The organism is Mesorhizobium sp. Mes31, assembly GCF_024519675.1.
Taxonomy (GTDB): domain Bacteria; phylum Pseudomonadota; class Alphaproteobacteria; order Rhizobiales; family Rhizobiaceae; genus Mesorhizobium.
In genome coordinates this window covers 284,413-342,083 of the sequence record NZ_JALJRL010000003.1, presented here as the reverse complement: position 1 = coordinate 342,083, position 57,671 = coordinate 284,413, and the positions used below count along the sequence as shown (strand labels likewise).

50 protein-coding genes (1 of these 50 running past the window's edge) are annotated in these 57,671 nt (G+C 61.9%); 13 read left to right on the top strand and 37 right to left on the bottom strand.

The annotated features are described in order from the left end of the window. The 7 genes from NR193_RS06920 to tagH (NR193_RS06890) all read right to left on the bottom strand — a co-directional run. A protein-coding gene (locus tag NR193_RS06920; RefSeq protein ID WP_256750124.1) for a M23 family metallopeptidase crosses the window boundary here: on the bottom strand, nt 1-1,677 show its 5' portion. Its footprint begins 681 nt before the window's first position; only the first 1,677 of its 2,358 coding nucleotides appear in the window; it begins with the start codon at nt 1,675-1,677; the stop codon falls past the left edge of the window. Continuing rightward, nucleotides 1,674-2,084 carry a DUF1036 domain-containing protein gene (locus NR193_RS06915; protein ID WP_256750123.1) on the bottom strand — a complete coding sequence of 137 codons (411 nt, stop codon included), beginning with the start codon at nt 2,082-2,084 and terminating at the stop codon, nt 1,674-1,676. The genes NR193_RS06920 and NR193_RS06915 overlap by 4 nt, the downstream gene beginning before the upstream one ends. A 108-nt stretch (nt 2,085-2,192) precedes the next feature. After that, on the bottom strand, nt 2,193-4,763 hold the full coding sequence (locus NR193_RS06910; RefSeq protein WP_256750122.1) for a serine/threonine-protein kinase: 2,571 nt from the start codon (nt 4,761-4,763) through the stop codon (nt 2,193-2,195). Beyond that, nucleotides 4,760-5,542, bottom strand: coding sequence for a PP2C family serine/threonine-protein phosphatase (locus tag NR193_RS06905; protein ID WP_256750121.1), 783 nt, complete (start codon nt 5,540-5,542; stop codon nt 4,760-4,762). The genes NR193_RS06910 and NR193_RS06905 overlap by 4 nt, the downstream gene beginning before the upstream one ends. 159 nt (nt 5,543-5,701) lie before the next feature. Beyond that, nucleotides 5,702-9,259 carry a type VI secretion system membrane subunit TssM gene (tssM, locus tag NR193_RS06900; RefSeq protein ID WP_256750120.1) on the bottom strand — a complete coding sequence of 1,186 codons (3,558 nt, stop codon included), beginning with the start codon at nt 9,257-9,259 and terminating at the stop codon, nt 5,702-5,704. A 22-nt stretch (nt 9,260-9,281) separates the two neighbouring features. Further along, on the bottom strand, nt 9,282-10,796 hold the full coding sequence (tssL, locus tag NR193_RS06895; RefSeq protein WP_256750119.1) for a type VI secretion system protein TssL, long form: 1,515 nt from the start codon (nt 10,794-10,796) through the stop codon (nt 9,282-9,284). Nucleotides 10,797-11,093: 297 nt separating this feature from the next. Beyond that, the gene (tagH, locus tag NR193_RS06890) at nt 11,094-12,149 is read right to left on the bottom strand and encodes a type VI secretion system-associated FHA domain protein TagH (protein WP_256750118.1); all 1,056 of its coding nucleotides are present in this window, start codon (nt 12,147-12,149) and stop codon (nt 11,094-11,096) included. A gap of 262 nt (nt 12,150-12,411) precedes the next feature. Between tagH (NR193_RS06890) and tssI the strand changes: the two genes are divergently transcribed. The 3 genes from tssI to NR193_RS06875 are packed head-to-tail and all read left to right on the top strand — an operon-like array spanning nt 12,412 to nt 15,525. Next, entirely contained in the window at nt 12,412-14,739 is a 2,328-nt protein-coding gene (gene tssI, locus NR193_RS06885; RefSeq protein WP_256750117.1) for a type VI secretion system tip protein TssI/VgrG, read from the top strand. A 7-nt stretch (nt 14,740-14,746) separates the two neighbouring features. Then, nucleotides 14,747-15,172, top strand: coding sequence for a DUF6484 domain-containing protein (locus NR193_RS06880; RefSeq protein ID WP_256750116.1), 426 nt, complete (start codon nt 14,747-14,749; stop codon nt 15,170-15,172). Then, on the top strand, nt 15,172-15,525 hold the full coding sequence (locus NR193_RS06875) for a hypothetical protein (protein WP_256750115.1): 354 nt from the start codon (nt 15,172-15,174) through the stop codon (nt 15,523-15,525). The genes NR193_RS06880 and NR193_RS06875 overlap by 1 nt, the downstream gene beginning before the upstream one ends. Before the next feature lie 41 nt (nt 15,526-15,566). On the opposite strand, the gene NR193_RS06870 is transcribed toward NR193_RS06875, so the two are convergent. From NR193_RS06870 to tssA, 17 genes are read right to left on the bottom strand one after another with little or no spacing between them, the layout of a single operon-like run. Beyond that, nucleotides 15,567-16,256, bottom strand: coding sequence for a hypothetical protein (locus NR193_RS06870; RefSeq protein ID WP_256750114.1), 690 nt, complete (start codon nt 16,254-16,256; stop codon nt 15,567-15,569). 1 nt (nt 16,257) lies between these two features. Then, nucleotides 16,258-17,295, bottom strand: a complete 1,038-nt coding sequence (locus NR193_RS06865) for a DUF4150 domain-containing protein (RefSeq protein WP_256750293.1) — start codon at nt 17,293-17,295, stop codon at nt 16,258-16,260. Beyond that, complete coding sequence (locus NR193_RS06860) at nt 17,295-18,311, bottom strand: 3-oxoacyl-ACP synthase (protein ID WP_256750113.1); 1,017 nt, start codon at nt 18,309-18,311, stop codon at nt 17,295-17,297. The genes NR193_RS06865 and NR193_RS06860 overlap by 1 nt, the downstream gene beginning before the upstream one ends. Then, complete coding sequence (locus tag NR193_RS06855) at nt 18,308-19,420, bottom strand: DUF2169 domain-containing protein (protein WP_256750112.1); 1,113 nt, start codon at nt 19,418-19,420, stop codon at nt 18,308-18,310. Before NR193_RS06855 ends, NR193_RS06860 begins: the two co-directional genes overlap by 4 nt. Then, nucleotides 19,420-19,947, bottom strand: coding sequence for a type VI secretion system-associated protein TagF (gene tagF, locus NR193_RS06850; RefSeq protein WP_256750111.1), 528 nt, complete (start codon nt 19,945-19,947; stop codon nt 19,420-19,422). Before tagF ends, NR193_RS06855 begins: the two co-directional genes overlap by 1 nt. Then, the gene (gene tssM / locus NR193_RS06845) at nt 19,944-23,480 is read right to left on the bottom strand and encodes a type VI secretion system membrane subunit TssM (protein WP_256750110.1); all 3,537 of its coding nucleotides are present in this window, start codon (nt 23,478-23,480) and stop codon (nt 19,944-19,946) included. The genes tagF and tssM (NR193_RS06845) overlap by 4 nt, the downstream gene beginning before the upstream one ends. Nucleotide 23,481: 1 nt before the next feature. Further along, the gene (gene icmH / locus NR193_RS06840; protein ID WP_256750109.1) at nt 23,482-24,804 is read right to left on the bottom strand and encodes a type IVB secretion system protein IcmH/DotU; all 1,323 of its coding nucleotides are present in this window, start codon (nt 24,802-24,804) and stop codon (nt 23,482-23,484) included. Between the two features lie 4 nt (nt 24,805-24,808). After that, nucleotides 24,809-26,143: a type VI secretion system baseplate subunit TssK gene (tssK, locus tag NR193_RS06835; protein WP_091583643.1), complete on the bottom strand. Its 1,335-nt coding sequence runs from the start codon at nt 26,141-26,143 to the stop codon at nt 24,809-24,811. 39 nt (nt 26,144-26,182) lie between these two features. Further along, nucleotides 26,183-26,635: a type VI secretion system lipoprotein TssJ gene (gene tssJ, locus NR193_RS06830; RefSeq protein ID WP_256750108.1), complete on the bottom strand. Its 453-nt coding sequence runs from the start codon at nt 26,633-26,635 to the stop codon at nt 26,183-26,185. Nucleotides 26,636-26,638: 3 nt separating this feature from the next. Further along, complete coding sequence (tagH, locus tag NR193_RS06825; protein ID WP_256750107.1) at nt 26,639-28,108, bottom strand: type VI secretion system-associated FHA domain protein TagH; 1,470 nt, start codon at nt 28,106-28,108, stop codon at nt 26,639-26,641. Continuing rightward, nucleotides 28,105-29,172, bottom strand: a complete 1,068-nt coding sequence (gene tssG, locus NR193_RS06820; RefSeq protein ID WP_256750106.1) for a type VI secretion system baseplate subunit TssG — start codon at nt 29,170-29,172, stop codon at nt 28,105-28,107. The genes tagH (NR193_RS06825) and tssG overlap by 4 nt, the downstream gene beginning before the upstream one ends. Then, a complete protein-coding gene (gene tssF / locus NR193_RS06815; RefSeq protein WP_256750105.1) occupies nt 29,136-31,010 on the bottom strand; it encodes a type VI secretion system baseplate subunit TssF in 1,875 nt (624 codons plus the stop codon). The genes tssG and tssF overlap by 37 nt, the downstream gene beginning before the upstream one ends. 1 nt (nt 31,011) lies before the next feature. After that, nucleotides 31,012-31,767, bottom strand: coding sequence for a type VI secretion system baseplate subunit TssE (tssE, locus tag NR193_RS06810; protein WP_256750292.1), 756 nt, complete (start codon nt 31,765-31,767; stop codon nt 31,012-31,014). Continuing rightward, nucleotides 31,754-32,215, bottom strand: coding sequence for a type VI secretion system tube protein TssD (locus tag NR193_RS06805; protein WP_256750104.1), 462 nt, complete (start codon nt 32,213-32,215; stop codon nt 31,754-31,756). The genes tssE and NR193_RS06805 overlap by 14 nt, the downstream gene beginning before the upstream one ends. 46 nt (nt 32,216-32,261) lie before the next feature. Further along, nucleotides 32,262-33,767, bottom strand: coding sequence for a type VI secretion system contractile sheath large subunit (gene tssC / locus NR193_RS06800; protein WP_256750103.1), 1,506 nt, complete (start codon nt 33,765-33,767; stop codon nt 32,262-32,264). A 3-nt stretch (nt 33,768-33,770) separates the two neighbouring features. Then, complete coding sequence (gene tssB / locus NR193_RS06795) at nt 33,771-34,304, bottom strand: type VI secretion system contractile sheath small subunit (RefSeq protein WP_256750102.1); 534 nt, start codon at nt 34,302-34,304, stop codon at nt 33,771-33,773. Between the two features lie 6 nt (nt 34,305-34,310). After that, complete coding sequence (gene tssA, locus NR193_RS06790) at nt 34,311-35,483, bottom strand: type VI secretion system protein TssA (RefSeq protein WP_256750101.1); 1,173 nt, start codon at nt 35,481-35,483, stop codon at nt 34,311-34,313. A gap of 340 nt (nt 35,484-35,823) precedes the next feature. On the opposite strand from tssA, the gene tssH reads away from it, so the two are divergent. Further along, complete coding sequence (gene tssH, locus NR193_RS06785; RefSeq protein ID WP_256750100.1) at nt 35,824-38,619, top strand: type VI secretion system ATPase TssH; 2,796 nt, start codon at nt 35,824-35,826, stop codon at nt 38,617-38,619. A 96-nt stretch (nt 38,620-38,715) separates the two neighbouring features. On the opposite strand, the gene NR193_RS06780 is transcribed toward tssH, so the two are convergent. From NR193_RS06780 to NR193_RS06765, 4 genes are all read right to left on the bottom strand, one after another. Continuing rightward, complete coding sequence (locus NR193_RS06780) at nt 38,716-39,927, bottom strand: ABC transporter permease (protein WP_256750099.1); 1,212 nt, start codon at nt 39,925-39,927, stop codon at nt 38,716-38,718. Continuing rightward, entirely contained in the window at nt 39,927-40,637 is a 711-nt protein-coding gene (locus NR193_RS06775; protein WP_306279969.1) for an ABC transporter ATP-binding protein, read from the bottom strand. The genes NR193_RS06780 and NR193_RS06775 overlap by 1 nt, the downstream gene beginning before the upstream one ends. A 3-nt stretch (nt 40,638-40,640) precedes the next feature. Then, complete coding sequence (locus tag NR193_RS06770; protein WP_256750098.1) at nt 40,641-41,924, bottom strand: efflux RND transporter periplasmic adaptor subunit; 1,284 nt, start codon at nt 41,922-41,924, stop codon at nt 40,641-40,643. Nucleotides 41,925-42,188: 264 nt separating this feature from the next. Next, nucleotides 42,189-43,709, bottom strand: coding sequence for an aldehyde dehydrogenase family protein (locus NR193_RS06765; protein ID WP_256750097.1), 1,521 nt, complete (start codon nt 43,707-43,709; stop codon nt 42,189-42,191). 207 nt (nt 43,710-43,916) lie between these two features. On the opposite strand from NR193_RS06765, the gene adhP reads away from it, so the two are divergent. Beyond that, complete coding sequence (gene adhP, locus NR193_RS06760) at nt 43,917-44,978, top strand: alcohol dehydrogenase AdhP (RefSeq protein ID WP_256750290.1); 1,062 nt, start codon at nt 43,917-43,919, stop codon at nt 44,976-44,978. A 279-nt stretch (nt 44,979-45,257) separates the two neighbouring features. Here the strand turns inward: adhP and NR193_RS06755 are convergent, their stop codons facing one another. Both NR193_RS06755 and NR193_RS06750 read right to left on the bottom strand, forming a co-directional pair. Next, on the bottom strand, nt 45,258-46,049 hold the full coding sequence (locus NR193_RS06755; protein ID WP_256750096.1) for an ABC transporter permease: 792 nt from the start codon (nt 46,047-46,049) through the stop codon (nt 45,258-45,260). Then, nucleotides 46,042-46,854, bottom strand: coding sequence for an ABC transporter ATP-binding protein (locus NR193_RS06750; protein WP_256750095.1), 813 nt, complete (start codon nt 46,852-46,854; stop codon nt 46,042-46,044). The genes NR193_RS06755 and NR193_RS06750 overlap by 8 nt, the downstream gene beginning before the upstream one ends. Before the next feature lie 225 nt (nt 46,855-47,079). Here NR193_RS06750 and NR193_RS06745 point away from each other — a divergent pair, with 225 nt between their 5' ends. From NR193_RS06745 to NR193_RS06725, 5 genes are all read left to right on the top strand, one after another. After that, a complete protein-coding gene (locus NR193_RS06745; RefSeq protein WP_256750094.1) occupies nt 47,080-47,631 on the top strand; it encodes a nitroreductase family protein in 552 nt (183 codons plus the stop codon). Between the two features lie 77 nt (nt 47,632-47,708). Further along, on the top strand, nt 47,709-48,113 hold the full coding sequence (locus tag NR193_RS06740; RefSeq protein WP_256750093.1) for a host attachment protein: 405 nt from the start codon (nt 47,709-47,711) through the stop codon (nt 48,111-48,113). Nucleotides 48,114-48,286: 173 nt separating this feature from the next. Next, entirely contained in the window at nt 48,287-48,796 is a 510-nt protein-coding gene (locus NR193_RS06735) for a hydrolase (RefSeq protein ID WP_256750092.1), read from the top strand. A 200-nt stretch (nt 48,797-48,996) separates the two neighbouring features. Further along, complete coding sequence (locus NR193_RS06730) at nt 48,997-50,274, top strand: NRAMP family divalent metal transporter (RefSeq protein ID WP_256750091.1); 1,278 nt, start codon at nt 48,997-48,999, stop codon at nt 50,272-50,274. A 179-nt stretch (nt 50,275-50,453) separates the two neighbouring features. Next, the gene (locus NR193_RS06725) at nt 50,454-50,969 is read left to right on the top strand and encodes a CDP-archaeol synthase (protein ID WP_256750090.1); all 516 of its coding nucleotides are present in this window, start codon (nt 50,454-50,456) and stop codon (nt 50,967-50,969) included. Here the strand turns inward: NR193_RS06725 and NR193_RS06720 are convergent. Both NR193_RS06720 and NR193_RS06715 read right to left on the bottom strand, forming a co-directional pair. Then, nucleotides 50,963-51,904, bottom strand: a complete 942-nt coding sequence (locus tag NR193_RS06720; RefSeq protein ID WP_256750089.1) for a metallophosphoesterase — start codon at nt 51,902-51,904, stop codon at nt 50,963-50,965. The two genes, NR193_RS06725 and NR193_RS06720, sit on opposite strands and share 7 nt — an antisense overlap. A gap of 92 nt (nt 51,905-51,996) precedes the next feature. Further along, the gene (locus tag NR193_RS06715) at nt 51,997-52,395 is read right to left on the bottom strand and encodes a cytochrome c (RefSeq protein ID WP_256750088.1); all 399 of its coding nucleotides are present in this window, start codon (nt 52,393-52,395) and stop codon (nt 51,997-51,999) included. Between the two features lie 165 nt (nt 52,396-52,560). Here NR193_RS06715 and NR193_RS06710 point away from each other — a divergent pair, with 165 nt between their 5' ends. Then, on the top strand, nt 52,561-53,397 hold the full coding sequence (locus NR193_RS06710; RefSeq protein WP_256750087.1) for a universal stress protein: 837 nt from the start codon (nt 52,561-52,563) through the stop codon (nt 53,395-53,397). A 34-nt stretch (nt 53,398-53,431) separates the two neighbouring features. Here the strand turns inward: NR193_RS06710 and NR193_RS06705 are convergent, their stop codons facing one another. From NR193_RS06705 to NR193_RS06690, 4 genes are all read right to left on the bottom strand, one after another. Beyond that, nucleotides 53,432-54,127: a phosphoribosyltransferase gene (locus NR193_RS06705; RefSeq protein WP_256750086.1), complete on the bottom strand. Its 696-nt coding sequence runs from the start codon at nt 54,125-54,127 to the stop codon at nt 53,432-53,434. 3 nt (nt 54,128-54,130) lie between these two features. Continuing rightward, nucleotides 54,131-54,556 carry a DUF2267 domain-containing protein gene (locus NR193_RS06700; RefSeq protein ID WP_256750085.1) on the bottom strand — a complete coding sequence of 142 codons (426 nt, stop codon included), beginning with the start codon at nt 54,554-54,556 and terminating at the stop codon, nt 54,131-54,133. A 180-nt stretch (nt 54,557-54,736) separates the two neighbouring features. Continuing rightward, the gene (locus tag NR193_RS06695) at nt 54,737-55,423 is read right to left on the bottom strand and encodes a hypothetical protein (protein WP_256750084.1); all 687 of its coding nucleotides are present in this window, start codon (nt 55,421-55,423) and stop codon (nt 54,737-54,739) included. Nucleotides 55,424-55,476: 53 nt separating this feature from the next. Beyond that, a complete protein-coding gene (locus NR193_RS06690) occupies nt 55,477-56,034 on the bottom strand; it encodes a Spy/CpxP family protein refolding chaperone (protein ID WP_256750083.1) in 558 nt (185 codons plus the stop codon). 338 nt (nt 56,035-56,372) lie between these two features. Here NR193_RS06690 and NR193_RS06685 point away from each other — a divergent pair, with 338 nt between their 5' ends. Beyond that, nucleotides 56,373-56,543 (top strand): hypothetical protein, encoded by a 171-nt coding sequence (locus NR193_RS06685; protein ID WP_256750082.1) that lies wholly within the window; start codon nt 56,373-56,375, stop codon nt 56,541-56,543. Between the two features lie 21 nt (nt 56,544-56,564). On the opposite strand, the gene NR193_RS06680 is transcribed toward NR193_RS06685, so the two are convergent. Next, nucleotides 56,565-56,930 carry a hypothetical protein gene (locus NR193_RS06680; protein WP_256750081.1) on the bottom strand — a complete coding sequence of 122 codons (366 nt, stop codon included), beginning with the start codon at nt 56,928-56,930 and terminating at the stop codon, nt 56,565-56,567. Between the two features lie 504 nt (nt 56,931-57,434). Between NR193_RS06680 and NR193_RS06675 the strand changes: the two genes are divergently transcribed. Further along, complete coding sequence (locus tag NR193_RS06675) at nt 57,435-57,632, top strand: hypothetical protein (protein WP_256750080.1); 198 nt, start codon at nt 57,435-57,437, stop codon at nt 57,630-57,632. The last annotated feature ends 39 nt before the right edge of the window (nt 57,633-57,671 follow it).

Genomic DNA, 57,671 nt, shown 5'->3' with positions numbered 1-57,671 from the left:
GAAATGCAGGTGCGGGCCGGTCGAAAGGCCGGTGGTGCCGATATAGCCGATGACGTCACCGGCCTTCACCTTGGTGCCGACGCCGCTCGCAATGGCGAATTTCTGCATATGCGCATAGCGCGTCTCGCGCCCGTTTCCGTGCGAAATCTTCACCAGATTGCCATAGCTGCCGCCATCGCCCTGGAAGCTGATCTCGCCGTCGAAGGCCGCCATGATCGGCGTACCGACAGGGGCTGCCCAATCGACACCCTTGTGGATACGAACGACGCCGAGGATCGGGTGCTTGCGCGGGCCGAAGGTCGAGGTCATGACCCCGCTCACAGGCGTGACCATGCCGTTGGCGACAGTCAGCGAGCGCACCACGTCATTGCCTGTGACGCAGGCGAACTGGCCATCGCTCTGCTGGAAGACGAAACACTCGAGGCTTTTTTCGGTGCCCTGGACGCCCACATACAGCACCCGCCCGGCACCCTCGTCCTTGCCTCGCGGCGTCTGCGAATAGATCAGCACAAGACGCTGGTCCTCGCTTGCAAAGGCGTCCAGATCCTGTCCTCTCGAGAGATACATGATCGCTTCGCCGATCACACCGGTCGGAACATTGTTGCGGGCCGCCGTCGAATAGATCGCGTCGAGCAGACGATATTGCCTTTTGTGCGTGCCTTCCTCCTGCGCGCCCGAATAGTTGAACAGATCTTCGCGGACCCAGGGGTCAACACCCGACACGAACGCGCCCGCCGCGTTGCGCGTCAGTGTGCCGACAAACACGTTCTTGGCGTAGATCGAAACCTGCATGAGGGACATCGTGGTCGTCTCGCGGTTCGGCCGGTATCCGCGCATCGCAACGACATAACCCGCCTCCAGACCGTCCCGGTTGAAGAGCGCCTTCAGGGCTTCACCGGCCAGCTTGGCATCGTCGGCGGAGAAATGCGCATCGAGCGCAACGCTGTCCAGACTGCGGTCGTTGAGGATCTTCACGAACGTGTCCTGGGTCGCCTCGAACCGCTGATACTCATTCGTGACGACCGCGACACTCGTGTTGTTTTCGATCTGGGTCTTCTGGAATGCGGGAAGGGCTGCATCACCTGCATCGATTGTCTCGCCCCAGCCGGCTTCGGGATCGTCGGCGTCCGCCTGCGGGCCCGGAGCGACCGCGGGTTCCCCCGCGGCCGGCGGCGGCTGAAGATCGTTCTGCAGATCGCTGGACGGCACGGCAGCGGTCCTTCGTTGCGCCTGGAAGAATGCGAAATCCTCCTGCGTCGACGGTATCGTCGTCATGAATTTCTCGCTGGCGCTAAGCATGACGTCGGACAGGATTTCGATCTGGGGCGAAACCCCGGCCTGGTCGAGTTCCGCCGGGCGCGGGATCTCGCGGCCTTTGGTTGCGGCGCCGGCATCAGGTGCAAGCGTGATCCACATCGGGTCTCCGGCCAGGTCGATGATGGCGGGCACATAGACGGATGCATCAGCCGGCACATCGTCCACTCCTTCGACCGCGTGCAACTCCTCGTCTTCATCGCCGAACGACCAATAGTCCGCGGTGAGGTAGAAACCGGCAGCGATGGAAAGCAGGACAATCACGGCGAGACCGGCAAGGAGCCTGCGCCAAAGCGTGCGCCTGCGCAGCGCGGCGCGCGCCTGCTTTTTCTGCTTGAAGCTCGTGTCGATACTGTGCGTCACGGATTGCTTCCGGTCAGGAAGAAGGTCCACCGCACCTGTTCAAGCGTATCCACTTCGAGAAATTGCGCCGCGATGTGGCCGCGCTGCCAGCATTCGTCGATGCCGCGGATCGAGAAACGTCGCCGCTCGATGCACATCTCGGTGGATCCGGTGAGGATCGCGTGGCCGAAAACGTCCGTTGCATAGATGTAGATGTAGCGGTTCGTCAGTTCCTCGCGTATGACGTTCACGCATTGATTTGCGCCGATGGTCCACCAGCCGTCGGTCTGGTCCGCATTGTCGACCCGCTGGCCGACGGCCAGATTGACGACGTCGAGTGTCTGGTTGCAGACCGTGAATTCGGCGCGCGCTTCGCCGGATGCCAGCACGGCCAGCAGGGCGGCGCCCGCCATGACCGCGAGCTTCATGCGGCCCGTCAGGGCAGGCAGGGCTCGAACCGGATCACGCTGCCTTGTGGGCAGGTCGGCGGACGAGTGAGGCAAACACGCGCGGCGGAGTTCCATCGGGCGCCCATGCTACCCGCCGAGCCGGAAATACTTGGCCGTGGCTGAGAACTGGGATCCGTCGGTCTCGATTTCCTCGAGTATCCTGGGCAGCAGAACCGAGGCTGGCGTGGGCGTGGAGAACGCGGCCGCCTGAATATCCTGGGGGCCCGTGATCACCATTATGATCTGCGGCACTGCCTTTCCGGTGGCCTTGTCGGCGGCGCCAAGAGTAATCGGGATGTTGAAGGTGGCCTTGTCCGATTGTGCGACGATGCGGTCGTCGAGATTGAACACCATGCCTTTGTGATCGATCAGCAGCACGCTGGAAATGAGCCCGCCGCGCGTCACCAGCGTGCCCCTGATCGGCGTACCGTTCGGCACCGATGTCCGATCGAGGACAAGCTGCGGCTTGTCGGCCGCGGTCTGCCCCAGAAAGCGCAGGAAGTTGGTGACCTCGCATTGGCTTGGTTCAATGAGACGGACGCTGATGTCGGGTTCGACATGGAATTTTGCCTGGAAATCGCTGAGCATCCGTTCGAATGGCTGGACCGCCGTGCCAAATCCTTCAATCGCGGCGGCGTTGTCGGTTGCCGACGTCATGGTCGCATAGAAACAGTCGCCGCCGCCGAAGTCGCGAACCCAGGAGACACGTTGCGCGCTGTCGTCGACGACCGGGGGGATCGCCGGTTTGGGCACGTTCAACGCGACGACAGGTTGGTCCGGCTGTTTGGTTGTCGGTGACGCAGCCTTTTGGCTCTCGGTGTTCGCGACATCCGTCTGGCTTGCGGTGGGTTTGGTCGCCGGCGCGGCCGGCTGGCTGATCAGTGGCTCGGGCTTCTGGCTCTCCACAACCTCTGGCTGGGCCGGCGGCGGCGTTGTGATCTTCTCGGCGGCTGGCGGGGCTGCAGCGGTCGTATCAGGCGCCGGAGCTGGTTTTTGACTGTCGCTGGCCACCGTGTCCGGCTGGATGGCCGGCGATGCCTTTTCGGGCGGCGGCTGCGCGTCGGTTGCGGAGGGCTTCGGGGGTTCCTTGGTTTGCGGAGGGACAGTGGGATTCGCCGGCTCTGGCGTTTGCACGGCCTTGGCTTCTGCCTGGCTTCCAGGCGCGCTCGCCTCTGTTTGCGGTTGCGCTTCCGTTGCCGGCGGCTTCGGGCGTTCCTCGGTCTGCGTGGGCACCTGGGCCGGCTTGGCCGGCTGTTGCTTTTGAGCCGCCGTGGCATCCGGCTGATTGTCAACTGGCGGCGCGACGGCTTCCGTTTTCGGCTGCGCGGGTGGAACTGCCTTTGCCGGCTCAGGGGCGTTCGCGACATCGCCCGTGGGAGCCGGCTTTGACGCTTCCGGTGCAGACTTTGACGGCTCCGGCGCGGAAAGCGATATTTTGCCGGCAGTCGGCGTCGCAGGCGTCATGAAGCCGCTGAGATAAAGGCCGGCACCTGAGGCGACAGCCAGCGTCGCCAAGGCAGCGATCGCGATGGTTCGGGTCTTTGTGGGTTTTCCAGGCGCCTCCGCCGTGGCCGCGCGTGGAGGGCTGGCGACCGGCGAAGGCCGCGGTTCGGACAAATGCGCGGGCCGCACATGCTGGACGAAGCGTTGCCCACCCGGACCCGTTGCTGTTGCGGCATCGTGCCCTTCGACACCGGATGGCTGCGTCTGGACCCTGGAATCAGGAGCAAGGGTTTCCCCGGTTCGCGGCAAAGCCGGCCGTTCACGGGGTGTCCTGGATGTCGGCGGCGTTGTTGCTTCGTCTTCGTCACGCGTCATCCTGGCGATTTCCGCCATGCTGACCGGCCGGTCTTGCGGATCCGGTTGCAGCATGGCTTCAACAATGCCACGAAAATCATCGTCGATGCCGGACAGATCAGGCACGGTCCGGCGCTTTTCGATGATCTCGTACTGTGATCCGCTCATGTCGATCGGTTTCCCGCGCAGAGCGGCAGCCAGCACCAGCCCGAGGCTGTAGATGTCGGACTGTTCGCTGACGTCGCCGCTGTACAGCCCGAGCTGCTCGGGTGAAACGTAGTTGTACTTTCCCGCGAACTTTCCGCCGATCAGCGTCTCCCCGCCCACCGTCGCCGATCGCGCGATACCGAAATCGATGATCTTTGCGCGGTCGACCCGGCCCCCTGGCAGGATGATGTTGTCCGGCGAGAGGTCGCGATGGATTGCTCCCGCCTGATGCACGGCGCTCAGGCCGGACGCCAGGCGATGGCAGAGCTTGCGCACCTCTTCCGTCGGCATCGGGCCACGTCGCATGATGTCGAACAGCGACTCGCCGTCGACGAACTCCATGGCAAGGTAGGGACGGCCGATCCCGGGATCGATCGTGAAGACGTGGTATCGCACGACCGCGTCGTGCGACAGGTGGTTGAGGATCGAGGCCTCCTTGCGGAACAAGGACAAGATCGTCTGGTCACGGGCAAACTCGGGCAGGACGATCTTGATCGCAACGTGGTCGCCGGTCTGGATGTTGTGGCCGCGGTAGACCTCGCCCATGCCGCCGAAGGCGATCCGCTCGTCAAGTTCGTAGATGCCGCTGAGCTGCGTGCCGACGGCGGTGTTGGCCACCTGCGGCGATATTCGCGTCTTGTCGTCGGCGCTCATCGGCCTCGGCCCTCCGCTCTGGACAGATCAGGGTGGAGCGATCGTCCATTGCGCCCGTTTCCGATCTTCACGAGCACGATGGTGACATTGTCCGTTCCGCCCCGCGCCAGCACCGTTTCCAAGAGATTTTCACACGCTGCCTGAGGCGTTGCCGACACCACCGCCGCCTCGATCTCCGCATCGGTGACATGCGCCGTCAGCCCATCGGTACTCAACACAAAAATGTCTCCCGGCATGAGTTCGCCTTGCTGGAAGTCGATGACGAATTCGTCGCTGACGCCGACCGCATGCGTGATGACGTTCCGGCGTGGCCAGGTGAGCGCTTCGGCCGCGCTGATCATGCCTCGATCGAGGAGTTCCTGCACTTCGGTGTGGTCTTTCGAGATCTGCGAGATCAAGGCGTTACGGATCAGATAAATCCGGCTGTCGCCCGCCCACAGGCAGGCAAACCGTCCGTCCATTGCCAGCAGGGCGGCGACGGTGGAGCCGATGGTTATGCCGCGGGCCTCGGATATCCTGCGGATATCGGCATTGGCCCGGCTCAGCCTGTCCTCGAAACGCGCCCGCAGGTCCGGAGCGGAGCTTGCGATGCCGATCGTCGCCAGATGGTCGACAATGCTGGCCGAGGCGACTTCACCGGCCTCATGCCCGCCCATTCCGTCGGCCACCACCCAAAGTCCGGTTCGTGGCTCGACCAGATAGCTGTCTTCATTGTGCTCGCGGACACAGCCTTTGTGGCTCACGCCGAAGCTCTCAAAGGGAAGGGCGACGTCGTTCAATTTGCCACCAAGCGCTTTTCAAGCGCCCTCTGCGGCGCACCGCCGCGTGCCTGCTCGAGCCACTTTGCCACAGGCTCGAACATTAGAGTATCGAAATCAGGGTCTGGGCGCCTGGGGCCTGCGGATAGCCACACCAAACGGAAAAGCTGGAAAGTCATCTCAAAATGCCTTGGGACAGCTGAAGCCGGAAAGCGCCGGGAGGAAGAACGGGCTGGGACCGGAACCGGTCTGGATCGTATAGGTAACGTCGCGTCCGCCGATCAGGAAGCGCGCGGTGACATCGCTGTCGCTGTCGCTGCCGGTAATGGTCGCCTTGTCGAGCAGCCGCTTCAGCGCCCACGGCCCTTCGAACTTGATGGTGGATTCGCGGCCTGGCATCTCCGGCGTCAAGCTCAGACTGGCGGACCCCGAGGCCGTGCCGCTCGGCCACGTCACGGTGCTTGGCGCGTTGCCCGCCTGGTTGCTCTGGACGGTCTGACCATCGACATCGAGCACCGCCGCGTCGGCATCGCCATGCAGTGAGAACGGTGTGAATGTGAGGTTGACCGAGGGCACCGAACCGCCCGATGGAAAGAAGGCGTTGCGGATTTCCGCGGCCAGCTGGAAGTCTTTCAAGGTCGATTTCGACAAGTCGCGCCCGAAGCGCGCATCCTGTTTCCAGCTCCAGTCCTGGCCGGTCATGTCGATCAGCGATGCGAGATTTTGTGCGAAAAACCGGTCCATCAGCCCGCCTGGAGCGAACAATTTCGCGAAATCCGCCATCGCAATGTCCTCCGTGCCATTGCCGGTGAAAGGATAACGTCCGTTGACCGCCGCCTCGCAGGGAGCCGTGACCGTCTGGTCGAGCATCTGGTTCAAATTCGCCACCGAAGTCTCGGCGACGTTGCCTTCAAACTCGTCCGCCGTCGCATTGACCATTCTGGCCAGTTGCTTGGGCAGGCGCGAGACGTTGGCGCGAAGGGTGGCTATCTGGAGCTGCAGATTTGCGTTGACGCGTTCCGTCTGCGAAGGCACGTCGGTCGCCAGCTGCAGGCTCTGGTAGATGTCGCGGAAATTCTGGGTCAAGGCATCGATCGGACGGTGCCCGGCAGGACCGTTCACCAGAGCCTGGAACGACCTGAACTGCGCTTCGATGTTGGCCCCGGGATTCTGGTTCTGTGAGTTTGCGGACCCTGTTCCGGCTCGGCTTTGCGATTTTCCAGTGGCAATTTGAATGCCGATACGAGCCAGACCTCTGGCCATGTCCGCGGCGTCCTGTGATTGGCTTTGACCCGCGCCGGCTTCCGCCCCGGTGCCGGAAGCAGGGTCTCGCGTCAAAGCCGTCTCGTTGGCGATCGCCGTGAACAGCTGTTCGATCGGCGAGGTTGGCGAGGCGGCGGCGGAAAGCGCGATGTAGTGCGGCTTGTCCGTCAGCATCGCCTTGAATTTCAGCTGGTCGAGAACGCCGTTCCATGCCGTTGCGAACTCCTTCCCATAGCGATCGAGAAGTTCGGGGCCGAGCTTGAGCAGCTCCTGATCGATGCCGCCTTGCTCGCCGCCGCCGCCAAGCACCCACTGGTCGTCGACGAGCGTCTGCGCAATGCGCGAGAGTTGCCCGAGATAGAAGTGGTTGAAGCCGGTATAGGTGTAGATGCCGGGAACACGAAGGCCTGACAGATCGCCGCCATCGACACGCTCGAACAGCAGCTGCGCCTCCGGGCCGCCTTTCATCGAAACAGAAAAATCGTCCAGCGCTGCCGCGTATACCGCGGACTTGATCAATGCGGAGGCGCGGTCCGCGAGGCTCATGCGCCCGAGCGAGCGTTGAGCGGCTTCGACGAGCGGCTGGTTGAGTTCGAAAACCGGATCATAGGCGTCGTCCAAGGCAAGCATGGCGCGCAGGTGCTTTTCGAGTTGCTCGCGTCCCTCACGGTTGTTCTCGCCTGGATACCGGTTCTGCTCCCAATCCTGCTTCATCCAGGAAACGATCAACGCGTCGTCGACTTTCGGCGCCTTGCCGCCAAGCATCAGATAGATTTTCAATGGTTCGTAGAGCGCGACGGGATCAGCCATCCTGGCCTGGATCGTCCGCTCGGCCTGGATCAGCAGGCGCGATCGGAACATTCGTTCCAGCGCTTGCCGATAGGCCGTCTTGGATGCCGAAAGAAGTCTCTCCCGCTGACTGAGGCCGAACGTCTCCTCGATCGGCGTCGGCATGTCGCTGGTCTCGAACCCGGTCGGCAGATCGCGCAACTGGTCGAGCGGGCCAATGACGTTTTCGAGGTCGACATCGGTGACCTCCGTGCTTTTGAGTAGCGCGTCCGCCGTCTCGCGATACTGGCTCATGGCCTGCGTGGTGGAGGCGATCAACGACCTGTTGGCGGTGAAGCTCAGCGCCAGGGTGCCCAGCGCCGCCGCGGCGATCAATGCTATGGCGCAAAGCCCGCCAAATCTGGCGATCGCCGCACGCCTTGCAGCGGATTTGTCGTACGAAACCCATCCGGATTCAGCAAAGATGACGCCCGTCAACAGATCGTGCAAAAAGAAGCTCTTGCCGGTTCCGGAAAGGTGGGCGCGGGAATTGCTTCCGAAGCTGCGGCCGATCGCGCCCAACACCTGATCGATTGGCGTTCCCTCTTGCGTCCCTGACGAGAAATAGAGTCCACGCAGGCTGACATTCACCTGGCTGCGGGCCGGATCGAACAGGCTGGCGATAAAATTCGTAATTCGGCCCTTCAGCGCGCCAAACTGCGCCGGAAAGCCAAAGACGGATATACGCGCGACCGGATCAGCCTCTTCCTGAAGGCGGTCAGGCATCTCCTCCACCAGGCGTCTTGCCAGCGCATCGAATTCGGCAGGGGCCTCGGCGGCCATGTTCTTGGTGCGGTCCGCGGTCTGGAATGTCGCCCCCCAGACCTTGCGCCGGCGTGGTTCGTCGAAACCACCGAAATAATCCATGAACCCGGAAAGGAGATCGGCCTTGGTGAAAAGCAGATACACCGGAAACTGGATTTTCAACGTCTCGTGGATTTCCCGCAGGCGACTGCGTATCTCGACGACGTGGGCGTCAAGCTGCTGATCGTCGAGGCTGATGAGATCGGCGAGGCTGATGGCCAGGATGACGCCGTTTATCGGTTGGCGGGTGCGGTATTTCTTGAGCAGCGACAGGAAGGCGAGCCAGCTTTTCTTGTCGCTCGCAGCATTGGAATCCTGCGTCGTGTAGCGTCCGGCGGTGTCGATCAGCACGGCCTCGTCGGTAAACCACCAGTCGCAGGAGCGTGTTCCGCCAACGCCCGCCACAGGTTGGGCGTCCCCCGAACCGGCCAGCGGAAAATTCAGACCCGAATTGACCAGTGCCGTTGTCTTGCCTGCGCCTGGCGGGCCGATGACGATGTACCAGGGGATATCGTAGAGGAAGTTGCGCCTGCCGCTCGACCGCTTGAGCGCCGCCACGGCCTCGTTCATGCGGGCTTCGAGCACCCGCGAGTCATCATCCCGGTCGTCGTTGTGTGCAACGACAGTTTCGAGCTCTTTTTGCGCCTTTCTCGCTTGCCAGAAACGCAGCCCGTAGAAGAGCGCCAGCATCGCCACGATCACGCCAATGATTGTCGCGCGCAGCCAGACAGGTCCGAGAGGCCGGGTGTCGGCAAAGCGAACCAACGGTCCTGCAAACCACACTGCCGACGCGAAACCGGCCAGCGCGGTCACGCTGAATATCCGCAGCGGCCAACGCGTCATGGGCGCTCCCAAAGGGCCGTGCTCACAATGTTTCCTCCCTGGCGATCATCACATCGACACGGCGGTTCTTGGTGCGGCCCTCTGGCGTCGCATTGTCGGCGATCGGTTCGTCCTCGCCCTTGCCATCGACCGTCAGTCGCGAGGGATCGCTGAATTTCGGTGCCATCAACGCTTCGACAGCCTTCGCCCTGGCAACGGAAAGATCGAAGTTGGACTTGAATGGGCTCGATTTTCGCGGCTTCACATTGTCCGTATGGCCGACGATCCTGATTGGTCCGCGCTCGGGTTCCAGGGCCGCGGCGATATCGGCGGCAATGGGCTGGAATTCCGGCTTCGCCTCGGCCTTGCCGGACTGGAACAGCAGGAGGTTGTTGATTTCCACCACGATGAAGCCGCCCTTGGTGCCGATGGTCAGCCCACCGCCTTCGACATCCTTGGCCAGTGCCGAGCGGATGCGATCGATCTGCGTGGTAGTGGCGGCAGGTGGGGGGGCTTTCACCGGCTCGGCCAACGGCGCCACGCTGGCGCGCTCGATGGCGACTGGCGTCGATGGGTTGAGTGCCAGCAATTCACCGGCGGCGGCGTCGCCTTCATTGGTGATGAAGACCCGCAAGGTGAAGAACGCCGCTGTCAGCAGCGCCGACGCCGCCGCTGCAACGACCCAGAGTGGCAGGCGAGCCGACGACTGCGCCATCGTCGCCGCCAGGCCCTGCCAATGCGGCGAGATGTCCTCGTCGGCACGCGCCCTGAAATAGCGAAGCGTCTCGTAGACGTCGCGTCGAACGCGTTCGAGATTGGTGTCTTCGCGCGTCACGCCCCGGTATTGGCCTTCGAAACCCAGCGACAGACAGGCATGCATCAGTTCGAGCAGATCGTAGTGCGCCTCCGGGTTGGCCAGTACCTTGTTCAGCGCTTCGAAGAAGCCTGTGCCGCTGGGCTCGATGTGAAAGAACTGCGACAGCATGCTGTGCCGCGCCCAGTCGTCTTTTTGTGGCCAAGGCAGGTTGCCGATGAGATCGTCGGCGGTTTCGCAGAGGGCAAATTTTGCAATCCGCGCATCTTCTTCCGCGACGCCGGTTTTCTCCATCGTTCGGTCGAACTTATCAATCGCTTCTGCGACATGTTCCGCCAATGGCTCCGCTTGTCTCTCCACCGAGACAAGCCTGAGTTGGCCCAACAGCATCAGCAACGGTGCGGCCGCGGCAAGGATCGGGTTTGCCGCGGAGTATCTGACGCTGTCCGTGGCGCTGAGCAGCGTCTCCTGCCGCAGGGCTGTGGCGGGCGCCGCCACGGAAGCGCCGCCCACTGCAGCCGCGGCGGAAGGTGCTGCTTGATAGATCACGGTTCCGGATGTCCAGCCCGGCGGTGTATGCCGCCCGACACCGGGATCGAACACCGTCGAATCCTTGAGCTGAGAGGGTTGGCCCCGGTCCGCGACAGGAAGCTGAGGAGCTGGCGTCGATTTTCGTTCGCGCCGTGGATTTGCGCGAATGACGGTCTTGCCCGCCGGACCGAAGGGATCGTCCTTCGAACTCATCGCCGATCATCCGTGCGGGCAGTGTGCCCGCGGTTGGGCGAGACAGGCGCAAAACGGTGTGTGGTCGGGTGAAGGAACAGGCCCTGCCGACCGTGGCAGTTTCCGGAGGAAGGTTGGCCAGAAAACGCTTTCCCGCCGTAACATGACATTTGCCGCAGACCCCCAGGTCAATGAGCCTTACCCGCTTGGCGAACTGTCGTATGTGATCGTAATCTCAGAAATTGTCGATTGGAACCGGATGCCGGCGTCGAGAAGACTTTTCTTCGCCGACTGATGTGCATGCCTTGCTTGGGTCGCCTATTTTTGCTTGTCGGCTTTGGCGTAGGCCTCGCTGAAATAGGCCAGGAATATGTCCAGCATGCCGTTTTCGTGCGCCTCCTCCATGGTCCGCCATGTCGCGACATAGGCATCCCAGGCCTGGCTCTTCTTCGACGTAAACGACGTAGGCGGGAGTTTCCTTCCGATCGCCTCGGGTGACAGGTCGTCAAGCAGTCGCGATAGCGCGGCTTGCATGGCCGCATAGGTGGCGAATTCGTGCGTCTTGAGATCGCGGAATGCATCTTCGATACTGCGCCTGGCATCGAGATAGCCGGTCCTGCGGCGGGCGAACATGATTTCGAGGATGTCGTCGGTTCCTGGAACGAACTTCAGGGGATTGTTGTCCGCGGAGCTGATCATCGTTCGTTGCGTGCTCTTGGCCAACATCTTCGCGGCCGCGCGTGCTTTCAGCAGCAAGGCCAGTTCCTCGACCACTGTCCGCAGGACCGCGCCGATTTCGGCAGCGGCTTCATGCGGGTCGCGCGATTGAAGCAATTCCGGCGAAATGCCGGCTCCGATCGCGATCTCCCGCAGCACTTCGTCTCTGGTCGAGGGGAGAGGCGCGGGTTGCGACGGGAAGGTCGACGCTGGAACGCGCTGCCCGGACCGTTGCCCTGCCGGAGCGAAGAACGGCTCGTCGGCGAATTCGAGCGGCCGGCCTGTCGCGGCCGGCATTTCTCTTTGTGTCGAACCGTGGCTTGGGTGACCTGTCGCGGCCCGCTCGTCGTCAATCGATACGAAGATGACATAGCGGCCGATCAGCACTCGGTCTCCGTGACCCAGCCGATGGGGACCGGTCATGCGCTGGCTCGATCCGTTGATGTAGGTTCCGTTGCGCGAAACATCGTTCAACCAAAATGCGCCTGCCTCGTATCGAACCTCGCAGTGCCGGCCGGAGATAAACTTGTCCGGGTCCGGCAAGGTCCAGTCACAAGCCTCGCGACCGATTTCGAAGCCGCGATCACGCGCCGCGTAGCCGGTCGGGAAGCCTGCCGGCACGGAGTCGATATTGTTGATTTGCAGACTGAGGTACATCCAAGATCGCCGTCGAACGCCGGTTGATACTGCGTCATTCTAGCAGCTTGCGCGTGCAACAGGACAGACGCGTTTCAAGCCGACCCATCGACGGGGCAATGTTCTGTCGCTGCCCGTCCTCTTTGGTCGGCAGGAAAACATGTGGTAGGCTCAACATGGCCTGGTGTGGCGGATCCGAAAAGTTCCTGAGCGTGATCTTGTTAATATAGCGGGAACTTCAAATCCACCACGTTGGCGGCCGCGTCCAGGAGGGGCACGACCCATGCCGAACGAACGTGCCACGGTTGTGCAGACACCGGTTGGCGGTGAGCTGTTGACCTTCACGCATCTTGTCGGGCGCGACGAGATCAGCCGTTGCTTTGCCTATACGGTCGGGTTCGTCAGCCCCAACTCCGACATCGATCCGCTGAAGATGCTGGGGGGTATGGTTTCGGTCGAAGGTGAATCCGATCCGAAGCGGTGGTTCAGCGGCCTCGTGTCCGAGTTTCGGCTGACCCGCATCGAGGACCGGTTGGCCTACTACGAAGCGGTCGTCAGGCCGTGGCTCTGGTTTCTCGGCAATGCGACCGATTGCCGGATCTTTCAGAACATGACCGCTGTCGAGATCGTCGAAAAGATCTTCTCGAAATACGGTACGGCGAAATTCGAGAAGCGGCTGCAAGGGTCGTACCCCTCGCGCGAATACTGCGTGCAGTACGACGAGAGCGATCTGGATTTCGTGCAGCGCCTGCTCGAGCACGAAGGCATCTTCTATTTCTTCGAGCACGACGAGGGCAAGCACACGCTCGTGCTCTGCGACGCGATGAGCAAGCTGAAGCCGGCGCCGGGCTACGAGAAGGTGCCTTATAATTTCGAGGGACACGGCTCGCGGCGCGACGTCGAATACATCACCGAATGGATCCCGGGCAGTTCGGTGCGGCCCGGGGCTTATGCCCACACCGACTATGATTTCCAGAAGCCGGGTGCCGATCTGATGGCGAAGTCGGCCCAGCCGTTCAGCCACAAGGAAGCCTCCGGCGAGAATTATCGCCAGCCCGGGGCGCATCTTGATGTGGGGCGCGGCGACACCCTTGCCGGTATCCGGCGCGAGGAACTCCAGGCGGTGCACCAGCGCAGCACGGCCGTCGGAACCGTGCGCGGTCTCCATTCCGGCTGTACCTTCAAGCTGGAAAGCTTTCCGCGCGATGACCAGAACCAGGAGTATCTGGTGATCAGCGCCGAATACAGATTGTTCGATCCGGGCTACAGGACCCAGAACGAAGCCCACAGCGAGAATTTCAAGGTCGTGCTGGGTGTCGCACCGACGACCTTGCCCTATCGCCCTCCGCGGATCACGACGCGGCCGATCATGCGCGGACCGCAGACGGCGACGGTGGTCGGCCCTTCAGGCGAGGAGATATTCACCGACAAATATGCCCGGGTGAAGGTGCAGTTCCACTGGGACCGCCTGGGCAAGAAGAACGAAAACAGTTCCTGCTTCGTCCGTGTCTCACAGACCTGGGCCGGCAGCGGCTGGGGCTTCATCCAGATACCGCGCATCGGCCAGGAGGTGATCGTCGACTTCATCGAAGGCGACCCCGATCTGCCGATCATCACCGGCAGGGTCTACAACGCCTCGCAGATGCCGCCCTACGGCTTGCCGGGGAACGCAACGCAATCGGGCTGGAAATCCAATTCTTCAAAGGGCGGCGGTGGCTATAACGAACTGATGTTCGAGGACAAGGCGGGCTCCGAACTGGTCAATTTCCAGGCGCAGAAGGACCACAACCTTCTGATCAAGCACGACCGCACCAAGCTTGTGCAGCACGACCAGTCGGACCGCATCGACCACGACGCCAAGCATTCCGTCGGCCACAACCTCGACGAGGACGTCGGCAACAACAAGACGGTCAAGGTCGGCGTCGACCAGACCACGAATATCGGTTCGAACGATACCGAGACGGTGGGCGCCAATCGCTCGCTGACGGTGGGCTCAAATGAGACGATCAGTATTGGCTCGAACTCGACGGAGACGATCGGCTCCAACCACTCGCAGACGGTGGGGATTGTCCAGACGGTGACTGTTGGCGCGGCTCGTATCGATACGGTCGGGGCGTCCGAGACACGAAGCGTTGGCGGGCCGCAGACAAACACAATTGGGGCGTCGCGTTCGGTCACAGTCGGCGTGGCGCAAAGCCACGATATTGGGGCGGATGACAGCTGGAATATCGGTGCGGCGCAAACCGTCACTGTCGGAGCCGGCCAGACCGTAAAGATCGCGGACGACCAAAGCACGGAGATCGATGGCGCTAGAACAGCCAAGATTGCAAAAGATGACGCGACCGAAATTGGTGGCGATCACATGCTGAAAATTACGGGGGATAGCGCGGTTAAGACAGATAAAAATAGCACCCTGACGGCTGCAAAGAAGATTGCGATCGACGCCGGCGATGAACTCATACTTTCTTGTGGTTCCGCATCGATCACCATGAAGAAGGATGGCACTATTGTAATCGAGGGCAAGGACCTGACAATGAAGGGGTCTGGGAAGATAGATGTGAAAGCTTCGAGCGACATCACCATGAAGGGCTCGCAGATCAAGCAGAACTGAGGATGAAATGACGACGACGGCGGAACGCATCGAGGGTGTCGTAATAGGCGTCTTTCTGGGATTTGGTGAAGACGGCCCTCTGGTCGTTTTCCCCGGCAATCCGCAGGAAGCCGCTCTGACGGCGCGCAGTCTTGCGGAGTTGAGCTCCGACATGATTGGCTCCGAGGTCGCGCTGTTGTTTGAAGGAGGCGACGTCACACAGCCATTGATCGTCGGACGCATTGTCGATCCAACGCACACACGGCATGGTGCTCAAATAGTGAGTGACGGCGAGGGGGTGCGTGTGCGAGCACACCAGCGGATTGAATTGCGCTGCGGCAAAGCGACCATCATAATGGAAAAGGATGGTCGCATTACAATTCGCGGTACGCACATAGTTAGCCACGCGAGTGTCGACAACAACATTCGCGGCGCTTCGGTGAACTTGAATTAATGCCCGCGCCGGTCCTTTACGAAATTGTCCGCCGGCACGCGGAGTTGGCAGCCCTGATGTGGCTGATTTATGACCGTCACATGCTCAATCCGCACGAGAATCCCGAAATGGATGATGAGCGCCTGACGCGGCTGGTCGAGAGGCTCGAAGCCCATCTGGACGCGCTGCGGATTGCTGGTGTTGCCGGCCGAGAAATTGCCGAGGAACGATACGGCGAGTTTCCGGAGGCGGGTGAGCTTTTTGTCGTACGAATGCTGCAGCCCGGCGTTGGCAGCATACGGGTAAGAGATCTCGACCTCTCTGCAGTCCGCCACTATCTGGGGCGACATCTGCCGCAGGCTGCTTCCGCATAGTTGCTGGTCTGCATGCGACCGATCAGGCCGGCAAACACGAGTCACTCATATCTACTCGGCCAAAGGCTATCGAACAGATAGTAGCCGTCCTTGGCGTAATTCATCGGCGGATCGTCAGGGTCGAATTCGAAGTCTTCGGCCCGAACCAGCGAAGAGTGCAGTCCGGCTATCAGCAGGTCGAGCTTGGCGCCCGTCCATCGATCGCTCTTTTCGACATAGGTTCGCAAGGCATCCACTGCGGGGGGCTGCATCAATTCGGTCTCGGCGACATGTTTGTAACCGAATCCGAGACTTTGAAACGCCCCGGCCAGTTGCAGAATCAGGCTGACGAGTGCGGCTTTCGCCTCATGGTCGAACTGACCGCCGGGCTGGCCGATCCCCGTGATCTTGACATAGGCCTTGCTTGGAAATCGAACCTCAATCCATGATTCCTTCGCTCCTTCGAAAAAGAGGAAGCTTGTCGTGATCGGCGTCGCGAGGAGATTGATATCCACATTGACGCGGCGCCAGAACTGCCTTTCGGGGCTCCTTGCCATGAGCGCCTCCCCAGTCTCCTGCGGGAGGGAACGTACGATGCGAAATTTATCCACCTCCAGCACGCTGACGACGTGCGAGATTCGATAATAGTCGCGCCTTGTCGTGGCGAAGAAAGCCTCAACCTTCCTGTAAAATACGCCCCACGATATCTTCGATGGAATAAATCCTATCGTCGTCATGGCAAATTCGTCCATATCAGTGATCCTGCGTTCTGCCGGCCAGTTGTGGGTGGTCGGCTACAACCTGGGCGGAAGGCATGCCGACAATGGCCACCTTGCATATGGCGCCCGGCCCGACATGGGGAGCAAGCAGTTGATCAGTCTCCACAAATTTTTTCTTGGCTTCGAATTTGTCATTGTCGAAGCCGGCGCTGCTTGATTTTACTTCCTTGGCTCGACCGTCTTTGGTTACAATATCAAGCTCTTGCAGCTCTTCGTTGCATTTGCTGCATCTGATTGAGTAGCTCTTGGTTCCCCCCTCATCGTCCGACACCTTCTTTTCATTGTTCAGTCCCCTTAGCTTACCGTCCGCTATACGTTCATCGGATTGGGCATGGCTCAGCGCTGCATCGGCCTTCTTCTTGGCTTGAGCAATCTGCGTATTGGTCATCCCGCTCTTTCGCAGCTTGGGCTTGACTTTCAACTCGGCGTCAAGTTTGGCGGTTTCCTGTTGCGCTGCGGCCTGATCCTCCTGGGCCTTCTTCTTCGCTGCGTTCCAATTGGCGATCTGCTGGTCGCGATCGTCGGGCTTTTCAACCGCATGGGGCGTGTGCGCGCATGGGGTGCTGCCGCCGCCGGCTCCCGGCTGCCCGACTATCGGGATGGGCGGCGCTCCAGGTGTTGGCGACGCGTGGTCGTCGCTATGGATGTCGCTAAAGCGGCAGACAGGGTTACCTTCTGCCTTGACATTTGTCGACCAGGCATGGCTGTAGGATTTACCCGTATTCACAGAGGTGATGACATTTTTCTTGGCGGCGCAACCCGCTTCGGTTCCACTGGTCTTGCTGTAATAGGACTTGTTTTTCTGGCTGACAGTGGTGCCGCCGATTGTGACCGACCCGGTTCCACTGGTTGTATCGGTGTCGAAGCCAAACGAAGGGTAGGGTACCGGCACGCCCGGCGGCGTTGCCGGGTTTTCCGGTGGTGTGAAGCATACGTCCGGAAAATCGGCAATAACTTTGTTGCCTTGCGCCTTGCAAACAATCTCCAGGCCATTTGCAAATACTGTGCCCATCATACGCCCGTTCTTGAAAAGATAGCCGCTCCGCAGGCACCATCGTCATTGGAAGCCTCTATCAAAACAGTATCACCGGCAGCATATCCCTTCCGCCGGGCTGTCCAGGCCATTCCGATCATGGTTGGTACGACCGCCGCCCCAATGTTTCCAAGACACTCGGCCGGTGACCAGAGGTCTTGAAATTCGTGCCGTCCGCGGACAAGGCGAATGCTCGCCAAAGCAGTTTGCTTGAACCAGTAGGGCTCGCCGATGAGATCGGAAATCCGGTAGCCAAGCCTTGCCATATCAATCCCGGCCGCCCCGAGAGCCTGTGTGTAGGCTTCAGTCATCCCGTTGGCGCGCAAGGGCAGATCTTCAGGATTATTAATGAAGGCAGCTTCCCGCGCCAAGCCAACGCCGTCCAACCGAACATCGCCTCCTGATCGGCCGCAAAGCAACGAAGCTGAGGCTTCGCCAGGTATGAAACCTCTTGGGTTATCGCGCGTCAAAAGGCGTTCGTGCCGTAAATGGTGATCCACGGTTTGCGCGGTCAAATAGCTGTCTACACCAGCAATGATAACGTGATCGGCGGCGTGGGACGCCAACAACCTGTCTGCGGTGGCGAGCGCTACAAGACCGGACGGGCGGCCATGCGCGATGACAGCTGATCTAGGGTGGTGCTCAAGTTCCGCAATCTCAAGCACCCGATGCAGGAAACTGGCATCGGAACTCATGGGCCGGCCAACGCGCTGTGTTTCCGGCAAGCACAGAAGGACCGGGACATTATGTCCGTCGACGATGGCTTTCCGGGCAGCAAGACATTCGACGATTGCGCCTGCAGCAAATCGTGCCAATCGCTCCTGTCCAACGACGTCGGCAAGCAGCGGGATAGGCGCGCCGACAAGCCAATCTCCATTCGGGGCCACATAGCGCGTTTCTTGAAACCCATCGACTGCTCCGCGCATCGATGCGCAGGCGGACGGCGCATCGAGCCCCACGGCCGTGACCATCCCGATGGAGACGATGGCGGTCATATTGGTTGCGCGATTTCTGGCGGAGCGGTGCTTTCGAAACCGCCTTCCGGGTAGTAGGTACGACCGTAAGAGCGCGCGTGCATCATCGGGTCCGTCGGTGGCCCCACCCAGCACTCCGTAAAATCCAGGATCGTTCGATGGATTCGTTGCGAAACGCGCCACACCAGTGAAAATCGACGCTTCTCCGGCTCCAGCAGTATCGTGTCGGGCATTACAGAACCGTCGAACGCCGTCTCCGGGCCCTTGAAAAGTCGTACCGCGAGCGCGGTGCCCGGTAAACGAAAACTTACCCTTCCCTCAGGCGTCAGGTTCACGAGTTGTACTTCCTCGCCACCTCTTGGCAGGTCGATCTGCTGGTCGAACGGCGCCGACTGGAAATAGCGTTCGTCGAAGTCCGGCGGCAGGAACGGAAAGATGTTCTTGGTCCAATTGTCGTCATAGGTGCCGCCATATTCGATCCGGCCCGGCCAACCGCGGCCCATCGGCCCGAAACTCATCGGCTTGTAGTCGCCGAATGGCGAGCGGATCTCCTCGCCGACTGCCTGGGTGTTCGGCAGCCGCAGGCCGGGGACAAGGCGCTGGTTCCTGGTGCGCGACCAGCCGGTTCCGACCGGGTTGTATTTGTAGCTGGCGGGGAGCTTGTCTTCCGGATCCAGCCTGTCGACGCCACCCCAGGCGACGTCATAGGAGATGGGCAGTTTCAGGAAGGGTTGCGGCGATGTGGCGGTGAAAACCGGGCCGATGGAGCGCCATTCGCGGTGGCCGACGACCTCGAACAGCTTCGACCAATTGCCAACCTTGATGCCGACCGGCACGCGCTCGGCCGGGCGCCCGCCCGGCGCGTAGGCGCAGCCATTGGCGATCACGTCGCAGCGCGGTTTGCGGAAGGCGAAGTCTGTCTCCCACAGCGTGGCCGAGTAGCCAGGCACGCCGGTTTGTGTGTCGGCAAAAACCAGCGGCACCTGCTCAGCCGATTTTTGCACCAGTCCGCCCGGCTTGGCGGGGAAGTCGAACGTGCCTTTGACGACCACGACAATCCATTCATGGCCGGCCTTGTCCATGGCAACGGTGAATTGGTGCGGATACCCCATCTGGTTCCAGATCTGCATCAGCTGGTCTCCCAACTGGCGGCTAAGATCTGCTCCAGCGTCGCTTGCGGCGATTGCGGATCGATGTCGAAAATGTCCAAACGGGCGGTCCACATCACCATGTCGCTGATGACCTCTTCGCCCGGCTCCACGGGCGGCACAGGCAGTCCGGCCAGCGCGGCATCCAGTTCGTCGGGCGTCAGCTCGCCGTTCTGGGCCGCGATGGCCGCCTCTTCGATGCTGGAAAACCACGCCTCGGCGTCGGCCAGCAGAATGGAGGCTTCGGAAAGCTGCGCAACGACGCTCAAAGGGAACTTCCGGCCAACCCTGTCGGCGCTCTGCAAGATGATGCCTGCCGATGCGCCGAAGGAAGCCGGGCCAGCCAGAAAGCGCAGCGCGGTTGTGCTTGGCCAAAATTCCGAGCCGAACAGCGGGACGAGATGCTGCGCCAGCCAGCGGTCCCAGCCGCGGACAAAGTCGCCCGACAGCCGCCGCGTCACGAAATCGCCGGTGGCGGGCATTTTGCCATAAAAGCCGGGCAAGGTCATATTTGGGGCGGACATGAGAATTTCTTGAACATCTGCAAATTGTAGGGGTTCTCGACGCTGGCGGCCTTGAGTTCGAAATCGGCGTACATGCCTTTCGTCCCCAGGCGCAGGCTGTAGACATCGGACAGCGACGTGCCGGCGAAGCGGCCGCTGCGCAGCATCCTCAGCCATGCCCAGCTGCCGGTCTCGTTGAGCATGATTTCGGGCGATCCATCGATCGGCTGGAAGGCGAGCGAGATGACCCCGGTGCCGTCCTTGCCGGGCCAGGTCATCGGCTGTGGCCGCGTCGCGTTGTTGTAGTAGACGAGGGTCTGGCCATCGAGGTTGAGCGTCACCCGCGTGACGTTGGGAGACAGGTCCTTCGGTTCGAGCGTGAAGCTCATCACCGGCCCTGTACCGCCGGGAAAGAGATCGTCGCGGATATGCCTGGCCTGTTCGAACGCCGCCAGCGCCGAAGGATCGAGGCCGAAATCGGCGCGCCATTTCCATGGCTGGCTGGTCGTGTCGACATAGTTGATCAGGTGGTCATTGATGAAACCGTCGATCAGCCCAGCCGGCCCGAACAGCCTGGCGAAATCACGCACGTTGACGTCCACCGCGCTCTCGGCGCTGAATGGATAGCGGTCGTTCAGCGCTGCCTGGCAGAAAGGCAGTATGTCGGCCCGCCAGATGGCGTTGAGCTCCGAAGTGACCGCTTTCTGGGTCAAATTGCTGGTGTCGCCGGCAATCCCACCCAGCCAGGCGTTGATGGGGTCGGGCAGGATCTGTGCCTGCCTGGCTACCGCTCCCGTCAGTTCGGCAAGGCCGCCCTGCTTCTTGATGGCATCCTGCGGATTGGGGTTGGCGGTGACCGTCTGCAGCACGTTCGAAAGCGCGGTCAGCGCGACAACGGCGGCATCGAGTGCCGGCGGCTGGCCGTCGACCTCGGCAATGGTGCTCTTGAGCGGTTTGAAGTGTTCGGCCACCAGATTGCCGGTCAGGTCCACCTCGGTTGCGGATCCGGCGCGGGGAAGCAGCTTCGCGCCGCTTGTCGCCAGCTTGCCGAGCTTGCCCAGCTTGCCGAGCAGTTTGGAAGCGCCCTTGGCCGCCGCCTTGTCGTCGGCGGGCGCCTCGTCGGAGCGCGTCAGTTCGGTCTCCTGGACGACCGCCGTCAGCAGCCGCTTCAGCGCTGAATCGGCACTCGAGAGATCCTTCAGATTTTCGCTGGCGACATTGAGATCGGTCAATGGCGCGAGCCGCATGTCACGCAGGAAGCTGTCCCATTGCGCGATATAGTCGTCATAGTAGAGCTTCAGGATATCCTCCGACAGCGCCGAGACCGAGGTCTCGGAGTTTTCCGAGCAGCCGCCGGCAAAAACCGCACGATCGAGTGCCGCCTGGGCGGCGACATCGTCGATGCGGTCGAGAATGGCGTCGTGGAAGCCGGAATAGGTGAATGCTCCGGCAATGCCGACGCGAAGTGTCTTGTCGGAACGCCGCGCAAACACCTTGCCGCCATTGGGGCCGGCGAAATTGGCCGGGATCCACTCCTTGAGCTCGGCCACCGCCGGATCGGCCAGCAACTGCTTGTAGGCCCGCGCCGGCAACGAGATCGTGCACACCGTTTTCAGCGCTTCGGCGACCAACGCCTGGTCGGGCGCGATATAGCTCTCGTCGACCGCCATCCGGCGGATGGCGGCAAGCTGATGTTCTTCGGCATCGGCGGTCGGAAATGGTGCCGCGGCCGCGAATTCGGGCAGACTGTTCACCCACCAGTTCTCTGCGAAATCGGGATCCATCTGCGACAGACCTGTCATCATGCGATAGGTCTTCAGTGCCCCGAGCATGAAATCCGGATCGCGGATCTGCCGCCACATGGTCGCCTCGAGCAGTGCGACCATGCGTGGCTCGAGCACGTTGCGCAAGGCGTGGTCGTATGTGTCGGTCTGCGCCCGCACCAGTTCCGCCGAGGCCGATGGGCCCAGCAGATCCTGGGCAGCGCCCGGCGGTGTTGTCCGCGCATTTGCCACCGCGTCCATGGCTTCGAGAGCGCTGTCGATGGCGGGCTGCTCCACCGATGCCGGGTTTGCGGCCACGGATGTCAGCGGCGTTTGCAGCGCTTCGAACTGGCCTGCCTGGGCCGTGATCGCGTTGCGGTTGTCGAAATAGGACCAGGTGAACAGCCCGCCGGCCAGCAAGGCCGCCGCCGCGCACGCGGCGGCGGCGCCGCGCCAGATCCAGGCGCGGCGGCGTTGCGCCAGCGGGTCGAACGTGCCGAGGCCGGCTTCCCTGAAGATGACCTCGGTGAGCAGGTTCTTCAGGAAGAAGCTGCGTTTCTCGACCCTTGGCGCGGGCAGGGCCCGCCGTGGCGGAAGGCCGAAGGACGACGACAGCGCCGCGGTCAGCCGGTCGATGGGCGCCCCTTCTTGCGTCGCCGATGTCAGATAGAGGCCGCGCAGCCAGGCGGCCTCTTCATACCGGCTTTCGCCGAACATCGCCTCGACCAGCACCTGGATCGGTTCGGACAGGCTGGACAGTTGGGCGGGAAACCTGAAGATCTCGGCACGGGCGGCGAGCTTGTCCTCGTCCTCCAGGCGCGGCACCAGCCGTCGTTCCAGTTCCGTCGCCAGCGCCGAAATCTCTCGTTCGATGGTCTTGGCATCCACGCGCGCATCCAGCGCGAAGGTGGTTCCCCATACCTGTTCGCGCGAGGCGGTGGACAGGCCGCCGAAGAAAGCCTCGAAACCCTTGATCAGATCGGCCTTGGTCAGCATCAGATAGACCGGAAGGCGGATTTCGAGCCGGTCGTTGAGCTCGGCCAGCCGGCGGCGGATCTTGCGGCCGTGCGCCTTGATGGCCTCGTCCCCCTCCGAGAGCACGTCGATCGAAAGCGCGACGATCACACCATTGAGGGCGCGGCGGCCCCGGTGTTTCTTCAAAAGGTCGAGGAAGCCCAGCCATTCCGCGGCGTCCACGTCGGGCTGGCTCTCCTGCTGCACATAGCGGCCGGCGGTGTCGATCAGAACCGCGTTTTCGGAAAAGAACCAGTCGCAGTTGCGCGTGCCGCCGACCCCCTGCAGGTCGTCGGTGAGGTCGATCGGAAAATTCAGTCCGGACTGCCGCAAGGCCGTGGTCTTGCCGGTGGCCGGCGGCCCGACGATCACATACCAAGGCATCTCGCGCAGGAACTTGCGTCCGCCCAGCTTGCGTCGCTTCAGTTCGGCCATCACCTCGGCGAACTTGGCACCCACGGCGGCGACGTTCTCTTCGCCGGGGCTGAGCGGCTTTTCCGCCACGGGTGCCGCGATCTCGGCGACGAACATGCGGTTGGCGCGGATCGCCCGGCGCTGGGCGACGATCAGCCAGATCAGCCAGAAGATGACCAGCAGCGCGATGATGACGATGCGCACATTTTCAGAGGCGAACGGTTCGTAGGGACCGACCCTGACGATCGGACCGAACACCCAGATGACCAGGGAAAGCAGCGTGATGCCGATCAGCGTCCAGAGCCAGCGCGATGTCAGAACCGCCCAGAGGAAGCGCAGGATGAACATGTCAAAGCCTCTTTTCGACGAGCACCTCGACGCGGCGGTTCAAGGCCCGGCCCTCGCGCGTGCTGTCGTCGGCCACTGGATCGGTGGCCGCTCGGCCCTCGGAATGGACGCGGTCTTGCGGCACTCCGTTCTGGACCAGCATGTCGGCAATCGTCTGGGCGCGAGCCTCGGACAGTCGCTGGTTGGTCGACAGCGGATTGGTCTTTTGCAGGGGAACGCTGTCCGTATGACCGATCACCGTGATGTTCCCGATCAGCTCCTGATTGGCGAGGATCACCTTGGCGATCGAACCGATCAGGGGCTCGAAGCCTTCGGTTAGTTGTGGCCGCGACGACTGGAACAGTTCGGGGTTGGAGGCCTGGATGATCAGCTTGGCCAGCGAAACGCTCTCGGTGCCGCTGAGGGCGGATTTGAGGTCGGCCGGCGCCCCGGCCTGAAATTCGGGCAACAGCGCAAAATCCACTTTCTCCGGTGGCGGGGCATCGACCTTGGGCGACGCACGACTGATGTCGCCGCGTGCGGGCGGCGGCAACGCGCGAACGAGCGCGGAAAGCTCGACCGCCTGGCTGCTCAGTCCCATCGAGAGCCCGATATGGATTGCGGTGGCGACAACCGCCGCACCGAGCGCCATGACCCAGATCGGAACGATGAAGCGCTGCGGCTCGTCGGATGCGATCACGCCCTTCCAGTTCGGCGACAGTGGCGCGCCTTCGGCGTCGGCGTCGCGCAGGAAGCGCGCCGCCGCCACGCGCACGGCATTGAGCGAGCGGTCGCCTGACCGGCCGGGCACGCGATATTTGCCGCGAAAGCCGAGCGCCATGCAAGCATACTGCAGTTCCAGCAATTCGCGATCGCGGTTGGGATGGCGCTCCAATTCGTCGAGGCGCGTGAAGAACTGCGTGCCGGCATCGACATCGCCGCGCAGCATGACGACAAGCGGCTGCCGCGGCCAGGCGCTGGCCCCGCCCCATGGCGTGTTCAGAGCCAGATCGTCGAGCAACGCCGCCACCGCCCAGGCTGCCTGGTCGGCCCGCTCCATCGAGGACCCCGCCGACATTGCCGTGTCGCGTGCCCGGACCAGTTCTTCGAGCAATCGGGTACGCAACGCTTCCGGATTCTCCGGCGGCAGCGCGCTTTCAAGCTCGGGCGCGAACTCGAGCAAGGGCGCGAACGCGTTGACAAGCGCGTTCGGGTGGGTACGAGACCGCTTTACCGCCGCGCCCGGCAAGAGCGGCGCCATCGGTCGCGGCATCGGCGCGCCGGTCAACCGTATGCGGGTGCGTTCGCGATCCTCCGACAGTCCGAAAGGATCATCGCGGCTCATGATCTCACCTGTTCACCGAATAGCAGTCCACTTGCGGCTCGCTTGGCAAGACACCCGAAACGCCGATGACGAAGCCGGGGGCATCGAGCAGCGACGCCCAGTGCTCGCTTTTCTGGTCCAACTCGAGGCAAAGCCGATCGCCATCGTAAGGGATCTCGCGCGGCTGGGAATGAAGCGGTTTCAGCGGAATACCGGGCAGACGCGATTTCCACAGGCCCTCGAACTGGTCGGCCGATCCGACGGTCGCCTGATTGACGAATATCTTGCGCAGCGCGTCCTCCGACAGTTCCGAACCGACCCGGATGACGATCCGGCTGGCCACCAGCAGCTTCGGGTTGTCGATGCGGATTTTCCAGACATTGGTCGAATGCCGCATGACAGGCAACGCACGCGATTTCGGCTCGATGTAACGCAGGCTGAGGATGAGCGAGCGCAGCGCATCCGCCAGCGCCGAATAGGCGGGGCCAGGCGCCATGTGATCGTAGGCGGGCAACTCGCCCAGCCGCCGCGCACTCGATCCGTAGGTCGCCATCGAACCGGCGAGCCCGGCAAGTTCCAGGTAAAGCTCGGCGGGATGGAAGACATCCTGCGCCAGCATGTGGGCCAGCCGTGGACGCGCCGCATTGGCGAGATTGAGCATCAGCAGATCTTCGACGCTGCGCCCCGGTCCGCCCATGACCATCTTGCCATGCGCCTCGGCGATCTGGTCGAGGCCCGTGACGACTTCAAGGAGCAACTGCCGATACCAGGCCACCGCGCCGGTAACCAGTGTCGGCGGCAGGAAGGTCTCGTCCAAAGAGACGCCGCCATCGGCTCGAACCCCCTTGAGGTCGGCTATCGGCAAGGCTGTGTAGCCACCGACCGATTTGCCGGGCGCCAGCAGCAGAGCCTGCGGACGGGCGATCTCGATTTCTTCAGGGTCCGAACCACCCTGGACGGCGTCACGCACCGAGACGATCCGCCCATGATATCGTGCTCCCGAGGGGGCCGCGTGTGCCGGATCGAAGCCGACACCGCCGGGAGGCTCCAGTGGCAAGGCGACCAGCACCGGTCCGGCGCCCGTGTCAGGGGTGACCGGCAGCGGCCGCGGCGCGTCCATCATGTCCGGGATGGAGAACGGTGTGCCGTCCGGGAAGATGCCCCGTGCGGACAGGATCGAGATCTGGCCGGCCTCGAGCAACGCCTGGTCCAGCGTCAGCTGTTGGAAGCCGAACGTGTGCAGTTGCCCGGCCTGCAACGCGCCGCGCACCGTCGCCTCGAAGAAACGATCCTGCTGCTGGAAATGCTGGGTCCGCAGGAAAAGACCCTCGGACCACAGCACCCTGTTTGCATCGCTCATGCCGCTACTCTCTGCATTGAGCTCCCCTTGCTCTGGCCGCTAGGCGGAAATGCCGCCGCTGCCAAGCGTGACGTTGATCGTGAATTTTGATCCCGGCGACACCGATTTGGTGGTCCGCCAGTTCCTGCCGCCAGGTTCCCGGATCAGCGCGACGAAGCCCAGCGCCGTCGCGTCCGGCTCGACCGTGATGGTCTTGGATGCGCTCTTTCCCGGCCCGACGGCGATCTGGTCGGATCCGATGAGATCACCTGCCAGCGCGGAGCCGGCATCCCCCTGCAGGGCAAAGTAGTCGGCTGAATTGAATTTGCCGGTGCCGCGCAGCCGCATGACGAGGACAGTCACCGGCCGGTCGCCGCCACCTGGCCCCGGGTTCATGCCGGTGCCACCGGTCACGTTGACGGTGATCACCGATGGTTTTGGCGGACCGCTCTGGCAAGCCGTGAGCAGCCCCGTCGCGCCCAGGGCAATGACAAATTCGCGTCGATCGATCATGTCTCACTCCTCCTCATATGCATCTCGAAAATCAGCGCCGATTTCGCCAAGAAAGCTTTTTTCCGCGCTCTCGGCGATTTCACGATGGCGTTTCTGGTAAAGCTCCCACAGCTTGGCGCCACGCCCGCCCGAAAGCAGGGTGCCGATCGCGGAATTTGATTTCAGCTCTTCCTCGATCACCGCCGGGTCGAAACGGTCGATCATCCGCCGCAAGGCGCCTTGCACGCCTCGCCAGGCGCGCACGTGATGTTGCGCGAGATCGCGGACCGCGTCGGCGATTGCCGCTTCGCCGGCGAGAAATCCGGGGCTGCGCTCGGCGATAAGCGTCACGATGGCGTCGTCGACCGTCGGCAAAAACTTGAGTGGATTGACTTCGGAGGCGCCGACCATGGTCTGGGCGACGCGAGCGTTTCCCTTTTCCTCGGCCCGTTTGCGCAGAAGCTGCATCAGGCCTTCCATCATCAGCCGGTATTCGCGACCGAACTTCTCCATTTCCGCGATGCTGTCGCGCCCGGGAAAATCGGCTTCCTCAACGCCCATGCCGCGCAGGAATGCCGTGCGAAGCGCCATCTCCGCCTGCGGCGGCGATTGCGACGAGCGGGTGGATTTGGGAGCGGCGCCTGTCCGTGCTGGAGGTGGGACATCCGCCGCTTGCATGGGCAAATCCCAGGGATTGGCGGATTGTGGCCGTTGGGCGATGTGCTCGCGCTGTCCGGTCGAACCGGCGCCGTTCGCCGAACTCGGCGCCGCGGCGGGTCCGAAACCAAAATCATCATTGAAATCGGACAGCTTTCCACGAGCGGGTTCGCCCGAGCGGCCGGGCGATGGCACCGGGTCAAGGCTGAATGGGTCCGCAGGGTTCGCCGCGCCGCCCGGTTCGAGATAGGCGGCATCTTTCGACACGGGCGTCGAAACCGGATCGAGGCTGAACGGGTCATCGAAAGCGGGCGAGCTGCGCTGGCTGGAGCTGGCTCGCTCGAACGCGCCCGGAACCGGCTGCTCGAACGGATTCGGCAGGTCGGCCGGACGTGGCCGTCGCGGCTCTTCTTCGACCGTGGCGGAAAAGAAGTCGTCGCGGCCGATGCTCACCGGCGCCCGCGATGCCGGCGGCAGGCGCTCCGGAGCCACCTGGCCGGCTGCCGGCGCTTGGGCGGTTGGCGTCTGCAGGTCGACATATACGATGTAGTCGCCCAGTCTCAGCCTCATGCCGCTTTGAAGGCGCGTCGACTTGCCGGCACCGAGCGGGCTGTCAGAGTCGTTTATGAACAATCCGCTGCTCGACGTGTCGGTGACGAAATATCCATCTCGCCCGCCCGAGATCCTGCAATGAGCCCGCGAAACGAACATGTCGGGATCGTCGATCTGCCAGCCCGCGTCCGCGCTGCGGCCGATCACCAGTTCGCCCTCGTCCAGCCGGGTCTGCCGTACCGCCTGGGTGCGTGGCCCTTGCTCCAGCGTCAGCAGCAGACTCATGCCGCGACCTCCGCCATTTCCGGCCGCCATCCGACGATTGTCCGCAGCCGCATGTCGTCAGCATCGCCCCTTTCAGCGGGCCGCGCAAGCCAGGCGGTCCGGCCGAGCTGTACGGCTCCGATACGCGGCGGCGGCACTGCGTCACGCGCCAGCACGATGCGCAGGTCGACGTCGAGCGATTCCCCGACCATGTCGCGAACGGCCTGCTTGAACAGTTTGAGCCGTGGGCCTCCCGGCAGGAACGCCTTGAAGTCCTCATAGCCCAGCGGGCCGACGCGCAGTTCGATCCGGCTTTGGCGGTTGAAAACGCGCGGGCCGATCGTCGCCCCCCGGCCGAGCCCCGCATAGGCTTTCGCAAGGCGGGTCTGGAGTCCGCTTGGTATGGTCATCCAGGCGGCGATGAACTCCTTGATCTGAACCGGTACCTTGAACGCTTCGGCCAGGAACAGCGTCAGCCGTTCCGGGCCGTCGACCTGGTTGGCGAGCGATGCCGCCTGGCGAAGCTTCACGGTATCGAGATCGGCGTTCCGGGTGCCGGGAAGTCCGATCCCAGCCATGGCCTCAAGCATGGCGCGAACGCGCCCACCGACCGCGCGTTCGACCTGCACGGCCGGATGGGCATCCGCCCACGCCCGATAATACAGGGCGATCAATCGGTGCTGCAGAATGTTGACGAAGTCCAGGAATGTCGTGTCACTGGTCTGCTGCGCATCGGCGCCGGTGAACCAGCGCTGCGACAGGCGATCGAGCACCCAGCGCGTCAAATGCAGCGGCAGCGGACCTTCAGGTCCCATCAGGCCGAGATTTGTGACCGTAACCCTGGCCGGGGCCTTGTCCTTTGCTTCGCGGAATTCAACCACGTCCCTGGCCGAAAAGCTGAGACGCACATGCTGTCCGAGCCTTGCCGGCTCGCGCTGCGGCGAGCCGGAATGGCCGAACAGTCCGCCCCTCCGTTCGAGCCGGCGCAACAGCTCGAAGAAGTCGAACGTCTCGGACAATTCCTCGGCCCGTTTCGGGTCGACTGTGCCTAGATCAGGTAGCGATTGCCGGGCGTCATCGGCCATGGCACATCCTCCTGTTTCTGCAACAGCCGCGTACGGGTTCGCACAAAGCCGTTTATTCCGGCATGACGGGCAAACAGCCGTGCAAGCAGGGCCGAAAGCAGCAGTGTGCTCTGCCCTGCCAGGACCGACTGGTCCACATGCAATGTCACTTCCGTGCCGCGCCCGAAGCACATCGGCCCGTCGATCTGCAGCCGTTCGATGACCGACCGCGAGTCGATGCGGACGATCGAATGCACGTTGCGGGCGAGGCTCGGGTCGCCCCGGTCGGCATAAAGATCGAGCAGCGCATGCAGCGGATCGACGCCGCGACCTTCCTTGGCAAGGCTGAGAAAGTTGAGCGCCAACTGCGCCACCAGCCGCCAAGCGAGATTGTCGGCACGGGATTCGCCCGCTGCGCCCGCCGGCAGCGCCGCGGGGATAGCCGGGCGAGGGGGACGCAACGCGCCGAGAAGCACGACCGTTTCGACCGGGTCGCCGGCCTCCAGCGTCAAGGTGGGATTGTCGTCGAGGATCGGCAGATCGCGGTTGGTGCAAAGCGCCACGATGTCGACACGCTTCAGCGGCCGGTTCGCCTGGCTTTCCACCGGGCGTGAAATCGCCAGGAAAACATCGTCCCCTGTGTAGGAGGTGCGGGTCAGTCCGTCGCGTCGCTCCTCCTCCGTCGCGCGCCGTGGGCGCCGCTCGGTGGAATAGACCCAACCACTGCCGCGGTTTTGCCCCAGGCTGAAGAGCTCGGGAATTTCGGCGTCGTTGCCTTCCGTGTCGGCGTCCTCGACGCGGAGGATCCGATAGATTTCGAAGTCCCGCGCCCGCGTGCGGTCGGCATGCAGCACCTGGCGCGTCTTGCGCGGGTCGAGCTCGATGACGTTGCACTCACGCTCGAAGAGATTGATGATCGGCGTAGCAAAAAGTTCGAAATCGGCCGGTGTCAGGTCGGCAAGTTCAGGCACTGGACGCCTGAACAGGAAGATGATCTCGAGCCCGGCCGCGCATTTGCGCACGACAGGCTGCAGCCCCGATATCCGCACGTAGTGGAAGCGCTCGGGCATCATGAAATATTCACGCAGCAGACGGTACCCCTCGAATGTCGGACGGGTACGAGGCATCAGGGCCTCGTCGTCGCTGATGCCGATCATTTCGGGTTCCGGCAAGGGCGATATGGGATTGGTCTTGCCTTCCGCACGTGCGCCGACGGCCCAGCAGGCGCCGAAGATCGCGTCGAAAAGCAGTGGTGCTTTGGTGCGCCCGGCAAAGTAGAGATCGAGCTGGTCGAGCGACAGTTCGTCGAGCCTGCCTTTTCCGGTCCGAGCCAGCACAATGCGGAGCGCCGCCTCGCCGCCGACACCGCCGATCGGCGCTATGCCGCCCGCCGCCAGCGCACTGCGATCTTGAAAATAGCTTACCGAAGTGACCGCTATCGGCCACAGCGTGATGTCCTGGGCCGTGGTGAACGTGCAGCGCGTCGAAAGGCCGGGCTGCAAGCTGGAGACCAGCCGGGTGTTGCGTTTGACGACATGGCCGGCAACCATTGTCTGGACCTGCTGGCCGGGTTTCAGCACCACCATCGCCGTTGCCGGCGCCGGCGTGACCAGGTCGGGATAGAGGACGTCCAGCACGCTGCGTGAAAACCGCGAGCGTTCCGCATCGACCTTCAGCCGGGTGCGCGCGGCGAGGAAAGCGACGCCGTCAAGCAACCGCTCGACATACGGGTCCGGACACGGGACCGTGTCGAGCGACAGGTTGCGAGCCACCGCCGGATGCATGTCGGCAAATTCCGCCGCGAGTGCACGGATATGGGTCAGTTCCTCCTCGTAATATTCTACGAAGACCCGATCCATCTCAGGCTTCCCTAAATTCGGTCCGCGCCAAGCCGTTATCGAGATTGATCGTGGTGCGCAGCCGCATGCGTTCCGGCGTCGGTGTCATGATCAGCACCGCGTCTATCTCGATCTTCAAGCCCACGCTCTTGTCGCCAAGTGTCACCGCGACTTTCGTCGCGCTTTCCTTGAGACGTGGCTCGAACGTGGCAAGCACCGAGCGGATCTCGCGCGCCAGGGCTTCGCGATCAAAGTCGCGGGACGAACGACCCGAGAAGGAAGGCACGCCATAGTTGACCACACTTCGGCGCACCTCCGGAAAATCGGCGAGCGACGGCGGGTTGTCCGTCGCCTGCTCGCTTTCAAGATCGGACAGAAGCGGAACAGCCTCGAAACGCTCGGTGTTGAACAGAGCCTCTATGTCGCGCCGCACGGCCTCCCTGAGCACACGGGCCGACACGACCACGCCACGGCTTTCCATCTCCGCGCGGTGTTGGGTCTGAAAGGCCAGGCGGTGCAGGCGCCGCTTCTGATCGGCCGTCAATTCCGCATCGGCATCGATGAGCCGAGCGCTGCCCGCGACCAGGGTCTCCAGCCGGTCCACGCCGAGCTCGTCCTGCAAGGCCTGGCGCAGCCCGTCTATCTCGGAGACCATGCCCGGCAGGTCGTTTACGAGGCGGTCCCAGAGAGAGGGCTGGACCGCTTCGCGTTTTGCTCGCGAACCGCCGGTAACCTGCAGCTTGTCCGCGCCGGGCCGCCGGCCCTCACTTGCCGACATAGACATCCATTTCGATTTCGTCATTGCCGTCATAGACGAACTTGATCTTCTTGTAGGCGAAGCTGACCTCTTCCTCGATCAGGTCTTCCTCATCCTCGGCCTGCGACATGTCATATTCCATGATCGAGGCGTCGGTGAGCGTGACGACCAGGTAGTCCTTGGTCTCGCCATCGATGGTCCGCCGTGCCGAGAACACCACTTCGTCCAGCGCCTTGTTCTCGAACAGGGCTTTTTTCAGATAGGGCGAGGACTTGTCATAGTGCTTGGTGAACTTGATCATGCCCAGGGCAACGCGGCCACGGCGCGAGAGCGAGTTTGGATCGTATGGAGCGACCATCTTGTAATCGACCCCATGGATTTCGATTTCATCCTCGTGGCCGTCTCGAACGCTTGGGCCTTTGATATCCGGAACTTTTAGAAAGCCATCAATCTTCATGGTTGTGGGCATTGTCTTTCTCCACCGCTTTAAAAAACCAAGATGTTGTTGCTGTCGATCAAGTCTTCACGGACGGCAGTTCCGACACCAGTCGGAGCGAGGCATTGATGCCCTCCAGCTGGTAGTGCGGGCGCAGATAGAAGCGGGCGTTGTAGTAGCCGGGCCGCCCCTCCACGCTGTCCACCTGGACCTCGGCGGCGGCAAGCGGGCGCTTGGCGCGCGCCTTGTCGTCGGCAAAGGCCGGGTTGGCCAGCACGTAGCGGTTGATCCATTCGGTCAACCAGATCTGCATGTCGGAGCGCTCCTTGAACGAGCCGACCTTGTCGCGTGCAATCGCCTTGAGGTAGTGCGCAAAGCGCGAGACCGGGAAGAGATAGGGCAGGTTGGCGCTCAGCCGTTCGTTGGACTGAGCGTCGGGGTCGACCAGCCGTCCCGCCCGTGTCTCGTCGTCCTGCAGTGAGTGTGCGCCGATGAAGGCCGCGAGATCGGTATTCTTCCGATGCAGGATGGGCATCAGGCCGAGCTTGGCAAGTTCCGCCTCGCGCCGGTCGTCGATGGCGACTTCCGTCGGACATTTCATCGCTATCGACCCGTCATCGGTCGGGAAGCTGTGCACCGGCAGGTTGAGGACCGTACCGCCATTCTCGACGCCGCGGATCTGCGTGCCCCAGCCATAGAGTTTGTGGCTGCGGTTTATGTTCACGCCCATGGGGAAGGCGGCGTTCATCCAGACATATTTGTTGTGATCGCCCTGCACCTCTTCCTCGAAGGTGAAACCCTTCACCGGAACGGTATCCGTGCCATATGGCAGTCGCGCCAGAACGCGGGGCATGGTCAGGCCGATGTAGCGAGCGTCCTCGCTCTCGCGCAGCGACTGCCACGACGCATAGGCCGGGTTGGAGACGATCTGCTGCAGGTCTTGCGGGTTCGGCAATTCCTGCCAGCTGTCCATGCGGAACAGGCGCGGCGAGGCGGCCGCGATGAACGGCGTGTGCGCCGAAGCACAGATGCCGGAGATATTGCGCAGCAGACCGACGTCGCGCGGATGGTTGGAGAATTCGTAGGCGCCAATCACGCAGCCGATCGGCTCACCGCCAAGCATCGAATACTCGTCCGTATAGACCTTCTTGAAGATCGGGCTCTGATCCCACATCTGACCTTCATAGTCTTCGAGCGTGTCGGCCAGCTGCTCCTTGGAAATGTTCATCACCCGGATCTTCAGCTTCTGATCCGTCTCGGTGTTGTTGACGAGATACCAGAGGCCGCGCCATGTGCCTTCCATTTCGCGCACTTCCGGCGCGTGCAGGATCTCGTTGACCTGTGTCGTCAGCATCTTGTCGATGCCGGCGATGAGCGACTTGATCGACTTGATCGCATTGGACGAGATGGTCGTGGTATCGGAACGGGACTGTGCCGCGAGTGCGAGGTTGCGCACGAGTTGCTGCAATTTCTCGCTGTCGTCCTTCTTGACCTTGAAATCCTTCTCGAGGAGTCCGCTGAATTCGCCGAGGTCTATGGCTTCGGCCTCGGCGGCGCCGGCGGCGGTCTTTTGCTGTTCGGCCATGGTTTACTCCTTGTCGTCGTCGGACATTGCCTGGCTGGCGATCTTGCTAAGAAGCGGCTCGTTGTTCAGAAGTTGCGCGATGCGCTTTTCGGCGTCGACGCGGCCGTCCATGAAGCCGAGCAATTCCTCGAGCTGGCGACGCATCTTGAGGATCTCGGCCAGTTGTGGAACTTGCTCGGCGATCTTGTCCGGGGCGAAATCACCCATTTTGGTGAAGGTGAGATCGAGCGCCAGTTCCTCGTCACGCTCCTGGCCTTCGGCCTGCGGCAGCGTGTTCTTCACCCGGGCTTTGACGCGGGGCCCGAGCGCCTCCATGAACTTGGGGAAGCGGTTCGCGTCGGTCTCGACAAAGGAGCGGTCCAGCACCGACTTTGATGCTTCCTTGGTTTGCGAAGCGCCGGAAAGGTCGGCCATCACGCCCATGACAAACGGCAGTTCGATCGTCGTCGGGCTGCCGTAGGTTTCCACGTCGTAGGCGATCTGCACCCGCGGCGCGCGATTTCGTTCGATGACCTTCGCTTTGCTTTCGGCTGGCATGTGCTGTTACCTTTCATCCTTCTGAGCCGTCTTCTTGGCATCGGGGACGCCGGCAAGGAGCCGGAATTCCTTCAGCCCCGACGGGGCGAGATCTTCCATCAGTTCAACGAAATCCATATGCACCATCCGGCGCACGCGCCGCGCCAGGTGCGGAATCGGGCTTGACGGTTCGGTGCGGTCATAGAAGGCGACGACGAGGTCGAGGCATTTCACCACGTCGTCGCGCGAGGAAATCCGGTCAGGAAGCCCCGTGCTCGAGTCCGCGTAGCTTGCCATACTTGCCATAGTATCGGCTCCATGACCGTTTCGAGCAGGCGTTGCCGGTTCTGCCGGTGAAGGCGGCTTGGCCGCGCCATTCGCCACGGCGTCGGCGGTCGAATTCCGTTCGAGGGTCGTCAGCAAACGCTGCAGAAACCGTTTTAATTCCGGAACAGGAGCGCCGCCGCCCTCGAGACGGGCGTTGAGGGCGGTCTCGACCGCATCAAGGGCCGCGATCGCTGCCCGGGCGTCGGCCACGAGCGAGACCATCTCGGCGTCGGCTTGATCTATCTGTGCCGCGCATCCGGCACGCACCCGGTTCAACAATTGTCCGTGCGCGCTGACCAGTGCGGCCTTTTCCGCCGCATTCAACCCCGAGGCTGCTTCCTGGAGCATGACACGGTCGTCGAGCGCGCCTTGTTCCAGATCGCGTCCCGTGATTGGCCCGATCGAGCGTGGCGCAAAGAACGTCATTTGCCGCAGGTTCGCCAGCAGCCCGTCCTGACCGTTCTGGAGGTCGAGCAGCGCGTTGATACGGCGCAAGGCGGCATCGCGTGGCGAAGCGCTGGGCCGCAGTGCCGGATGCATGGTTTCCCAATGCTGATCGAGGGTCTGCGCAATGAGGGTCAGACCTTGCGCGAGCCCGGCCAGTCCTTCTTCATTGGCCAGCGCGCGCGTCACGACGACGAGCAGGCGCAGGTCCCGGCCATGCGCGCGCAATTCCTCCGCCTTTGCGAGAACCGCGGGCCAGTCGACCGGAATGGTGCTTTGCGAGGTGGGCTTGTTGCGGCCGTCGTGGACGACCTTGACCTGGGGTTCCGTCAGGCGCTCCAGCTCGTGAAAAGCCGGGTCGTTGCGCAAATCCTCACCCGACGGATTTTCACCGTCGAGCGGACTAAGCCATAGTGCGACATCGATCACACCGACCCCCCAAGCAACCGGCCCTGAAACCGTAAGTGACCCAACGTTATCACAGCGTTGCACTTTACCACAATTCAACCGCTGCTCAAAAAATTAACGAAAGCTGACCAGACCGCAGCCTCGGTGCCGAAACCCTTGGCGAGATTGCCGAACCCTGTATGTGAAATGCATCGCATGGAGGCGGGCGATTCCGTGGTTATTTGCAGCCAGCGGTGCGGGACTTTCCACAAATGGAAAAGAGCCGGCCGAGCCGGGCATCGAGACCAGGTCCATCACCCGCTTTGTCAAGTGGCGGCTTATGTGGCAGGTTATCGACTGGCAGATTGCAGGAGCACGTTCGATGGAACAGCGCCGGTCGTCGCAGACCTTCAAACGCAAGGAACTGGTCGGCAAGCTCAATCCTGTCGGTGTGCGCGCCTTCAAGGCTGCCGCCGACACCGCCAAGCTGCGCGGCAACCCTTACGTCGAACTCGTCCACTTCATCGAGCAACTGGTGCTTTCCGACCGCTCGGATGTGCAAATGATAATCGCCGACGCGGGGGTGGATGCGAGCCGGCTCACGGCCGATATGACCCGCGCCGTCGACAAGCTGCCTTATGGCGCCACGTCGATCGAGGAATTCTCCGACCACATCTTTCACGCCATCCAGGAAGCCTGGAACCTGGCAACGCTGGAATTCGGCGTGGAGGAAGTTCGCAGCGCACATATTCTTCTCGCTTGCCTGAAGACGCCGGTGCTGGAAGGCCTGCTGTCGAAGATCAGCGGCGAGTTTGACAAGGTCGACGCCGACGCGGTCATCGCGCGGTTCGCCGATGTCATGGAAGGTTCGCTCGAAGCCGGCGCCTCGACTGCCGTGCCCGCCGCAGAGACGCCGCGGCGGGCTCCGGGCGGGGATTCGGCGCTGGCCAAATACGCGACCGACCTGACCCAGCGTGCCCGCGACGGCAAGATCGATCCCGTCGTCGGCCGTGATCCGGAGATCAGGCAGATCGTCGATATCCTGATGCGGCGGCGGCAAAACAACCCGATCCTGACCGGCGAGGCCGGGGTCGGCAAGACCGCGGTCGTCGAGGGCTTTGCCTTGCGTATCGCCCAGGGCGATGTGCCGCCCACACTGCAAGGCGTCAGCGTGCGCATGCTCGACGTCGGATTGATGCAGGCGGGGGCAAGCGTAAAGGGTGAGTTCGAAAAACGGCTGAAGGCTGTCATTGACGAGGTGCAGTCTTCCGAAACGCCCGTCATCCTGTTCATTGATGAGGCCCACACCTTGATCGGCGCGGGCGGCGCTGCCGGAACCGGCGACGCGGCCAATCTCCTGAAGCCGGCCCTGGCGCGCGGCGAACTTCGCACCATCGCCGCAACGACCTGGGCCGAATACAAGCAGCACATCGAAAAAGACCCGGCGCTGACCCGCCGTTTCCAGGTGGTAAAGATCGACGAGCCGTCGGAGGCGGTAGCCGTTCTCATGTTGCGCGGCGTGGCCGGCGTTCTCGAGCAGCACCACAAGGTGCAGATACTCGATGAGGCGATCGAGGCGGCGGTCGGCCTCTCGCACCGCTACATCCCGGCGCGGCAACTGCCGGACAAGGCGGTGAGCCTTCTCGACACCGCTTGCGCGCGCGTCGCCATATCGCAGCACGCCACGCCGGCCGAGGTCGAGGATATCATGCGCCGCCGCCAGGCGCTGGAGGTCGAGCGCGGCATTATCGGCCGCGAGGCCGCGATCGGCATCGAGGTGGCTGAGCGGCAGGCACGGGTCGAGACCGGGCTTGCCGAAAGCGAGGTCACGCTGGCCGCCGCGCAGCAACGTTGGGATCGGGAAAAGGCACTCGTTGCCGAGATACTCGAATTGCGCGCCAGGTTGCGCGGCGAAGGTGTGCCGCTCGATGCGGTGGAGACACCGGAGGCCAACACCGAGACAGCTGGCGCGGACGCGGTTGAGACTCAGGTGCCCAAGACCGAAACGCCCAAGACCAAAACGGCCAGAACTAAAACAGCCAAGACCGACGTGGAGACACCGCACGCTGCCGCTGCCCCTGCACCCGATCCGGTCGCCGATCTTGCCCGGCTGCGCGAACTGATGGCCGAACTGGCCGAGGCGCAAGGCGAAACACCGCTGATCCTGCCGTCGGTCGACCGCAACGCCGTGGCGGCGGTCGTTCAGGACTGGACGGGAATCCCGACGGGACGGATGCTGTCGAGCCAGACCGAAAAGGCGCTGCGGCTCGCCGCGACTTTGTCCGAACGCGTGGTCGGTCAGGATCATGCCATGGAGATGATCGCCAAGCGTGTGCAGACCAGCCGCGCCGGGCTCGGCGCGCCGGAAAAGCCGGTGGGCGTGTTCCTGCTCTGCGGACCCTCCGGCGTCGGCAAGACCGAAACCGCCCTGGCGCTGGCCGAAACGCTCTATGGCGGCGAACAGAACCTCATCTCGATCAACATGTCCGAGTTCCAGGAGGCTCATACTGTCTCTACCTTGAAAGGTGCGCCGCCCGGATATGTCGGCTACGGCAAGGGCGGCATCCTGACCGAGGCGGTTCGCCGCAAGCCCTATTCGGTGATCCTGCTCGACGAGGTCGAGAAGGCGCATCCGGACGTGCACGAAATCTTCTTCCAGGTCTTCGACAAGGGGATGATGGACGACAGCGAGGGCCGGCGGATCGACTTCAAGAATACGCTGATCCTGCTGACGTCGAATGTCGGCTCCGAAGTCATCATGGATCGGACCAGGAATGGAAAGCTACGGGCAGGGCTCGACGATCTGGACACCGCGTTGCGCAGCCCGTTGCTGAAGGTCTTCCCGGCGGCCTTCCTCGGCCGGGTGGTGACCATCCCTTATTACCCGCTCTCGGATTCGATGATCGAAGCGATCACCCGTCACCAGTTTGCCAAGATCGCTCGCCGGCTGCGTGCAACCAACGATGCGGAATTGGTAATCGGCGACGGTGTCATGGATTTGGTCAAGGCCCGCTGCACCGAGATCGAATCCGGCGGGCGGATGATCGATGCCATCCTCACCAACACGCTTCTGCCGGAATTGAGCCGCGGCGTGCTGAACCGGTCGCTGGGGGGTGAAAAGATGTCGAAGGTGACCGTCGGCGCCTCCAAGGAGGGCTTCACCTATTCTTTCGAATAGCTTCAGGCGAATGTTGATGAAGCGTCGGACGATCCAAGCCGGCCGTTGCCGAACTGCTGCCACGTCACCTTGCCCTTTGCGTCGTGGGTTTGGGGGCTATTCATGGCGTAGTGCATCGATCGGATTTAGATTGGCGGCGCGGCGCGCCGGAAAGTAACCGAACAGCACGCCGACCAGGCCGGAGAACACGAACGATCCCACCACGACCGTCGGTTCGAAGACGAAAGGGACGTTCAGCCAGCCGGCCATGGCGGCCGCAACGCTCAGGCCGATGGCAACGCCGATCAAACCGCCGAAAAGCGATAGCACCACCGCCTCGACCAGGAACTGCGCCAGAACCTGGCGGCGCAGCGCTCCGATGGCGAGCCGGATGCCGATCTCCCGCGTGCGTTCTGTCACCGATACCAGCATGATGTTCATGATCCCGATGCCCCCGACCAACAGGCTTACGGCGGCGACGGCGCTCAACAGCCCGGTCAGCACGGTGGTGATGTTGGACAGCGTGCTGCTGATCTCGGTCATGTCGAAAACGGAAAAATCATCCCGCTGGCCGGTCCCGATCCTGCGCCGTTCCCGCAGCAGGTTCTCGATATCGCGCTTCACCTTGGCCGTCGCCGTGTCGGCACGCGCCGCGACGTTGATGAAATCGACGTCGATGTTGCCGGCAATCCGCCGCTGGAAGGCGCGCAGAGGAATGATGACGATGTCGTCCTGGTCCATGCCGAACGCGCCAGCACCCTTCGAAGCCAAAAGGCCAATGACCGTGCAGGGGATTCTCTGCAGGCGAAGAGCCTGTCCGATCGGATCGGACTTGCCGAACAGATGTTGGCGGACAGTCTCGCCGACGACACAGACAGGATTGCCGGCGCGTAGTTCGCCGTCCGTGAACAGGCGGCCCGAAGCAAGCGTCCATTGCCCTGCTTCGAAATAGGTATTCAGCGTTCCGGCGACCGAAGTTTCCCAGTTCTCGTTTCCGACCACGGACGTGACTTTCGCCGAAGCGATCGGCGCAACGGCCTTCACCCCGCCGATCTGATCCGCGATCGCCGCGGCATCGGCGGCGTTGAACGGCCTGGCCGTCGAGCGCGCGCTGCCGGGAGCGCCGCCCGGTTCGCCCGGCCTGACCGAAAGAAGGTTGCTGCCCAGGCGCGAAACGCCGGAGACGACGCTTTGCGTGGTTCCGTTGCCGATGGTCACCAACGCCGTCACGGCCGCCACGCCGATGATGATGCCGAGCGCGGTCAGCGTGGACCTCAGGGCATTGCGGCGGATGGCGCGAAAGGCCAACAGGATGGTCTCAAGGAACATCAGGCGGCCTTGCTGTTCAATTGGTCGGTTTCGATCTCTCCATCCTTGAAGCGAACGATCCGCTGCGCGAAGGCGGCCATGTCCGGCTCGTGGGTCACCATGACTACAGTTATGCCCTCGCTCCGGTTGAGGCGGATCAGCAGGTTCATGATCTCGAGGCTGCGCGCCGTATCGAGATTGCCCGTGGGCTCGTCGGCGAGCAGAAGGGCGGGAGCGGTCACGATGGCGCGGGCGATGGCGACGCGTTGCTGCTGCCCGCCCGAGAGTTCGTTCGGCGCATGGTTCTCCCACCCAGCAAGGCCGACCTGTCGCATGGCGTTGAGCGCAAGTGTGCGTCGCTCGCGGGCGCCCATCTGGCGGTAGATAAGCGGCAGTTCGACATTCTCGATCGCGGAGGTGCGCGGCAGCAGGTTGTAGCCCTGGAAGACGAAGCCGATATAGTGTCGCCTCAGCAAGGCACGCTGGTCGTTCGAAAGCGCGCCGACATCGACGCCACGGAAATAGAAATGGCCGCCCGTCGGACTGTCGAGGCAGCCCATGATATTCATGCAGGTCGATTTGCCCGAGCCGCTGGGGCCCATGATGGCAACAAATTCGCCCTCGGCGATATCGAGAGAGACCCCGCGCAGCGCATTTACCGTCGCGCTGCCTTGGCCGTAGGACCGGGCGAGATCCTGCAGCTTTATCAGAACGGGACCGGTGGACGGCATGTCTCAATCCGATCCGGTTGAATCGACGATCAGCAGGTTGCCGTCTTGCAGGTCACCCTCGAGCACCTGCGTCCAGTTCCCGTCGGTAGCCCCGGGCGTGATCAGGAGCGGTGAGGCGGCGTTGTCCTTGAGAACCCAGATGCGCTTTTGACCTTGCGGAAGGTTGTCGCTCAGCTCTGTCTGTGCCTGCGTGGCCGGCCGGGGCATCAGCTTGACAAGCCAGTTGCGGTTGTCGGTGGCGTCGGCGGCCTTGGGTGGCGCGTAGCGCAATGCCGCATTCGGTATCAGCAGGGTATCGTCGACCCTCTGGGTGACGATCTCTGCGGCGACAGTCATGCCGGGCCGCAAGGCCAGCGATGCGTTGTCGACCGACAGCACCGATTTGTAGGTGACGACACCACTGACGGTCACGGGCGCGTAGCGAAGCTGTACGACTTTCGCGGCGAAGTGGCGATCGGGAAAGGCTTCCACGGTGAAGGTTGCATCCTGTCCTTCCTTCACGCTCCCGGCGTCGGCCTCGTCGACGTCGACAAGCAGTTGCATCTGGCTAAGATCGCCCGCGATTGTGAACAGAACCGGAGCCTGAAGCGAGGCGGCGACCGTTTGGCCCGGATCGACATTTCTATCGAGAACGATACCGTCGATCGGTGAGCGGATCACTGCCTTGTCGAGATCAGTCTGATTGGCGGCAAGGTCGGCTTCGGAGACCTTTACCTGCGCCTTGGCGCTGTTGAGGACAGCTTCGGCCTGGTCGCGTACCGACTCTGCCGTTTCCAGATCCTGCCTGGACGCAAAGTCGTGAAGCACAAGGGGCCGCAGGCGCGCGAGGTCGCTTTCGGTCTGCGCAAAGGCAGCCTGTTTCTGCACGACCTCGGCCTTCATCGCGTCGAGTTGCGCGCGTGTATGATTGGTTTCGGCAATCAGCTTGTCGGTGTCGATCTCGGCGAGCACCTGTCCGGCGGTCACCTTGGCGTTGTAGTCGACCAGGACCGATTTCACCCTGCCGGACAATTCGCTTCCGACCTGGACCTGCGTGATCGGATCGACCGTACCGGTCGCCGAAACCGATACGGTAAGGCCAGCGCGCTTGGCCGCCACGGTCTGGTACTGGAGCGAAGACACAGCCTGGTGCGCGGACCACCACCAGCCTCCGGTTGCCAGGACAAGGACAACCAGCGCCAGCCACAGCAGGGATGCACGCTTGCGCGGCCACCAGCCCGAACCGGCGCCGATTTTCAGGACATCTTCTATCTCCGGATTTGTTGCTTCAGGATTTGGCGCGAGCACGGATTTCCGTCCTTTCGGCCGGCCCGGCCTGAGGCCGGCCGTTCTGGACAAAGCTGTGAGGAGATTGCGCCTTCACGACTATTCCGCGCCGTTCCAACTCACTTTGTATGCCCTTTGGGATATCCCGGCATCCGCAATGGATGGCGTGTCCCAGGTGCCACGCGATCCGATCGTCCATGGTCGCGTTCGCGGGCATCGCGTTCGCTGCATGCCATTGCCTGTTCATGTCGATCTATCCCCTTTCAGGCAGATGTCGCGAAGCCGTCAGAACAAACCGAGTGCTTTGGTGCTGTAGCTGACGAGCAGGTTCTTGGTCTGTTGATAGTGATCGAGCATCATCCTGTGGTTCTCGCGACCGAAGCCGGAGGCCTTGTATCCGCCGAAAGCGGCATGGGCCGGATAGGCGTGGTAGCAGTTGGTCCACACCCGCCCGGCCTGAATTGACCGGCCGAGCTGGTAGGCATCGTTGCCGTTGCGTGACCAGACGCCCGCACCCAGGCCGTAGATCGTGTCATTGCCGATGCGGATGGCATCGTCGATGGTCTTGAACGAGGTGACCGAAAGCACGGGCCCGAAAATCTCTTCCTGAAAGATGCGCATCGAGTTGTCGCCGGTGAACACCGTCGGCTGGACGAAATAGCCCTTCTCGAGCTCGCCGCCGAGATGGGCGCGTTCGCCACCGGTGACGCATTTGGCGCCTTCCTGCTTGCCGATCTCGATGTAACCCAGGATCTTGTCCATCTGATCGTGCGAGGCCTGTGCGCCCATCTGCGTCGTCGGATCGAGCGGATCGCCAACCTTGATCCTGGCGACACGAGCCACCGCGCGCTCCATGAACTTGTCGAAGATCGATTCCTGAACGAGAGCACGCGACGGACAGGTGCAGACCTCGCCCTTGTTGAAGGCAAAGAGCGCGAACCCTTCGAGCGCCTTGTCGAAAAACTCGTCGTCTTTATCCATCACGTCGGCCATGAAGATGTTTGGCGACTTGCCGCCCAGTTCCATGGTCTGGGGAATGAGGTGCTCGGCCGAATATCCCATGATCTGCTTTCCCGTGGTCGTCTCGCCGGTGAAGGACACCTTGGAGATGCGGGGGTTGGCCGCGATGGCCTTGCCGACCGAGCCGCCTGGTCCGGTGACGACGTTGAGAACGCCCGCAGGCAGGATGTCCGCCGTCAGGCCGGCGAATATCAGCAGTGTAAGCGGCGTATTGGAGGCCGGCTTGATGACCGTGCAGTTGCCTGCCGCAAGGGCGGGGGCGATCTTCCAAGCGGCCATCAGCAGCGGAAAGTTCCATGGGATGATCTGACCGACGACACCCAGCGGCTCCTTGAAATGGTATGCGATCGTCTTTTCGTCGATCGTGGAGATACTGCCTTCCTCGGCTCGGATGCAGCCGGCGAAGTAGCGGAAGTGGTCGATGGCGAGGGGTACGTCGGCGCCTCGCGTTTCGCGGATGGGCTTGCCATTGTCGAGCGTCTCGGCGAGCGCCAGCAGTTCGAGATTCTCCTCCATGCGGTCGGCGACCTGGTTGAGCAGCTTCGCCCGCTCCGCCGGTGATATGCGCGCCCAGGCGTCCTTGGCCTTGTAGGCTGCGTCGAGTGCAAGTTCGACATCCCGCTCAGTCGACTTGGCGACGTCAACCAGTCGCTCGCCATTGATGGGGCTGAAATCGGTGAAGTACCGTCCCTCGACCGGGGCGACCCATTTGCCGCCGATGAAATTGCCATAGCGCGCGGGCAGGTTTCCCTTTGAGCGCACGAGTTCCAACGCGTGATGAGACATGACCTTATCCTTTCAGCAGCGTGCTTTTCGTCGACTGCTTGGGCAAACTCTGCCGCCTTTCGGCTGACCGGACATTGATCCCGGTCAACGGCGAAAGATTTCCTCATTGCGCTAGGTCAAGGAAACAGGACGTGGCGCGGCCCATTGTTTGGCGGGGCAGCAAGAAATGCAGTCGTGAAACAAGGAGAATGCACTGTGGTGAAGATGATGAAGGCGGCCGTGGTCCATGAATTCGGCAGACCACTATCGATCGAACAAGTGCCGGTTCCTGTTCCAGGTCCGGGGGAAATCCTGGTCAAGGTGATTGCGTGCGGCGTTTGCCATACCGATCTGCATGCCGCCGATGGAGATTGGCCGGTAAAGCCCGTGCCGCCGTTCATTCCCGGGCATGAAGTCGCCGGCGTGGTCGCGGCGCTCGGCCCTGGCGTGACCGACTTCATGGAGGGCGATCCGGTCGGCGTCGCCTGGCTGCACGATGCCTGCATGCGTTGCGAATACTGCGAGACCGGCTGGGAGACGCTTTGCGAGCACCAGCATGACACCGGTTACAGCTGCGACGGCGGCTTCGCTGAATATGTCATCGCATCGGCACCTTTTGCCGCGCGCCTGCCTGCCGGCGTCGATTTCGCGCAGATGGCGCCGATCCTTTGCGCTGGCGTGACAACATACAAGGGTCTGAAGGAAACCGAGGCGCGGCCCGGTGAGTGGGTGGCTATATCCGGCGTCGGTGGTCTCGGCCACGTGGCGATCCAGTACGCCAAGGCGATGGGGCTGAAGGTCGTAGCCCTGGACGTTGCACCCGAAAAGCTCGCTCTGGCCAAAGCTGCCGGAGCCGATCTCGCATTCGACGCGCGCTCCACGGATGTGGTGGCCGAGGTCATCAAGGGGACCGGCGGCGGTGCTCATGGCATTCTCGTGACCGCGGTTTCGACGCCGGCTTTCAGCCAGGCACTGCATATGGTTCGCCGCAAGGGGACGATCAGTCTGGTCGGCCTGCCGCCCGGGGAATTTCCGACACCGATCTTCGACGTCGTGCTGAAGCGCATCACGGTGCGCGGCTCGATCGTCGGAACAAGGCGCGATCTCGACGAGGCCATCGCCTTTGCCGCTGACGGCAAGGTAAAGGCCGAAATCACCAAGGGACGCCTCGAGGACATCAACACTATATTTGCAAACCTCAAGGCCGGCAGGATTCAGGGACGGATGGTGCTTGATTTTTCCGAACCCGTTCGCACGCCGGTATCTGAGCGCGCGGCCGTTCCCGCCTGACGACAGACTGAAGGGCGGCGTCAGAGGACGCCGCCCTTATCTCCAGTCCGAAGGCCCGGCCATCGACGCACACGATCCCACACAATCAAGGAAGGGATGAGCATTCGTGCCGGCCGGCGGGCTGGTCGCGCTTGCGACTTGGCGTCGTCGGCGCTCGATTCAATGGTCATCCTGCTTATAATAGCGGCGCTTGAGAGCCACCCAGGGGGAGCAAGGGCGACCTCTTCGTGTCTGGGCCGTGGGCAGATCGTCAGTCGGGGCACCAGGGCGTGGCAGCCTTTACGTGGTCATGCGCGGATACAGCCTTGCGGCGATCGCGACCAAAACCGCGAAGGCGGCCGCGAGAACGAGGCCGTCAACGGCAAGCCCGAACTTGCTCTGTCCGCCGACCAGCATCAACGTTCGCAGGGCATCGACCTGATAGGTAAGGGGATTGGCGAGCGAGATCGTCTTCAGCCAGCTCGGCATGATATCGATCGGATAGATGGCGTTGCTGGCGAAGAAGATTGGCATCGTCAGCACCTGACCGATGCCCATGAAACGCTCGCGCGTTTTCACGATGCAGGCGATGATCAGCGAGAATGTGGAGAACAGTCCTGAACCCAGTGCAATCAGGCATGCCACGCCAAGAAGGCTGGCAGGGCTCAGGTCGACATCGATGCCGAGCGCCAGCGCCAGAAGATAGACGACGACAGCCTGCGTCAAACCGCGAACAGCGGACGACAACGCCTTGCCGAGGACCAGCGCGCTGCGCGGCGCCGGGCTGACCATGTAGCGATGGAGGACGCCGAGGTCGCGCTCCCAGATAGCGGCGATGCCGTAGAAGATCGCCGCGAAAAGCACACTTTGGGCGAGGATGCCCGGCGCCAGGAAGTCGAGATAGCTACCGTTGCCAGACGTCAGGCCACGCACCTGCGCCATCACTTCGCCGAACAGAACAAGCCAGATCGCCGGCTGGATAGCGCGTGTCAGGATTTCGCTCGGATCACGCCGCAGTTTGCGTATCTCCGCATCGGCCACCGCATGAACCTCGGTGCCATAATCGATGATCCCTTGAACGGTCCTAGCCATGATCGCTGGCGCTCCTGCGCGTCTGCCTGACATCCCGGTAGGCGCCACCCATTTCGACGTCGCTGCCGGCGATCGCCATGAAGACGTCGTCGAGCGTTGCCGCCGGCCCTATACCGGCTTTCAATTCGGCTGGCGTGCCGACCCTTTCCAGGCGTCCGCGATGCATGATGCCGACGCGGTCGCACAATGCGTCGACCTCTTCCATCACATGCGTGGTGACGAGAATGGTAGTGCCGAAGCGATCCCTCAAATTGCGCACGTGGTTCCAGATCGCAGTGCGTGCCACGGGGTCCAATCCGACGGTCGGCTCGTCCATGATCAGCAGGGCAGGCCGGTGCAGCGTGCTTTGCGCGATCTCCAGCCTTCGCAGCATGCCGCCGGAATAGTGCTGTGCCAGGCGATCCGCTGCTCCGGCAAGTTCCGTCATCTCCAGCGCCTCCCTGATCCGCTGTTCGCGCTCGGCGCGCGGAATGAGGTAGAGCCGCGCGGACAACAGCAGGTTCTCGTAGCCGGTCAGCGCCCCGTCGGCCGAAAGCAACTGCGGTACATAACCGATGTGGGCACGAATGCGTCTTGCTTCGCGTCGCAGGTCGCAGCCAGCGATCGTGGCATCGCCACTCGATGGCGGCAACAGGGTCGTCAGCATCTTGATCAGTGTTGATTTTCCCGCGCCGTTGGGGCCGATCAGGCCGAAGACTTCGCGCTGGCGGACCTGCAGATCAACGCGGTCGACGACCACGTTTTGATCGAACGACTTCGAAAGGCCATGCGTTTCTATGGGGAAAATCGTTGAAGGAGCGAGCATGGGCCTGGCTTTCGTTCGGTCCCGTATCTGGCGGGTGGAAGTACTTCAATCCGGTCGAGAGTGAAACGGTGTTCACCGTGCGGGGCGCCCGGAATTGAGCGTCAGCCTAGACGATGCCGGAGGCCGGCAAATTGATTCAGGGCAAAGCGATCCACGGGACCATATGCCAGAAGACAACGAGACTTGAAGCCCCCCTTTTCCAACGACCATTCCAGAAGGTGCGCGATGGAACTGATGGAAGCGTTGCGGACGCGGCGAGCGATCCGTACCTATACCGACGAGCAGATCGACAACGATCTGATCCACGAATTGATCGACGCTGCCATCTTGGCGCCGAGTGCCATGAACCTGCAGCCATGGTCCTTTGTGGTGGTGAGCGGTTCCGCGCGCCTGCGTGCGTTATCGGATGAGGCCAAGCGCTATGCGATCAGCAACCTGCCAAAGGGCTCGCCGCTTGCTGGCCATCTTGCCGACAAGGAATTCGAGATCTTCCACGGCGCGCCGGCGCTGATCATCATCTGCGCGACGAATGACGAAAGGCAGTCTGACGAGGATTGCTGCCTGGCCGGACAGAATCTCATGCTGGCAGCCCATGCCAGGGATCTGGGAACATGCTGGATCGGGTTGTCTCGGCCTTGGCTCAACGAGATGACGGTGAAGAAGGAGCTTGGGATTCCGCTCTCACTGAAACCGGTTGCACCGATCATTGTGGGTCGGGCACGAGCGTTGCCAACCGCGACATCAAGAAATGAACCTCGGATCATATGGGGTCACTGATCACGCAGGGCTGGAGCGCCCTGCGACAGCGAGGGACCGCTTTGGACCTCGATCAAACCATCTCAAAGGAGAACGAAATGATTGTGGCTAATGGTACGCTCGTCGCGGTAACCGACGGCGAAAAGTTGCGCCTTTTCCGCAACAAGGGTCACGAACCCAAGATCGAACTGATTGAATTGCGCGAGCCGGCCCTCCAGGTGGCCAGCACGGGCTCGGGCGGCCGACATCGCAGTTCCACCGCCAATCACGACGATTCTCGCCTACGGGAAGACGACTTTGCCGCAGCCGTGGCCGAGTACCTCAATCGCGAGGCGCTGACGGGGGCGTTCGAGCATGTCGTGGTGATCGCCGATCCGCGCACGCTGGGCGAACTGCGCAGGCACGTCCAGGCTTCGCTGAAAGCAAAGCTGGTGGGCGAGATCGACAAGGATCTCGCGAAACACTCCGTCGAAGCCATCGAGAATACATTGGCGGCGGCTTGAGACCCCGCGAGACCGGCCGCCATAACTGTTTGAGAGTTTGATTGGCCGCGCGCGATCGAGACCAGCCGGCTTTGACGCGTTTCAATCATGTTCCAGCGTCATGTTGACGAGGATCAATGAGGCCTGGGTTCTTTCCCTGTTGGATGGCCATCGATCCAAACTGGGGAACGGTGATGCAGACGAATGAAACGCCGCGATATGACGCCAGCGTGAACACGACCGGTTGCTGCCCGAGGTTCAATCCGGAAGGCTGGGACGGCCAGGAGTTGCACTTCAAGGACAAGCAGTTTCTCAAGGCGACAACCCACAGCGTGATGCATGTCCCGATGAACATGGGCAGCGTATTCGCGCGTGTTAACAGGCATATCGATGACGCCGGTGCTTCGGACACGGACCGATTCATCGTGCTCAGCCGCGATGTCTCGCCATGGAGCAGTGAACATCTGTTTTCAGTCTCGAAAACCGTCCCAGGCGAGGAGATGACCACGCTGAGCGGTGACTTCATAACGAAAGTGTTCGAAGGCCCGTACAGCCAGGCAAGGCATTGGCATGAGGAAATGCGGCAGATCGCGCGCGATCGAAAATCGGAACCGGGCGACGTCTATTTCTTCTACACGACGTGCCCGAAATGCGCCAAGGCCTACGGGAAGAACTATGTCGTCGGTGTCGCGGCGACAAGCTGAGCCACGATCGCGGTGCTCATATGCGGTCCGCTGGTGCGTCCCCAGCGCGCAATCCGAAGGCCGAGACCGAAGAAGGCGCAATCTTCACGACCTGCAATGTCCGGTCGGCGTATTCATCCAGTTTGTCCGTGCTAAATCAGCCCGATTCGCGAGCCAAATACCGCGACGGAAACCAGAGGTGCGTGGGAGGGGATCATTCGATGGAACCGCCGGAGGCATCGCCCACCACGCTTCGCCAACGCTCGAGCTTCTTCGGAAGCTTGGGCCCAGGACTGATCACGGGCGCGGCTGATGATGATCCAAGCGGTATCGCCACCTATAGTCAGGTGGGGGCCCAATTCGGCTACTCGCTCGCCTGGACCATACTGTTCAGCTATCCGCTTATGGCCGTAACTCAAGGGATCAGTGCCGGGATCGGCGCCGTGACTGGCCAAGGTATCGCGCGCAATCTGCGTCGGCACTACTCTCCTTGGCTGCTGCGTTTCGCCGTTCTCCTCCTGCTCGTCGCCAACACCATCAATATCGGCGCCGATCTCAGCGCCATGGGGGCGGCGCTTGAATTGCTCATAGGCGGCCCGCGTCATTTGTATGCGATCTTCTTCGCCCTGATTTGCATCTTTCTGGAAATCTTCGTGAGCTATCGGCGCTACGTGACGGTGCTTAAATGGCTGACCCTGTCCCTGCTTGCCTACGTGGCGGTGGTGCTGTCAGTCCATGTGCCTTGGGGGGCGGCGCTCCATGGTGCGCTGGTTCCACAAATCGTCTTCGACGGCGATCACGCCATGGCGCTTGTTGCCGTCCTTGGCACAACAATCAGTCCCTACCTCTTTTTCTGGCAGGCCGGGGAGGAGGTTGAGGAGCAGCACCGGCAACACCGTCGACGGCTTGGCGCCAACTCTCACGCCGCCGGACCGGAGCTGGCGCGCATTCGTGGCGACACACTATTCGGAATGGGCTTTTCCAATCTGGTGGCCATTGTCATCATCACTGCCACAGCGGCAACGCTTCATGCCAACGGGATTACACAGATCCAGACCTCGTCGCAGGCGGCCGAAGCGCTCCGGCCTGTTGCCGGCGACTTTGCGTTTGCCATCTTCGCTATCGGTATTGTCGGTACCGGCATGCTTGCCGTCCCCGTGCTTGCGGGCTCCGCCGCCTATGCTGTTGCGGAGATGTTTCGGTGGCCCGAAGGCCTGGACCGGCGCCCGCAGGACGCCAAGGCCTTCTACGGCGTAATCGCGGCGGCGACGCTGGGTGGGGTGACCCTGACTTTCGTGGGCCTGGATCCCATCAGGGCCCTCTACTGGAGCGCTGTCGTCAATGGAATACTAGCGGCGCCGCTGATGACGATCATGATGATGATCGCCATGAACCCGCGGATCATGGGTCACCTTACTTTGCCGCGCTGGATGGTTTTCGGGGGCGTGCTTGCCACGGCGGTGATGGCTCTGGCTTCAATTGGCTTTTTCGTGCTGTGACCGACAGCCTGGCGTGATGACGGGAGACTTTCTGTGTGGTTTGGTTTCTTTTGCGTTCGGCCATAGCGGTGCTCCGCTTGAAAAGCTGGTAGAGAAAGGGCGTTGCCGGAGGAAGGCAATCCGATCGGCTTAGGTGCACACAGCTAGGCGCGCGACTTTCCGCAAAGACGCCGGCCTCCATGCGTTTCGAGAGCACAATGACTGAGCTTCATTTCTGGCCGATCGTTCAGTGTCTCATCCTGCTGACCCTCGCGAACGGCGTGCCTGTCATCGCCAAGAAAATGCTTGGCGAGTGGCTCTCGTGGCCGATCGATGGTGGTCGGGTTTTCTGGGACGGACAGCCCCTCCTGGGCCGGTCAAAGACCCTTCGCGGTCTCGTGCTCGCCATCATGGCAGCTGGGATAGGCGGCCCCCTTGTGGGGCTCGACACTGCAACCGGAGCGCTCATCGGCTTCACCGCCATGGCCGGCGACATGCTGTCGAGCTTCATCAAACGTCGCTTGCGCCTCGCTCCGAGCGCCGAGGCGCCAGGCTTCGATCAGGTGCCGGAATCTTTGTTGCCTTTCCTGGCGGTCAAGAACCTCGTGGGATTTTCGGTTTGGGACATTCTGATCGGTGTCGGCGCGTTCTGGATTGGCGAACTCGTGGTCTCCCGGCTTCTCTTCATGCTGCGCATCAGGGACAGACCCTACTGATCCTCGCGGGCCAGATGGTGCAGTGTGATCTCGGGAAGGCAGTTCAGCCGTACCGCGACGACACTCGAGCCGGCGCCAACCGATGTGTAACCCATCATGCCATGGTACATCCACGCGCCGGCGCCCATCGTCCGCGGGAGTTTCGAATCCAGGGTGATCGGGATTCCCCCCGGCAGACAGATCTGGCCGCCATGGGTGTGACCTGCGAGCAGCACGTCGAATCCGGCGTGAGCTGCCTGGCGATAGATCTCGGGAGTATGCGAAAGCAGGATCGAAAAGGCATCGGCAGGCACATTGGCAGCCGCCTTTTCGATATTGTCGACACGGAAGAAATGCGCATCGTCTATTCCGGCGAGATAGATGCGCTCTCCGCCTCGCTCGATCACTTCCAGTTCGTTCATCAGCATGCGAATGCCCATGTCCTCCAGGGCCGGAACCATTCTGACTGTGTCATGGTTGCCGAGCACCCCGTATAGCGGCCCCTTGAGAGAGGCGCGCACGCGGGCGACGCCGTCCACGGCGGCTTCAAAGGGACCGAAGGTCTTTGCGCGGAAATCGCCGGTCAGCACGCAAATGTCATAATCGAGATTCGCGACGAGTTCGGTGACGCGATCCATCGCGGGGCCGCTCATGTCCGTATGCAGATCGCTGAGGTGCAGGATCCGGAATCCTTCGAAGCCGCGGGGCAGGGTGGACGATACGATGGTATTGAGGCGGAGTTGGACGTTTTCGGCATTGCGGCACCCGCGCCCATAGAGCCCCGTGAATCGCAACCCGTTGCGGATCACCGCATGGATCGAATACCAATTCTCCAGGTGAAAGAAGTTCAGGCCCTGGCCGAAGATTTGTGCTTCGTGGTCGTCTTCTATGCCCAGCCGCTGCCTTGCATGGATCCGGCCAAGGCGTGCGTCCAACCTGAGGCTGATGTCAGTCATCGCCATCCCGAACCAAGTTGATTGGCACCTCCCAGGTGTACCAATCCATCGCACAAGCAAGTCATTTTGGCGATCTTCGCTGCTGCCTGAACCTAATGCTGCAGCGTTTCGATGTAACCTGTCAGGTTGTGGATGCGTTCTGTGGTTACCACCTCACCGCCACTTGGGCCGTAGGTTTTTGCGTCTTCCTCAAGGAATTGGCGACCCCAGACCGGCATCTCGCGGCGGCCATGGCTTGGTATGGCATATCGGCCGTCGATGGTCGCGAAGACCCTCGAATAGGGAAACGTCCCGCCATTGCGTTCGGAAAGGTGCGTCAGGTCGGCCGGACGCTTGATCAGCAGGTCGCGCAAGGGGCCGTCGCCCTTGCCATCGACGCCGTGACAGACGGCGCAGGAGTTCAGATATTCTGCCTGGCCGTAACTCATTTCCTGCGCCCAGGACGCTTGGCAGGGCATAGTCGCGAGAGCTAGTGCGATCAGGAGTCTCATCTGCGCATCCACCGGTTGATGGGCTGAGCCTACCGTGTCACCCCGCGCGCATGTTGATCCGGATCAATTGGGCCACGGCGAGATCTTTGATTCAGCGCAATGAGCATGCCGAACCGTCCGGTTATCGTTGCGATGGAATTTGACACAAGATCGGGAGCAGCCGCCATGGCCTTCAGGACGATACTTACGGTTACGGGACCGCATATGGGTGACAGCGATCTCAAACTCGCTGCTGACCTTTGCGACGAAATCGGCGCCCACCTTGCTGTTCTTGTCGTTGCCATCGCCGCGCCGCCGCCCGTCGGAGAGTATGCGGCAGTCATCTCGGAAGACTGGCTGAAGGAACGGCAGGCCGACGAGAAGCTCTTGGAGAAGCGAGTCGCCGCCGTGTCGGCTTTTCTCGCCAACAGCGCGCTTTCGGCCGATGTCTCCAGCGAGTATCCGGAGGTCGGCTGGGCTGACGAACGAATTGGTCGCCGTGCACGCTACGCCGACATTACGGTGATCGGACCGGAGTTGCTCGCTGGCGAGACGCTGAAGAGCAAAGTGATCGAGGGCGCCTTGTTTTCATCCGGGAAGCCGCTGCTGGTCGTTCCCCGAGGGGCGCGACCGACATTGAAGCCGAAGCGGGTGCTGGTTGCGTGGGATGCACGCCTCGAGTCATCGCGCGCCCTGCGTGAATCACTCGACATGTTGACAGGCGCCGACGAAGTGCGCCTCGTCATGGTCGATCCGGTGGAGGACGAACACCATCACGGTCAGGAACCCGGGGCCGATGCCGCCGCCTATCTTGCGCGGCATGGGGTGAAGGTCATGGTCGACCGACTGCCGAGTTCGAACCATTCCGTCGCTGACGTTCTTCGCCAGCATGCGGTCGACAGCGGCGCCGAGTTGATGGTGATGGGCGCCTATGGTCATTCGCGGTTGCGTGAGCGGATTTTCGGTGGTGTCACCAAGTCGATGCTCGAGGATCAATCGCTCCCGATCTTGATGGCGCGATGAAGCGCGGCCAGCCTGGAACTGCTCTAGGAGCAACTCAGGCAGGGCCGGGCTTGGTCGTCCGCGGCCGAATTGTTCGCTGACCCGCGCCGTATTCTTGCCTGGCTTCGACCAGTGCCTCCGTCACCTCGTCATCGGTAAGCTGTGGGAAGCTGCGGTAGTGGTAACCAAGGGCGTGGAAACGCGCCGGTTGGCTGAGGCACACGATCAAGTCCGCCTCCTGGGCGAGCTCCGCCACTATGTCCGGCGGCGCTACAGGGATTGCCACGACGATCTCCCGAGGCGAGCGCCTTTTGAGGGCACGGATTGCAACCTTCATCGTTGTCCCTGTCGCGACACCGTCGTCCACGATGATTGCCGTCTTTCCGGTGATCGACAGAGGTGCGCGCTCGCCACGATAGACGAGACGGCGCCGTTCCAGTTCCGGGCGCTCCTTCGCGACCAAGACGCGAAGCTCATCATCGTCGAGCGCATAGGCCTCGACGATCTCGCGGTTCAGAACGATGTCCGGTGGATTGCCATCGACGATCGCCGCGACCGCCAGTTCGGGATTACCCGGCGCACCCACCTTGCGCACGATGATCAGATCGAGCGGAGCTTTCAGGGCTTTGGCCACTTCCGCGGCGACGGGGACACCCCCTCGCGGCAAAGCGAGGACGACCGGCTGATGTAAACCGAGTTTCCCGACCTCGACGCCAAGTCTTTTCCCAGCCTCCTGTCGATCGCGGAACATCGGTCAATCCATCGGCCAGAGCTGACGCAGCGATTTCTTCATCGAGTTCCGAACCTGGACGATTTCGCCATGCGATATGTTGCGGTCGAGGATCTTGAAAACCGCTTTGATCGCCTGGTCGATATCGACGTCGGGCTCATATCCGAAGCTGTTCCTGACACAAATCACGAAGTCGCTCTTTTTCCGTTCCCACGCGGGTGTGTCCGGTTTCCAGCCCTCGAAATATATGCCCCTGATGAGCGTGGGCAATTGAGCTGAAAGATCTGCCATTTCCTCTGGCGACAGCCAGTCTCGCAACGTGTGCAAGACGGATTTCAGGAAGCGGTAGGCGCTCTGTTCGCTCCAGCCCAGATCCCGGGCCAACTCGTTCACCCATTGCTGCGCCTGCTCGGCAGCGTGAGTGAAACCGGTAATTGAAGTGTGGGTCATGCGATCGCTCCTTCAATCTGCTCGCCATTCTGGCGTAGGGAGCGATCCTGGCATTGAGCAGGATCAAATCATCCTGGCGTGGCCATGCCAGGCGAGCGGGGCATGGCGATCAGTCGGAATGAACGGCGGGCGGCTCCTCGAAAAACCGATTTGTCTATCTTGATTTGTAAGAAGATATTCCTACGTGTGGTCTGCCCATGTCCTCCCCTGACGTGGGTGAGCGATGGGCTGTCCTCCCTGACCCGTCGTGAGGCTGAGCCCGCTGCCCCCTCCCTCCGGCAGCGGGCTTCCTTTTGTCGATGCGCATGATCGAAGCCGTTTGGACTCGATGGCAAGGTGATCCAGACAGTGCGTGAAGTTGCCGACTACGGGTTCCCCTGGAGCGGACGCAATTTTGTAGGTTCGCAATTCGGTGTCCGAGTCCGAGCGGGCAAAACGCAATTCATAAGTTCCAGAAAAAAATGCGTTGATGAAGGCCATGGCGAGGCGAGAATCTCGTGTCGTCGCCATGACCGTACCGTCGTCATAGACTTCATAGTCCAGATGCCCCAGCGAGCTGAATGTCCGGGCGCTGAATGCAGCGTCTGAAATCCGCACTATTTGATATTTGCTGTCAGCCGTGAGGTCGGCGGCGGCCATGAGGAAGCCAGCCAGAACCGTCCCGTCGAATTTGTTGTAGCCAGCAAGCGCGATGAACTTGACGACTTCCCGCGACGGCGGATTGCTGACGTCGAGGATGATCTCGCACACCTTGGCCTCTTCGCTCTCGTCGCTCCAATTGCTGTAGACCACCCCCGTCGGGAAGATCGTCGAGCCGGCTTGGGTGATGCCAAGCAAAGCTGTCAGAAGGCGAAGCGCGACGAACATGCGTTCCGTTCCTCATCCGGCTCAGTCATTGCACGACCAGGTTGCAATGGAGACTATCTGAACATCATTCCTGGACCGAACTCGCCCGAGCGCCCCATGCCCATGCCCATCATCGGCAGGACAATCTCGTCGGCGGACTGCTTCTGCTCATCGCTCAGCTTTGCGTATAGTTTTTCGACCGCTGCCCTGACAGTCTTCACCTGCTCCAGACGGGCTTCGAGATGGGTCTGTTGGTAGGCCAATCGCTCGGGCAGGGGCTTCTTCAGAAACTCACCGTTCTGGAATTGCTTCATCATGTCCTGCATCAACGCGTTATGCGATTCGGCCGTGCCGCGGATAACGCCGGCAAGCTCGTCCCAAGAGGGCGCCTGCTCGTCGGTGATCTTCAACTCGGTTTTGAGGAATGCCAGGCGTCCGTCGATTCGATCGAGCATCTGGTCTGAATCATAGCCGCCCATCAGGCCGGCCATGCCCCATTGACCCATCATCATTCGGCCGATCCCCCAGCGGGGCCACCAACCGGAATCCTTGTCTTCAGCCCGGGCCGCAACAGGCATTGCGGCAACGGTCAGCATCAGGCCCGCCGCGAAAATATTGCGCAAATTGAACATCGAGCACCTCCTTCAGGGCGGACTGCCAAAAAAGTAACTAGATCACGCGGTGACGTTGGCGGCATTGACCTGCATCAACGGGCGTCAGCCGCCATGTGCATGGGGCATCGTTGTGGGTGCGGATTGCTCGGAGCATTCGTAGAGGGAGTGGTTTCCAAACCGGGGTTGCGTGCCATCTGGAGCATGCCTCTGGTGGAACTGACTCATGCCGGCGGGACTAGATGCTGGCAATTTGGATGGCATCGAACCGCGGCAATTTTGTCGCGATACCTGCAATCTGGCCGTGCTATGTTGGTCACAGACAAACAGGGAAGCCGCTGCGGCTGCTTATGTGAAGAGTGGATAAGCGGATCGCTCACCTGAATATCGAGCATTTTCGACAGCGCCTGGCCGAGGAGCAGGATGAGGTCAAGCGGAAGACTTTGCTTGATCTGCTCGCGAAGGAAGAGGAAAAGCTCAGAAAAATCGAGGCGACTGAAAAGGGAAGAAGCGGGCACAACAGCAAATAGAGGGACGTGCCAACATCGCCGCTAGACATCCTTGGTGGCAGGTTCCCATGTTCGCCAATGCGTGGGTGAGACATCCACCCGTTCTTTCGTGGCCGCCTTGGTCCAGCCCGTCAGTACACGCCTGCAGGGAAAGACGAGCGCGTGAGCGCCGTCCCCATCTATGACGGCCAATTCCAAATCTCGATCGAAGGGGGCGTTCGATATCGGTTGCCACATGGATTGATCTTGGGACGGAAAGGCAAAGTCATCCTTGACGCAGGTCAAATCCGACGACCGGTCATCGCGCGTGGCGGGCAGGGGAATGCCTTCCGGACGGCGATCAGCAATATGGCGATCAGCAATCGGATTCACCGCTCTTGGGTCGCCGCGTTCCGCAGGGTCTGCCATTTCGTGATCTCGCTGCTGCGCAGGCACGGCACTTTGATTGTGCCTTCTGCTCGGGGATTGGGGAGGCACGGAAAGACGGTCTCACCAGGATCGATACGACAATCTGCCTCTGCTTATGAGATCAATGGCGCAATATCCGAAATTGCGAAATCCGGTTTGGTCCTTATGGGATTCCACCTAGACAGCCGCGGACCCGCGAAGCCAGTTCGCGTCGCTGTGATGGCAGGGCGATTGAAGGACCTGCGGAAGTTTCGTTGTGGCGATGTCCCGCAATCAGCTCCGGCTCCCCCGGATCTCCCTTGTCCGCGAACTCCAGAGCCATCGCTATCGGCACCAGTTCGGGCGAGTTGCTGGCTTGCTGACGTCAGCGCGGTGAATTTCGACTGTCCGCGGACTGATGTTCAGGTCATGGGCAGTCGTAGGCACCAGTGGACATCGATCTGATTCAAAAATAGCTTAGAACGGACTTGGACTCGGGTGTAGAGTGCCGTCTTGAGGGATGTCATGGACCGGTTCATTGCGCGCGCCAACATCGCCCATTTCCAGGATCTGCTCTCACGCGAGACCGATCCGGAACAGCGGCGCGTCATCGAAGGCTTGCTGGCGTTGGAGCAGAAGAAGCTCGAGATCGCCGAAAGCCGAGCACGCGATCAGTCCCGCGGAGCTGGCAGCCCAGGAAGTATTGCCAAACCATCGCGCTGATACAGCAACACGATAAACACCTGAAGGTGGAAACGTGGT

Coding starts and splice junctions, on each gene's coding strand:
- NR193_RS06915 (WP_256750123.1), bottom strand. CDS start 2,084: ATGAAGCTCGCGGTCATGGCGGGCGCCGCCCTGCTGGCCGTGCTGGCA.
- NR193_RS06910 (WP_256750122.1), bottom strand. CDS start 4,763: ATGAGCGCCGACGACAAGACGCGAATATCGCCGCAGGTGGCCAACACC.
- tssM (WP_256750120.1), bottom strand. CDS start 9,259: ATGACGCGTTGGCCGCTGCGGATATTCAGCGTGACCGCGCTGGCCGGT.
- tssL (WP_256750119.1), bottom strand. CDS start 10,796: ATGAGTTCGAAGGACGATCCCTTCGGTCCGGCGGGCAAGACCGTCATT.
- tagH (WP_256750118.1), bottom strand. CDS start 12,149: ATGTACCTCAGTCTGCAAATCAACAATATCGACTCCGTGCCGGCAGGC.
- tssI (WP_256750117.1), top strand. CDS start 12,412: ATGCCGAACGAACGTGCCACGGTTGTGCAGACACCGGTTGGCGGTGAG.
- NR193_RS06880 (WP_256750116.1), top strand. CDS start 14,747: ATGACGACGACGGCGGAACGCATCGAGGGTGTCGTAATAGGCGTCTTT.
- NR193_RS06875 (WP_256750115.1), top strand. CDS start 15,172: ATGCCCGCGCCGGTCCTTTACGAAATTGTCCGCCGGCACGCGGAGTTG.
- NR193_RS06870 (WP_256750114.1), bottom strand. CDS start 16,256: ATGGACGAATTTGCCATGACGACGATAGGATTTATTCCATCGAAGATA.
- NR193_RS06865 (WP_256750293.1), bottom strand. CDS start 17,295: ATGGGCACAGTATTTGCAAATGGCCTGGAGATTGTTTGCAAGGCGCAA.
- NR193_RS06860 (WP_256750113.1), bottom strand. CDS start 18,311: ATGACCGCCATCGTCTCCATCGGGATGGTCACGGCCGTGGGGCTCGAT.
- NR193_RS06855 (WP_256750112.1), bottom strand. CDS start 19,420: ATGCAGATCTGGAACCAGATGGGGTATCCGCACCAATTCACCGTTGCC.
- tagF (WP_256750111.1), bottom strand. CDS start 19,947: ATGACCTTGCCCGGCTTTTATGGCAAAATGCCCGCCACCGGCGATTTC.
- tssM (WP_256750110.1), bottom strand. CDS start 23,480: ATGTTCATCCTGCGCTTCCTCTGGGCGGTTCTGACATCGCGCTGGCTC.
- icmH (WP_256750109.1), bottom strand. CDS start 24,804: ATGAGCCGCGATGATCCTTTCGGACTGTCGGAGGATCGCGAACGCACC.
- tssK (WP_091583643.1), bottom strand. CDS start 26,143: ATGAGCGATGCAAACAGGGTGCTGTGGTCCGAGGGTCTTTTCCTGCGG.
- tssJ (WP_256750108.1), bottom strand. CDS start 26,635: ATGATCGATCGACGCGAATTTGTCATTGCCCTGGGCGCGACGGGGCTG.
- tagH (WP_256750107.1), bottom strand. CDS start 28,108: ATGAGTCTGCTGCTGACGCTGGAGCAAGGGCCACGCACCCAGGCGGTA.
- tssG (WP_256750106.1), bottom strand. CDS start 29,172: ATGGCCGATGACGCCCGGCAATCGCTACCTGATCTAGGCACAGTCGAC.
- tssF (WP_256750105.1), bottom strand. CDS start 31,010: ATGGATCGGGTCTTCGTAGAATATTACGAGGAGGAACTGACCCATATC.
- tssE (WP_256750292.1), bottom strand. CDS start 31,767: ATGTCGGCAAGTGAGGGCCGGCGGCCCGGCGCGGACAAGCTGCAGGTT.
- NR193_RS06805 (WP_256750104.1), bottom strand. CDS start 32,215: ATGCCCACAACCATGAAGATTGATGGCTTTCTAAAAGTTCCGGATATC.
- tssC (WP_256750103.1), bottom strand. CDS start 33,767: ATGGCCGAACAGCAAAAGACCGCCGCCGGCGCCGCCGAGGCCGAAGCC.
- tssB (WP_256750102.1), bottom strand. CDS start 34,304: ATGCCAGCCGAAAGCAAAGCGAAGGTCATCGAACGAAATCGCGCGCCG.
- tssH (WP_256750100.1), top strand. CDS start 35,824: ATGGAACAGCGCCGGTCGTCGCAGACCTTCAAACGCAAGGAACTGGTC.
- NR193_RS06780 (WP_256750099.1), bottom strand. CDS start 39,927: ATGTTCCTTGAGACCATCCTGTTGGCCTTTCGCGCCATCCGCCGCAAT.
- NR193_RS06775 (WP_306279969.1), bottom strand. CDS start 40,637: ATGCCGTCCACCGGTCCCGTTCTGATAAAGCTGCAGGATCTCGCCCGG.
- NR193_RS06765 (WP_256750097.1), bottom strand. CDS start 43,709: ATGTCTCATCACGCGTTGGAACTCGTGCGCTCAAAGGGAAACCTGCCC.
- adhP (WP_256750290.1), top strand. CDS start 43,917: ATGAAGGCGGCCGTGGTCCATGAATTCGGCAGACCACTATCGATCGAA.
- NR193_RS06755 (WP_256750096.1), bottom strand. CDS start 46,049: ATGGCTAGGACCGTTCAAGGGATCATCGATTATGGCACCGAGGTTCAT.
- NR193_RS06750 (WP_256750095.1), bottom strand. CDS start 46,854: ATGCTCGCTCCTTCAACGATTTTCCCCATAGAAACGCATGGCCTTTCG.
- NR193_RS06745 (WP_256750094.1), top strand. CDS start 47,080: ATGGAACTGATGGAAGCGTTGCGGACGCGGCGAGCGATCCGTACCTAT.
- NR193_RS06740 (WP_256750093.1), top strand. CDS start 47,709: ATGATTGTGGCTAATGGTACGCTCGTCGCGGTAACCGACGGCGAAAAG.
- NR193_RS06735 (WP_256750092.1), top strand. CDS start 48,287: ATGCAGACGAATGAAACGCCGCGATATGACGCCAGCGTGAACACGACC.
- NR193_RS06730 (WP_256750091.1), top strand. CDS start 48,997: ATGGAACCGCCGGAGGCATCGCCCACCACGCTTCGCCAACGCTCGAGC.
- NR193_RS06725 (WP_256750090.1), top strand. CDS start 50,454: ATGCGTTTCGAGAGCACAATGACTGAGCTTCATTTCTGGCCGATCGTT.
- NR193_RS06720 (WP_256750089.1), bottom strand. CDS start 51,904: ATGACTGACATCAGCCTCAGGTTGGACGCACGCCTTGGCCGGATCCAT.
- NR193_RS06715 (WP_256750088.1), bottom strand. CDS start 52,395: ATGAGACTCCTGATCGCACTAGCTCTCGCGACTATGCCCTGCCAAGCG.
- NR193_RS06710 (WP_256750087.1), top strand. CDS start 52,561: ATGGCCTTCAGGACGATACTTACGGTTACGGGACCGCATATGGGTGAC.
- NR193_RS06705 (WP_256750086.1), bottom strand. CDS start 54,127: ATGTTCCGCGATCGACAGGAGGCTGGGAAAAGACTTGGCGTCGAGGTC.
- NR193_RS06700 (WP_256750085.1), bottom strand. CDS start 54,556: ATGACCCACACTTCAATTACCGGTTTCACTCACGCTGCCGAGCAGGCG.
- NR193_RS06695 (WP_256750084.1), bottom strand. CDS start 55,423: ATGTTCGTCGCGCTTCGCCTTCTGACAGCTTTGCTTGGCATCACCCAA.
- NR193_RS06690 (WP_256750083.1), bottom strand. CDS start 56,034: ATGTTCAATTTGCGCAATATTTTCGCGGCGGGCCTGATGCTGACCGTT.
- NR193_RS06680 (WP_256750081.1), bottom strand. CDS start 56,930: ATGGCAGACCCTGCGGAACGCGGCGACCCAAGAGCGGTGAATCCGATT.
- NR193_RS06675 (WP_256750080.1), top strand. CDS start 57,435: ATGGACCGGTTCATTGCGCGCGCCAACATCGCCCATTTCCAGGATCTG.